General features: G+C 38.1%; 44 protein-coding genes (2 of these 44 running past the window's edge). 29 read left to right on the top strand and 15 right to left on the bottom strand.

All coding sequences use genetic code 11. From position 1 onward, the window contains the following. Positions 1-100, bottom strand: the start of a protein-coding gene (locus ASE74_RS19280; RefSeq protein WP_055912577.1) for a YtxH domain-containing protein. Its footprint begins 266 nt before the window's first position; only the first 100 of its 366 coding nucleotides appear in the window; it begins with the start codon at positions 98-100; the stop codon falls past the left edge of the window. A gap of 186 nt (positions 101-286) precedes the next feature. Here ASE74_RS19280 and ASE74_RS19275 point away from each other — a divergent pair, with 186 nt between their 5' ends. The 4 genes from ASE74_RS19275 (at position 287) to ASE74_RS19260 (ending at position 5895) form a co-directional block, all read left to right on the top strand. After that, a complete protein-coding gene (locus ASE74_RS19275; protein WP_055912574.1) occupies positions 287-667 on the top strand; it encodes an OsmC family protein in 381 nt (126 codons plus the stop codon). Between the two features lie 104 nt (positions 668-771). After that, positions 772-2025 carry a DUF2130 domain-containing protein gene (locus ASE74_RS19270; protein ID WP_055912571.1) on the top strand — a complete coding sequence of 418 codons (1254 nt, stop codon included), beginning with the start codon at positions 772-774 and terminating at the stop codon, positions 2023-2025. A gap of 722 nt (positions 2026-2747) precedes the next feature. Next, entirely contained in the window at positions 2748-4892 is a 2145-nt protein-coding gene (locus ASE74_RS19265; protein WP_082458857.1) for a glycoside hydrolase family 97 protein, read from the top strand. 526 nt (positions 4893-5418) lie between these two features. Then, positions 5419-5895, top strand: a complete 477-nt coding sequence (locus ASE74_RS19260) for an acyl-CoA thioesterase (protein ID WP_055912568.1) — start codon at positions 5419-5421, stop codon at positions 5893-5895. A gap of 1341 nt (positions 5896-7236) precedes the next feature. Here the strand turns inward: ASE74_RS19260 and ASE74_RS19255 are convergent. The 3 genes from ASE74_RS19255 to ASE74_RS19245 all read right to left on the bottom strand — a co-directional run bounded on the left by ASE74_RS19255 (position 7237) and on the right by ASE74_RS19245 (position 10338). Beyond that, positions 7237-8988 carry an ATP-binding protein gene (locus tag ASE74_RS19255; protein WP_055912565.1) on the bottom strand — a complete coding sequence of 584 codons (1752 nt, stop codon included), beginning with the start codon at positions 8986-8988 and terminating at the stop codon, positions 7237-7239. Between the two features lie 192 nt (positions 8989-9180). Next, positions 9181-9309 carry a hypothetical protein gene (locus tag ASE74_RS25370; protein WP_255352055.1) on the bottom strand — a complete coding sequence of 43 codons (129 nt, stop codon included), beginning with the start codon at positions 9307-9309 and terminating at the stop codon, positions 9181-9183. A gap of 507 nt (positions 9310-9816) precedes the next feature. Further along, positions 9817-10338, bottom strand: coding sequence for an NADPH-dependent FMN reductase (locus ASE74_RS19245; protein ID WP_055912558.1), 522 nt, complete (start codon positions 10336-10338; stop codon positions 9817-9819). 180 nt (positions 10339-10518) lie between these two features. Between ASE74_RS19245 and ASE74_RS19240 the strand changes: the two genes are divergently transcribed. The 10 genes from ASE74_RS19240 to ASE74_RS19195 all read left to right on the top strand — a co-directional run bounded on the left by ASE74_RS19240 (position 10519) and on the right by ASE74_RS19195 (position 25743). Beyond that, entirely contained in the window at positions 10519-11322 is an 804-nt protein-coding gene (locus ASE74_RS19240; protein WP_055912555.1) for a ParA family protein, read from the top strand. Between the two features lie 7 nt (positions 11323-11329). Next, positions 11330-12238 carry a ParB/RepB/Spo0J family partition protein gene (locus ASE74_RS19235; RefSeq protein ID WP_055912552.1) on the top strand — a complete coding sequence of 303 codons (909 nt, stop codon included), beginning with the start codon at positions 11330-11332 and terminating at the stop codon, positions 12236-12238. Further along, a complete protein-coding gene (locus ASE74_RS19230) occupies positions 12238-12960 on the top strand; it encodes a DUF5683 domain-containing protein (protein WP_055912549.1) in 723 nt (240 codons plus the stop codon). Before ASE74_RS19235 ends, ASE74_RS19230 begins: the two co-directional genes overlap by 1 nt. A 124-nt stretch (positions 12961-13084) precedes the next feature. After that, positions 13085-13819: a 4-hydroxy-tetrahydrodipicolinate reductase gene (dapB, locus tag ASE74_RS19225; protein WP_055912546.1), complete on the top strand. Its 735-nt coding sequence runs from the start codon at positions 13085-13087 to the stop codon at positions 13817-13819. 171 nt (positions 13820-13990) lie between these two features. Next, positions 13991-15184: a signal peptidase I gene (lepB, locus tag ASE74_RS19220; RefSeq protein ID WP_055912544.1), complete on the top strand. Its 1194-nt coding sequence runs from the start codon at positions 13991-13993 to the stop codon at positions 15182-15184. A gap of 147 nt (positions 15185-15331) precedes the next feature. Then, complete coding sequence (locus ASE74_RS19215) at positions 15332-16546, top strand: ROK family protein (protein ID WP_055912541.1); 1215 nt, start codon at positions 15332-15334, stop codon at positions 16544-16546. A gap of 84 nt (positions 16547-16630) precedes the next feature. Then, entirely contained in the window at positions 16631-19963 is a 3333-nt protein-coding gene (locus ASE74_RS19210) for a SusC/RagA family TonB-linked outer membrane protein (RefSeq protein ID WP_055912539.1), read from the top strand. A 25-nt stretch (positions 19964-19988) separates the two neighbouring features. Continuing rightward, positions 19989-21584 carry a SusD/RagB family nutrient-binding outer membrane lipoprotein gene (locus ASE74_RS19205; protein ID WP_055912536.1) on the top strand — a complete coding sequence of 532 codons (1596 nt, stop codon included), beginning with the start codon at positions 19989-19991 and terminating at the stop codon, positions 21582-21584. Positions 21585-21645: 61 nt separating this feature from the next. Beyond that, positions 21646-23067, top strand: coding sequence for an alpha-L-fucosidase (locus tag ASE74_RS19200; protein ID WP_055912532.1), 1422 nt, complete (start codon positions 21646-21648; stop codon positions 23065-23067). A 3-nt stretch (positions 23068-23070) separates the two neighbouring features. Further along, a complete protein-coding gene (locus ASE74_RS19195) occupies positions 23071-25743 on the top strand; it encodes a glycoside hydrolase family 3 N-terminal domain-containing protein (protein ID WP_082458856.1) in 2673 nt (890 codons plus the stop codon). Positions 25744-26065: 322 nt separating this feature from the next. Here the strand turns inward: ASE74_RS19195 and ASE74_RS19190 are convergent, their stop codons facing one another. From ASE74_RS19190 to ASE74_RS19145, 9 genes are all read right to left on the bottom strand, one after another. After that, positions 26066-27151, bottom strand: coding sequence for an Ldh family oxidoreductase (locus ASE74_RS19190; protein ID WP_055912531.1), 1086 nt, complete (start codon positions 27149-27151; stop codon positions 26066-26068). Between the two features lie 90 nt (positions 27152-27241). Then, positions 27242-28828: a bacillithiol biosynthesis cysteine-adding enzyme BshC gene (gene bshC, locus ASE74_RS19185; RefSeq protein ID WP_055912529.1), complete on the bottom strand. Its 1587-nt coding sequence runs from the start codon at positions 28826-28828 to the stop codon at positions 27242-27244. Between the two features lie 69 nt (positions 28829-28897). After that, positions 28898-30739 (bottom strand): alpha-L-fucosidase, encoded by a 1842-nt coding sequence (locus tag ASE74_RS19180; RefSeq protein ID WP_055912527.1) that lies wholly within the window; start codon positions 30737-30739, stop codon positions 28898-28900. 825 nt (positions 30740-31564) lie between these two features. Further along, on the bottom strand, positions 31565-31720 hold the full coding sequence (locus tag ASE74_RS24820; RefSeq protein WP_157255484.1) for a hypothetical protein: 156 nt from the start codon (positions 31718-31720) through the stop codon (positions 31565-31567). A 14-nt stretch (positions 31721-31734) separates the two neighbouring features. Further along, positions 31735-32268 (bottom strand): hypothetical protein, encoded by a 534-nt coding sequence (locus ASE74_RS19170; RefSeq protein ID WP_055912524.1) that lies wholly within the window; start codon positions 32266-32268, stop codon positions 31735-31737. Positions 32269-32552: 284 nt separating this feature from the next. Further along, positions 32553-34472 (bottom strand): DEAD/DEAH box helicase, encoded by a 1920-nt coding sequence (locus tag ASE74_RS19165; protein ID WP_055912522.1) that lies wholly within the window; start codon positions 34470-34472, stop codon positions 32553-32555. Positions 34473-34794: 322 nt separating this feature from the next. After that, positions 34795-35649: a prolyl oligopeptidase family serine peptidase gene (locus tag ASE74_RS19155; protein WP_055912518.1), complete on the bottom strand. Its 855-nt coding sequence runs from the start codon at positions 35647-35649 to the stop codon at positions 34795-34797. Positions 35650-35683: 34 nt separating this feature from the next. Beyond that, complete coding sequence (locus tag ASE74_RS19150) at positions 35684-36154, bottom strand: DUF4293 domain-containing protein (RefSeq protein WP_082458855.1); 471 nt, start codon at positions 36152-36154, stop codon at positions 35684-35686. A 3-nt stretch (positions 36155-36157) separates the two neighbouring features. Next, positions 36158-36613: a DUF4293 domain-containing protein gene (locus tag ASE74_RS19145; RefSeq protein WP_055912514.1), complete on the bottom strand. Its 456-nt coding sequence runs from the start codon at positions 36611-36613 to the stop codon at positions 36158-36160. Positions 36614-36805: 192 nt separating this feature from the next. Between ASE74_RS19145 and truA the strand changes: the two genes are divergently transcribed. The 5 genes from truA to rlmF all read left to right on the top strand — a co-directional run bounded on the left by truA (position 36806) and on the right by rlmF (position 43043). Beyond that, the gene (gene truA, locus ASE74_RS19135) at positions 36806-37558 is read left to right on the top strand and encodes a tRNA pseudouridine(38-40) synthase TruA (RefSeq protein WP_055912511.1); all 753 of its coding nucleotides are present in this window, start codon (positions 36806-36808) and stop codon (positions 37556-37558) included. Positions 37559-37682: 124 nt separating this feature from the next. Then, positions 37683-39452, top strand: a complete 1770-nt coding sequence (locus ASE74_RS19130; RefSeq protein ID WP_055912509.1) for an ABC transporter ATP-binding protein — start codon at positions 37683-37685, stop codon at positions 39450-39452. A 57-nt stretch (positions 39453-39509) separates the two neighbouring features. After that, entirely contained in the window at positions 39510-40535 is a 1026-nt protein-coding gene (locus ASE74_RS19125; RefSeq protein WP_055912507.1) for an isoaspartyl peptidase/L-asparaginase family protein, read from the top strand. Positions 40536-40591: 56 nt separating this feature from the next. After that, a complete protein-coding gene (dctA, locus tag ASE74_RS19120) occupies positions 40592-41878 on the top strand; it encodes a C4-dicarboxylate transporter DctA (protein ID WP_055912505.1) in 1287 nt (428 codons plus the stop codon). Positions 41879-42026: 148 nt separating this feature from the next. After that, positions 42027-43043 (top strand): 23S rRNA (adenine(1618)-N(6))-methyltransferase RlmF, encoded by a 1017-nt coding sequence (rlmF, locus tag ASE74_RS19115; RefSeq protein ID WP_082458854.1) that lies wholly within the window; start codon positions 42027-42029, stop codon positions 43041-43043. 303 nt (positions 43044-43346) lie between these two features. On the opposite strand, the gene ASE74_RS19110 is transcribed toward rlmF, so the two are convergent. After that, on the bottom strand, positions 43347-43769 hold the full coding sequence (locus ASE74_RS19110; RefSeq protein WP_055912501.1) for a cupin domain-containing protein: 423 nt from the start codon (positions 43767-43769) through the stop codon (positions 43347-43349). 836 nt (positions 43770-44605) lie between these two features. Between ASE74_RS19110 and sucD the strand changes: the two genes are divergently transcribed. From sucD to fabG, 10 genes are all read left to right on the top strand, one after another. Continuing rightward, positions 44606-45478, top strand: coding sequence for a succinate--CoA ligase subunit alpha (gene sucD, locus ASE74_RS19105; RefSeq protein ID WP_055912499.1), 873 nt, complete (start codon positions 44606-44608; stop codon positions 45476-45478). Between the two features lie 345 nt (positions 45479-45823). Further along, complete coding sequence (locus ASE74_RS19100; RefSeq protein ID WP_055912497.1) at positions 45824-46327, top strand: methionine-R-sulfoxide reductase; 504 nt, start codon at positions 45824-45826, stop codon at positions 46325-46327. Positions 46328-46471: 144 nt separating this feature from the next. Then, entirely contained in the window at positions 46472-46852 is a 381-nt protein-coding gene (locus ASE74_RS19095; protein WP_055912495.1) for a septal ring lytic transglycosylase RlpA family protein, read from the top strand. Positions 46853-47306: 454 nt separating this feature from the next. After that, positions 47307-48278: a ribonucleoside-diphosphate reductase small subunit gene (locus tag ASE74_RS19090; protein ID WP_025145778.1), complete on the top strand. Its 972-nt coding sequence runs from the start codon at positions 47307-47309 to the stop codon at positions 48276-48278. A gap of 157 nt (positions 48279-48435) precedes the next feature. Further along, complete coding sequence (locus ASE74_RS19085; protein ID WP_055912493.1) at positions 48436-50820, top strand: ribonucleoside-diphosphate reductase subunit alpha; 2385 nt, start codon at positions 48436-48438, stop codon at positions 50818-50820. 203 nt (positions 50821-51023) lie between these two features. Continuing rightward, positions 51024-51245 (top strand): cysteine-rich CWC family protein, encoded by a 222-nt coding sequence (locus ASE74_RS24580; RefSeq protein ID WP_082458853.1) that lies wholly within the window; start codon positions 51024-51026, stop codon positions 51243-51245. A 375-nt stretch (positions 51246-51620) separates the two neighbouring features. Continuing rightward, complete coding sequence (locus tag ASE74_RS19080) at positions 51621-53588, top strand: SPFH domain-containing protein (protein WP_055912827.1); 1968 nt, start codon at positions 51621-51623, stop codon at positions 53586-53588. 417 nt (positions 53589-54005) lie between these two features. Then, complete coding sequence (locus ASE74_RS19075; protein WP_055912491.1) at positions 54006-54881, top strand: carbon-nitrogen hydrolase; 876 nt, start codon at positions 54006-54008, stop codon at positions 54879-54881. 95 nt (positions 54882-54976) lie between these two features. Beyond that, the gene (locus ASE74_RS19070; RefSeq protein WP_055912490.1) at positions 54977-56053 is read left to right on the top strand and encodes an agmatine/peptidylarginine deiminase; all 1077 of its coding nucleotides are present in this window, start codon (positions 54977-54979) and stop codon (positions 56051-56053) included. Positions 56054-56167: 114 nt separating this feature from the next. After that, positions 56168-56911 carry a 3-oxoacyl-[acyl-carrier-protein] reductase gene (fabG, locus tag ASE74_RS19065; RefSeq protein ID WP_055912488.1) on the top strand — a complete coding sequence of 248 codons (744 nt, stop codon included), beginning with the start codon at positions 56168-56170 and terminating at the stop codon, positions 56909-56911. 94 nt (positions 56912-57005) lie between these two features. Here the strand turns inward: fabG and ASE74_RS19060 are convergent, their stop codons facing one another. Continuing rightward, positions 57006-57671: the 3' portion of a murein L,D-transpeptidase family protein gene (locus ASE74_RS19060; RefSeq protein ID WP_055912486.1), read on the bottom strand. The gene runs 69 nt beyond the window's last position; the window shows 666 of its 735 coding nt (coding positions 70-735); its start codon lies off the right edge, out of view; its stop codon occupies positions 57006-57008.

Raw genomic sequence — 57671 nt, 5'->3', positions numbered from 1 at the left:
CCGCACCCGCAGCTAAACCAGCCACAAGGGCAAGCGCTATTTTTGCACTGTTATCCGATTCGTGCTTTAAATATTTTCCGATTAACTTTCTGTATTTCATAACGTAGCATTTTTAAAAGCAACAAATGCTGGCTTATAATGTTTTGAGGTTTTTTGATTTGGAAAAGAAATGCAATTGGTTTTTAAGAAAGAAGAAGTGCTTTACCCATCATTTTTAAAAAAAGACCGGAGTTTTACTTAAGTTTAAAGTTAATGCACATATTTGAAATTCTAAAAATGAATAATAATGGTAAAAGCAACAATAAATAAAGAACATTATGCCTGTTCGGTAAGCAATGGTTCGCACGATATTATCGTAGATGAGCCTTTCGAACTCGGTGGAACACACAAGGGTTTTGCTCCTAAAGGATTGTTAATGGCCTCTTTAGCGTCGTGTGTAGCCATTACCTTAAGAATGTATGCCGATAGAAAAGAGTGGCCGATTGATAAAATAGAAGTAGAGGTAAATATCGATACCGAAAATGGTGAAACAGTATTTTTCGAAGAAATTACCTGTACAGGTGTACTCACTGAAGAGCAAAAAATCAGGTTGGAAGATATCGCTTCCAAATGCCCGGTAAGTAAAATCCTGGCGGCCGGGCATGAAATCAGGTCCAAAGTACTTTAAAGGTAAAGGTGTAAAACTCGTTTTTACATTGATAAAAAGCTTTAATATCTTTACCAATAAAAATGCCTCGGTGTACTTTGCACCCGTGGTTAAAACAATAATCAATGCCTACCGAAATTAAATGCCCCAACTGTGCACATGTTTTTCCGATGGAAGAAGCCATGGCCGAAGATTATAAAAAAGAGTTACGAGAAAAAGCGGCTGCTTATGCAAGGCAGAAAGATGAAGAATATCAACGTAAACTGCAGATTTTCGAATCAGAAAAACAACAGCAGGTAAAAGCATTTGATGCTAAACTTGCAGAAGAAAAGGCCAAGCTTAAAGATAACCTGGAAGAAAACCTGCGCAAAAGTATTTCTGCAGATTTCGAAACCAAGCTGCAAATGCTCGAGGGCAATGCAAAAGATAATGCCGAAAAATTAAGGCTTGCACGCGAAAAAGAACTGGAGTTTTTACGTCGCGAGGAAAGCCTTAAAGTTAAAGAAGAAGAAATGGAGCTTGCCTTTCAGCGTAAAATGCAAGAGCAGCGTAACGAGTTGGTAGAGCAGATCCGTAAGCAGGAAGCAGAAAAAAACAGCATTAAAGATACCGAACATCAGTTGCGTTTAAAAGAGCTGGAGAAACAGCTCGATGACCAGAAAAAACTGGCTGAAGAAATGAAACGGAAAGCCGAGCAGGGAAGCATGCAATTGCAGGGCGAAGTGCAGGAGCTTATTTTAGAAGAATTGCTCCGTACCAATTATCCTTTCGATTTAATAGAAGAAGTTGGTAAAGGGGTTAGGGGAGCAGATTGTGTGCAGGTGGTGCGCAACCAGTTTGGACAGGAATGCGGCAAAATTATTTATGAAAGCAAACGTACCAAAGATTTTGGTGGCGACTGGATCGAGAAACTGAAGAAAGACATGCGCAGCATGGGTATTGATGTGGCCGTAATTGTAAGTCAGTGTTACCCTAAAGGTATGGATTGTTTCGGGCAGCGCGATGGCGTTTGGATCTGTTCTTTCGAAGAAGTAAATGCCGTGGCCTATGTTTTACGTGAAGGGATTTTGCGACTGGCAGGTGCAGTGAAATCGCAGGAAAACCGCGGTGAGAAAATGCATATGTTATACGATTACCTGATGGGAGCCGAATTTTCGGAGCAATGGAAAGCAATTAGAGAAGGTTTTATGAGCATGAAGCTTTCCATCCAGCGCGAGCGTGATGCCATGGAACGATTATGGAAAGCGCGGGAAAAACAGTTGGAGAAAGTGCTGTTAAATGCAACGCATATCCGTGGTTCGATAGAAGGAATTGCCGGAAGTGATAGTGTGCAACTGAGTTTGACCGATGATGATGACGATACTTTGCTTTTAGAATAAGACGGAAAACTGTGATTCTGTTTCGCTTTTAAATCGAACCTTCATTATGGCTCAAATATATTGAATCATCATCCGGGCTTAATTTTCTATCGGATTGTTTTCTGGTTAAATAATATTGTTCGTCGTTTTGTCTATATGGTTATAACTGATCATCGTCCGGGGCTAGTTTTTATAGCAGATCGTCATCCTGAACTTGTTTCAGGAACTATTGATAAGAAACATTAGAACTGGCAATTTCCAACCGAAAACTGTCAACTGAAAACTGCCAGCTGAAAACTGTCAACTGAAAACTGCCAGCTGAAAACTGTCAACTGAAAACTGTCAACTGAAAACTGATCTGGGCGTTACCCAATCCCGTGAAAAACGGGAAAGGGTCAGGCTTTTCAGGGCTGCGCTGCGCTCCGGTACCGATGAAGAATCGGTACTGAACCCTTACAATCCTTAGCGCGGATGCAATGGATGAGAAGAATACTTAAGTTAATTTGATAGATACTGGTTTGATCTAAATGAGATGAAATTATAACCGGATAGTGTGCGGGAAGATTTGGAAAGGATCTATTAAAATGATTGAATCTCTTTCGAGATACGATTTGAGTGTTTCACGATTTGAATTACCATTCATTCGGTAATGTTCGATAACATTATCAGGAAGAAATTAATAACTTTAAATAATTTTCAGGTTGAATAAAACCTGAATTGAATAACAATAAATAAATAATAACATGAATAAAAAATCTAACCAATCTTTTAACCGCTCAGGGATTCTTACTATCCTCTGCACCTTACTTTTTTTTGGGAATAGTTTCGGGAACGTTCCCGAAAAAGATTTTAAGTCGCCGGATGGCAATTTGGCAGCTCACTTTGCATTGGCAGAAGGAGGGGTACCCACCTACAGTTTAAAGTATAAAGGCAAAGACGTTATTAAAACCAGTAAACTCGGTCTGGAGCTTAAAGACGGCAAATCTCTAATGAACGGTTTTACCATTACCGATACCAAAACAAGCACCTTTAACGAAACCTGGAAACCGGTTTGGGGTGAGGTAAATGAAATTGTAAACCATTACAACGAGCTGGCCGTAACGCTAACACAAAAAGAAAGCAACCGTTATATTATTGTGCGTTTGCGGTTATTTAATGATGGTTTAGGCTTTAGGTATGAATTTCCCGAGCAGAAAAACCTCGACTATTTTATAATCAAAGAAGAAAAAACCCAGTTTGCCCTGGCTGGCGATCATAAAGCATTTTGGCTTCCGGGCGATTACGATACGCAGGAATATAGTACGGTAACTTCAAATCTATCAGAAGTTCGTGCTAAAATGAAAGCCGCTGTAACGCCAAATGCATCGCAAACCACTTTTTCACCAACAGGTTTACAAACACCTTTAATGATGAAGAGTAAAGATGGTTTATACATCAATATCCATGAAGCCGCTTTGATCAATTATTCTTTAATGTCGCTAAATCTGGATGATAAGAATATGGTTTTAGAATCATGGTTAACACCTGATGCTATTGGTGATAAGGGATATATGCAGGCACCATGTTTATCGCCTTGGCGCACCATTATTGTAAGCGATAAAGCTGCCGATATTTTAACTTCAAAACTCACTTATAATCTTAATGAGCCAACTAAATTTAAAGATGTATCATGGATAAAACCAACAAAATATGTTGGTGTTTGGTGGGAAATGATTACAGGTAAAAGTACCTGGGCTTATAATGATTTAACCAGTGTACAGTTAGGTGTAACCGATTATTCGAAAACCAAACCCAACGGAAAACATGCTGCAAATACCGCACACGTAAAAGAATATATAGATTTTGCAGCCAAAAATGGTTTAGATGCGGTTTTGGTTGAAGGCTGGAACGAAGGCTGGGAAGATTGGTTTGGAAAAACAAAAGATTATGTATTTGATTTTGTAACGCCATATCCTGATTTTGATGTAAAAGAGCTACACCGTTATGCAGCCAGTAAGGGCATTAAAATGATTATGCACCACGAAACCTCATCGTCGGTACGTAATTATGAACGCCATTTAGATACTGCTTATAAGTTTATGAAAGCCAATGGTTATGATGCCGTAAAAAGTGGTTATGTTGGCAATATGATCCCCAGGGGAGAGCACCATTATGGCCAGTGGTTAAATAACCATTACCTGTACGCAATTCAGAAAGCGGCCGAATATAAAATTATGGTAAATGCACACGAGGCGGTTAGGCCAACCGGTTTGGCGCGTACTTATCCAAATCTGATCGGAAACGAATCAGCAAGGGGTACAGAGTATGAAGCTTTTGGCGGTAACAATGCCGATCATACCACTATTTTACCCTTTACCCGTTTAATTGGTGGACCGATGGATTATACCCCGGGTATTTTCGAAACCAAAGTAAGTGCTTACAATCCCGAAAACACCTCATTTGTACACAGTACGCTCGCCCGTCAGCTCGCCCTTTACGTAACCATGTACAGTCCGCTGCAGATGGCTGCCGATTTACCCGAAACCTATAACAAGTACATGGATGCTTTCCAGTTTATTAAAGATGTTGCTGTAGATTGGGACAATACCAAAGTTTTGGAAGCCGAACCAGGTGATTATATTACTTTCGCACGTAAAGCAAAAGGCAAAAACAATTGGTTTGTAGGTCGTACCAATGATGAAGAGGCACGTACCTCTAAAATTGATTTCAGCTTTTTAGATCCCGGTAAAAAATATACCGCAACCATTTATGCTGATGCAAAAGATGCAAATTATGAAACCAATCCTAAGGCCTATACCATTCGTAAAATGGAAGTAACCAATAAAACAAAGTTCACGCAATACTGTGCTCCAGGCGGAGGATATGCAATTAGCATCATGGCGAAATAATTTTGTGGTGTCAGTTGTTAAAAATTACGCTGTATTAACGTATTGTTTTATTTTACCACGGATGGACACAGATAAACACAGATCAAATATTATCTGTGTTTATCCTTTATATCTGTGGTTAAAGTGTTCTGTAGTGTCAGTTAGTAATAACTGACACTGTATTAACGTATTGTTTTGTTTTACCACGGATGGACGCAGATAAACACAGATTATAACTCACTATCTGTGTTTATCCTGTTTATCTGTGGTTGAAGTGTTCTGTAGTGTCAGTTAGTAACAATTAACGCTATTTTGCTATTAGTCGGATGTTAACATCTGGACGCACAGGAAATGCGATTGTTCATTCCGTCATACTGAACTTGTTTCAGTATCTATCATGCAAATTAGATCCTAAAATGAACTCATGATCACGTCCAAAAGGTAAAACATAGTGTTCTATCAAATGGTATCATCCAACCGCACGTTTCTTTTATTATACCTTATTTTATAATATCTTAGCAAAACCATTAAATCAAGCACTATTACAATGCCCAGAACCAAAAACCACATCGAACTTCAATTTTTAAGCGAGCCGTCAGACGTTAACTATGGCGGCAAAGTACATGGAGGAATGATGATGAAATGGATAGATCAGGCAGCTTTTGCCTGTGCTTTACAGTGGAGTCAAACGTATTGTGTAACTGTTTATGTAGGAGGAATCCGCTTTTTTCATCCCGTTCATATCGGCCATTTGGTTAAAATGGAAGCTCGCATCATTTATACCGGTAAAACCAGTATGCACATTGCTGTTGATGCTTTTTCTAAACCTGTAGGACAAACAGATTTTGTGAAAAACACCCACTGCATTATTGTGTTTGTGGCCGTAGATGATGATGGACAGCCAAAACCGATCCCCGCCTTTAAACCCAAAACTGAAAAGGAAATTGCCATGCATGGCTATGCCATTAAGCTAATGGAATTACGAAAAAGCATTGATAAAGAAATGGAACCGTACATTGTATAAGTATTTGGCAGCATAGCCACTACGGTTTTAACCACAAAGAAAACAGAGGAAAATGCACGGAGTGCACTGAGTTAATTGTTTAGGAATTTCTCTTCTCTATTACCTCTGTGAAAAACTCTGTGCCCTCTGTGGTAAATCATCACCTCCGGCCCATTCTCTTTGGGTTTGTTGGAAAAATATGCTTTACATGTGTTTGGTAGCATAGCCGCTAATGTTTTAACCACAAAGAAAACAGAGAAAAATGCACAGAGCACACCGAGTTAATTTTTAAGCAATTTCTCTTCTCCATTACCTCTGTGAAAAACTCTATGCACTCTGTGGTAAATCATCACCTCCGGCTCATTCTCTTTGGGTTTGTTGGAAAATAAACATTAGGTGTATGAAGCAGCATAGCCGCTAATGTTTTAACCACAAAGAAAACAGAGGAAATGCACACAGCATACCGAGTTAATTGTTTAGGAATTTCTCATCTCTATTACCTCTGTGAAAAACTCTATGCTCTCTGTGGTAAATCATCACCTCTTGCCAATTCTCTTTGGGTTTGTTGGAAAATAAACATTACGTGTATGAAGCAGCATAGCCGCTACGGTTTTAACCACAGAGGAAAATGCACGGAGTGCACCGAGTTAATTGTTTAAGAATTTATCTTCTCTATTACCTCTGTGAAAAAAGCTATGCCCTCTGTGGTAAATCATCACCTCTTGCCAATTCTCTTTGGGTTTGTTGGAAAATAAACATTACGTGTATGAAGCAGTATAGCCGCTACGGTTTTAACCACAAAGAAAACAGAGGAAAATGCACGGAGCACACCGAGTTAATTGTTTAGCAATTTTTCTTCTCCATTACCTCTGTGAAAAACTCTATGCCCTCTGTGGTAAATCATCACCTCTTGCCAATTCTCTTTGGGTTTGTTGGAAAATAAACATTACGTGTATGAAGCAGCATAGCCGCTACGGTTTTAACCACAAAGAAAACAGAGGAAAATGCACGGAGTGCACCGAGTTAATTGTTTAAGAATTTATCTTCTCTATTACCTCTGTGAAAAAAGCTATGCCCTCTGTGGTAAATCATNGTAAATCATCACCTCTTGCCAATTCTCTTTGGGTTTGTTGGAAAATAAACATTACGTGTATGAAGCAGCATAGCCGCTACGGTTTTAACCACAAAGAAAACAGAGAAAATGCACGGAGCACACCGAGTTAATTGTTAAGCAATTTCTCTTCTCTATTACCTCTGTGAAAAACTCTATGCACTCTGTGGTAAATCATCACTTCTTGCCAATTCTCTCGCCATTTCTTTGCGAAAATAAACTTTGCCTCCTTTGCGGAAAAAACGAGCAATCTATTCCACAACCGGTAAGCTAAAACAAAACTTACTGCCTTCACCAATGGCACTTACCACCCATATTTTACCTTGTTCTGCTTCAATAAAATCTTTCGAAATGGCTAGGCCTAATCCCGAGCCCGATTTATTTTGTCCATCGGTAGGTACCTGGAAATACCTGTCGAACAATCTTTTCTGGTATTTTTCATCAATCCCTTTACCAAAATCGCGTACCGAAAACTCTATAAATTTATCCTTCTGGAAAACATCAATCATCACCTTTGATTTTTCTGAACTGTAACGCAATGCATTGGATAAAAAGTTAACCAATACCCATGCAGTTTTCTGTATATCCGCATTTACGCTAGGTAAATACTGGTCGCAGTTGAGCACCAGCTCAATTGATTTTTGTTCAGCCTGAAATTTAACGGCATCAACAGCGTAACGAACAATTTCTTCAGGTTTGGTAATGGCAAAAGTGAGTTTCAAGTTGCCGGTTTCTACTTGTGAGAGATCCAACAACTCACTGGTAATTTTTAAAAGCCTGTCGCTATCTTCCTTAATGTGGTTTAGCAATTCATGTTGTTCTTCGTTCATGTTACCTACACGAGTATCGTTAAGTAACTTTAAACTCATTTTGATAGATGATAATGGAGTTTTCAATTCATGCGAAACAGTCGCAATAAAATTAGTTTTGGCTTCATCAAGCTCTTTAAATTGTGTAATATTTTTTAGGGTATAAACACTTCCGGCAGATTTTGAGGAGGCAAACAAAGTTTTTTCCTCCTGCTCTTCGTAATTCGGAATAATAATTTCCCGGTTTTCCAACAGAAAATAAGATTCTTTATCGTCGGCATATATTTTTAAGGTATTATCTGCCGTTTCTGGTTTAATAATGCGTTTAAGCAACTCGTTTTTTTGCATCAGTTCTGCCACATTCTGTCCAACAACTTTGTCCTCATCAAGGCTCATCAGCTTTGCGGCCAGGTGGTTTAAAAACAGCACTTCACCTTTTTCATTCAAACCGATAATGGCATCCTGCATTTGTGCAATAATGGCCTCGATACGTGATTTTTCAGATTTGATTTTCGATAAATTGCTGTTTTCCCATTCGTTAAGTTTCACTACCATGCCATTAAAAGAATCGGCCAGTTCGGTAAACTCATCATCATTTTCGAAATGCAGGCGTTGTTTGTAATTTTTGCGACTGATCTGTTTAATGGCCGCACTAAATTCGGCAAGAGGGTTGGCCACAAAGCCAGGGAAATTAACGATGAAGGTAAATAAAATGATAAAACTCAGAGTTGCCGCAATCATGATATACAGATTTGCCCTGGAGGAAGCCTGATTAGCGAGTTCATTTTTATCGTAAATGGCTTTCATATTTACCTTTTCGATATTTTGAAGTGCAAACCGTAAATCTCTGATGCTGTTTTCTTTTATGGTGATGGTTGTTGTAGAAATTAGGGTTTTAAAAGCGGTTTCCAGTTTCTGAAAAGCTACTTTTTCACCAGGCTCGGTAATGTTTTTACCTTCATTTTCTAAATTTTCGGCAAATGTGCTTTCCTGTTTCTGGCTTAGCGGAAAATTATTCTGGTCGATTACATTGCGAATGGCAGCAACATATTTGAGTGATTTGTAGTTATCTTTAAGAATCACTTTCGATTTATCAGACAGCTCATTTAGATAAAAGAGCGCAATTAACCCGAAGGATAATACGATTATAAAGAGAAACCCGAATCCGAGGCGGAGCTTGGTTTTTATTTTCATCTGTTTTTATTTTTATGGTGGTGAGCTATTACTTATTATTTTTGTAAATCATTGATGGTTTCATTACGTTTTGGTTTTACCGCAAAGGGCGGTGAGATTTTCGCTAGGTAACGCAAATCAACTGCTCTTTTTTTGGTAAAAATAGGTTATAATTAAATCTGTTTCTTTACTAACTACATTATATAACAAAGGTTACATACTTAGCAGTTGTTTAGCCTGTTTACAATAGCTATGCCAGTGGATTGGCGTATTGTTTAAGTTGTTGTTTTTTAAGTTTTTATGGTTTTTTTGGTGATTGTTTTGAGCTAAAAACCTTTTCATTTTGGAAGGGTTTTTATCAAAATGAAAAATAGTTTCTGGAGGTTTAGGGTTGGTGATTTTTGTTCTTAACGATAGTGGAAGCATGCCAACGAGAAAACAAGTGCTAATTTTTTTGGAAAGCAGGTGCAGTAATATTTTAGGTTTAGGCAGTTCCCGCTGTCCGCTTTACTTCGTGCCGCTTCCATCGGGTTTAGGTAGGGCAGCCTGTAATCCTATTTGAGGTTGTATGGTGCTGAAAATAAATCAAGGCACTGTTTTTGTTCCTAAACCTGATTATCATGGAAAGCCCGTAAACGAGGTACGATTGCGGACTTGTAATGAAAAGCAGGACTAACGCTCCTATGAAATACAGATTTCGCTTTCCAAAAGAAGAGGAAGATGCTAATATTTTTTGGAAGGTGATAAACGCCAATTTTGCAATTAGCTTATCAAGGAATCGTCTCGCTGAGAAGACCCTATAATCTGTTGTGGGTTATAAAATTGTTTATTAAAGAGACGAATGTTTTATTAAAACTTGATAAACTTCTCTATCTGTTCGTTGGTAAACTTAACTGTATCAGGCTGATTGAGATTACCTTCAGCATCCAGTTCGGCTTTAATATTGGGAATATGCAAACGAAGGGGCAAAATATTGAGATGAATATAATGACAAACACCTGTAAAATGATCTACACCACGAATATTGCCATATTTACCGGAAGAAATGCCAACCAATGCCGCCTTTTTATCATAAAAACTATCAGGGAAATTACAGGCATCGATTAACACTTTTAACACACCAGGGTAGCTGCCATTATATTCGGGCATAATAAATATAAACTTATCCGTTTTATTGATCATGTTCTGGATTTCCTGAAAAGCATCCGATCTTTTGCCGTACATATCAGTATTTAATACATCAGCAGGCAGATGCTCTAAACTGAACAAATGAGCAGGATTGCCTTTTTCTTTTAGTTGGCTTTGGTAATATTTAGCAACTTTTAGCGTATTGCTATTGGGTCTGTTTGTGGCGGCTATAATCGTGATCATGGATAATTGTTAATAAGATGTGTAAAACCCAAATGCGCTTCTTGCTAAAATTGCCATATAGTTTGTATCTTAGCTGATTGTGAAAAAGGCCGTAAACAAGGCAAAAATAGAACTTTTTGCCAATTAAAACGCATAAATATCACAGCCCAAATAAACGTTAAGTAAATTTCGGATACATAGATGAGCAAAATTATTGCATTAGCAAATCAAAAAGGTGGTGTTGGTAAAACAACTTCATCAATAAACCTGGCTGCGAGTTTGGCCGTACTAGAATATAAAACTTTACTGGTTGATGCTGATCCTCAGGCAAATTCGACTTCAGGTATCGGTTTCGATCCCCGGAATATTAAAGATAGTATTTACGAGTGCATCATTAATGATATAGATCCTTTACAGGCCATTCAAAAAACGGATACACCGAATTTAGATTTACTGCCTGCACATATAGACCTTGTTGGTGCAGAAATTGAGATGATTAATCTCAATAACCGTGAATATAAAATGAAAGCGGTTTTAGAGAAAATTAAAGACCAGTACGATTTTATCATCATTGATTGTTCTCCATCCTTAGGTTTAATTACCATCAATGCTTTAACAGCAGCCGATTCGGTTATTATTCCTGTTCAGTGTGAGTATTTTGCATTAGAGGGATTGGGTAAGCTTTTAAACACCATCAAAATTGTTCAAAACCGTTTAAATCCTGACCTGGAAATTGAAGGTATTTTATTAACCATGTATGATGTTCGTTTACGTTTATCCAACCAGGTGGTAGAAGAGGTGAGAACCCATTTCCACGAACTCGTTTTCGATACGATAATACAGCGTAACACACGTTTAAGTGAGGCACCAAGTTATGGTGTTTCGGTAATTATGCACGATGCAAACTGTAAAGGAGCCATAAATTACCTTAACCTTGCCCGCGAAATTGTGAAGAAAAACGGCCTGTTAAAGGAAGAAGAAAATATTGGAACAGCAACTTTATAAATTATAGATGACATCTTTTCAGCGAAAAACAGGTTTAGGAAGGGGTTTAAGTGCGCTTTTAGATGATAGCGAATCTTCTCATCCGCCAAAGCAGCAGGTAAATGCTGTAAGCGAAACCGAGCAGATTGGCAATATCAGTCACGTAAGTTTAACTGAAGTTGAAACCAACCCATACCAGCCACGAACCGAATTTGATCAGGTAGCTTTAAACGAACTTGCCGATTCAATAAAAGTACAGGGACTGATTCAGCCGATTACGGTTAGAAAAACAGGTGCAAATAAATACCAGTTAATTTCGGGCGAACGCAGGTTCAGGGCTTCAAAATTGGCCGGTTTAACACAAATTCCAGCATATATCCGCAGTGCCAACGACCAGCAGATGTTGGAAATGGCATTGATTGAAAATATTCAGCGCGAAAATTTAAATGCCATCGAGGTGGCATTGAGTTTCCAGAGAATGATTGATGAGGTGGGCCTAAAGCAAGAGCAATTGGGCGAACGCGTAGGTAAAAACCGTACAACGGTTACCAATTACCTGCGTTTGCTAAAACTTCCACCAGCAATACAAGCCTCAATCCGCGACCAGAAAATTAGTATGGGCCATGCAAGGGCTTTAATTAATGTAGATGGCGTGGATAAACAATTGTTCATCCACCAGGAGATTTTAGAAAAAGGCCTTTCGGTACGTAAAGTTGAAGAAATTGTGCGCAATTTGCAGCATTTACCTTTGCCAGCCAGTGAGAAACCTAAAGTAAAAGGTGTTTCCTTTCAATATCAAAAACTACAAGATGATCTGGCTTCAAAATTTGCAACCCGTGTAAAGTTAAAAATCAGCCAGAATGGTAAAGGGGCAATTGAGATTCCTTTTATGAGTGATGATGATTTAAACAGGATTTTAGAATTATTAGACTGGTAATGCAAAAGACTAAGCTTTTAATACTGGTTTCCCTATTTACATTTTTTCTTGTAAACCTCGCCTCGGCGCAGGTTAAGGATACGGTGTTAAAATCTGTTGAACCCACTAAAAAAATTAAACTATCCAAATCAATAGATACTGCGGCTAAAAAACCGATGACCAGGAAAGATTCGATGAAGGCCAAATACGTAAACCCTGGTAAGGTTGCAGGTAGGAAGGCCGTTTTCAGATCGATGCTGATTCCGGGTTGGGGGCAATTGTATAATATACAGTTGCTTAATGACGGTTATGGTACAAGAGCAGGCAAAAGCCAGGTATTACAAAAGCTGTATACAGGTGGTAAAATTGTAGCCATTTATGGCGGTGCCACTGCGCTCACTTTATCCTACCTTGATAGTAGGAAAAATTATAATCGGTTTTTGGCAGAAGCACAATATCGAGAACAAAATCCGGGAAAAAAATCAGATCAGGGTTTATCACAATATACCAATCAGGGGATATTGGATGGAAAAAGCCTTTATAAACGAAATTCTCAGATCGTGCTTTTTTCTTATGGGTTACTTTATGCTGCCAATATTGTTGATGCTTATGTGGCTGCACGACTGCACTTTTTCAATATTGATAACAATCTTTCTTTTAAGGTTACGCCCTCAATGATCAATTCAAGCACTATGTATGGCTTTAATGCCACACCTGCATTAAAATTATCGCTAACCTTTTAGAAAATGAAACGATAAATGATTTCTCCATTTTCAATATGAAATCTTGATCGTTTTATTACCTTTAAACCACTAAAGCTGTTTTAACGACTATTAAATTAACAAAAACGGAAATAAATATATAAAAATGAAAATTGCGCTTTTAGGTTATGGCAAAATGGGGCAGATTATCGAAAGATTTGCACTTGAACGCGGTCACGAAATCGTTTTAAAAATATCAATCGATAATCAGGAGGATTTAACCAGGCAGAATTTAAAATCAGCAGATGTGGCGATTGATTTCAGTACTCCTGATTCGGTTTTGAAAAACATTGATGCCTGTTTTGATGCCAACGTTCCGGTAGTTGTAGGCACAACCGGTTGGTATGGCAAGCTGCAAGAGGTTAAAGATGATTGCAGCAACAGTAACAATACTTTGCTTTATGGGTCTAACTTTAGTATTGGCGTAAATTTATTTTTTAAGCTTAACCAAACTTTGGCCAAATTGATGAATAATTATCCGGCTTACGAGGTGCAGGTAGAAGAAATTCACCATACCCAAAAATTAGATGCACCAAGCGGTACAGCCATCACGCTGGCCGAGGGCATTGTTGATAATTTGGAGCGCAAGCAGGAATGGTTAAATGAAGTGGTAGGTACTGATGTGGAATTGTTTCCTAAAGCAGATCAATTGCTTATAGAATCGCATAGGATAGAAAATATTCCAGGTACACATACCGTAATTTACAGTAGTGAGGTAGATGAAATTGAAATCAAACATACCGCAAATAACAGAGCTGGTTTTGCGTTAGGTGCAGTTGTTGCGGCAGAATGGGTGAAAGATAAAAAGGGATTTTACAACATTACTGATATTTTTGAGTAGAAAAACAGTTTTCGGTTAACGGTTAGCCAATTTCAGTTGATCAGTTAATGCAGTTAACCGATTGACATGTCAAAAATAAATCTGTGATATCACGCAATTTGTGAAACACACCCAAAGAAATACAGATAACAGGTAAACGATTAAGTTGATCGCCAACCAAAAATAAGATATATGAATTACAAATTCTGGCAGAAAAAAAATGATGCCCCAAGGAAGAAAAAAACGAAAACCCGCGAATGGGTAGATGCTATTGTTTTCGCAGTAGTAGCAGCAACAATCATTCGTGTATTTTTTATCGAAGCTTATACCATTCCTTCTGGATCAATGGAAAGATCTTTACTTATCGGAGATTTTCTTTTTGTAAGTAAGGTAAATTATGGTGCACGTATTCCGATGACGCCCGTTGCTTTTCCTTTTGCTCACCATACTATGCCATTAACAACATCAACTAAAGCGTATTGGGATGGCGTACAGTGGAAATATCACCGTTTACCTGGTTTATCCAAAATTAAAAGAAATGATGTAGTTGTTTTTAATTTTCCGGAGGGCGATACCGTTGCTGTAGAAAATCAGGCAGCAAGTTATTACGAGCTAGTTAGGGGCATGGGCCGCGAACAGGTAAGAAGTACTTATACCATTACAGACAGGCCGGTTGATAAGCGTGAAAATTTTATTAAGCGTTGTATTGGCATCCCTGGCGATGTAATTTCAATGAGCAATGGTATTGCGAATGTAAATGGTAAAAACGAGCCTTTAAAAAACACAGGTATGATGCCTTATCGCATCGAATTTAAAACCATGGATTTTAATTATGCTGCGCTTGACGAATATAACCTGAACCTTGGTGGTACGCCACCAGTATCTGCCAATACGTATGTGGTAGATGCTTCGCCAGAAATTGCCGATAAACTGAAAACTTTTGATTTTGTAAAATCGGTAACGCTAAGTCCTGATGCACCCGGTGCTGTTCCGGGAGGCGTTTTTCCTAATGATCCTAACCGTGTATGGAACAGGGATAACTTTGGTCCGGTTAAGATTCCTTCAAAAGGGTGGACGGTTAAAATTGATAGCAATACCATGCCGCTTTATTACAGGGCAATTAGAACTTACGAAGGAAACAAAGTAGAACAAAAAGCGGGTGTTTGGTACATTAATGACAAGGTTGCCACTACTTATACTTTTAAAATGGACTACTACTGGATGATGGGTGATAACCGCCATAACTCTGCCGACTCACGCTATTGGGGTTTTGTACCAGAAGATCATATTGTAGGCAAAGCCTTATTTGTTTGGATGAGTTGGGACAGTACAGCGTCGTTTTTGCATAAAATACGATGGAGTAGATTATTTATGGGTATCCATTAATAAAATATAATTCTTTTAAAGGGGCGGATAATCGAAGATTATTCGCCCTTTTTGTTTTATGTCGATTCATAATTAACTTAAAAAAAAAATTAAAAAGTATAACTATGTTTTAAAAATATTTATTAAGTTTGAATATAATCAAATAAAATGTCTGTAATTGTGAAGAAAAATCAGCGTCTGAAGGCTGGTATCATTAAGCATTTATATTATAAGAAGTCGCTTTCACTTACAGATTTAAGTAAGTTGACACAGAAAAGTTTACCCTTGGTTACAGCTGTTGTTAATGGCTTAATAGCTGAAGGTTATGTTTTAGAAGAGGGTTATGCGCCATCAACCGGTGGTAGAAGAGCAGCTATGTTCTTTATCAATCCAAAGCTGGCCAAATATGTAGTAGCGATTGCAATGGATCAGCTTACCACAAGGCTAACCATTTACGATCTTTCCAGGAAGATGATTATACCAATTCAATCATTAGAATTCAATCTATCATCCGAGAATAACAACATCAATGATCTTGTCAATTTTATAAATACCAGTATAAATCAATCTGGAATTGATAGAGATAATATTTTAGGTGTTGGCATTGGTATGCCTGGTTTTGTTAATGCAGAAGAAGGCATTAATCACTCATTCTTAAAGGTTGAAGAAGATACTACATTGCAGGCATGCCTTGCTTTAAATATCGGTTTACCCGTTTATATTGATAATGACTCGAGTTTAATTGCCCTTGCTGAATTAAATTTTGGTGAAGCTGTTGATCTTAAAGATGTTATGGTTGTTAATATCGGGTGGGGTACAGGTTTAGGGATGATAATTGATGGTAAGCTTTACAGGGGAAGTAGTGGAAGTGCAGGTGAGTTTAGCCACATCCCACTTTCTGATAGTGATAATTTATGTTCATGTGGCAGACGTGGGTGTTTGGAAGTAGATACTTCTCTACTGGTAATGGCAAAAAAATCAGAACAGGAAATTAAAAATGGTGCAGAATCAAGCATGAATAAATTGTTTGAAGATAAAAGCAAGCACCCCGCCGATCATTTTTTAACAGCTGTAAGACAGCAAGATCCGGTTGCTATATCTATTTTAGTTAAAGCCATTTTTCAATTGGGTAAAGGTATTGCAACTCTTATCCATCTTTTAAATCCACAGTGTATTGTTTTGAGCGGAAGAGGTGCTAAAGCAGGTAAAATGCTATTGCCTCCGATACAACAAGCTATACACGAATTTTGCATTCCCCGCATTGCCGAGCAAACTGAAATCAGGCTTTCTACACTAACAGACGAAGCCGAATTATTGGCTGCTGCAAGCTTAGCAGTTGAACATAGCCATTTCGAAGAAATGGTAACTAATCCACTCATTTAAATCATTATTATGGAGAAATAAAAACATTTACTAACTCGATCAAATCAAACAAATTTCAACTAATTTTTAAACTAATCAATAATCATGGAAAAAATGTACTTAAGGTGTTTAAGTATACTATTGTTATCACTTATAACGATAAATGCTTTTGCGCAAAAAACAATTACCGGAACGGTAAGAGATGCATCGGGAACAATTCCCGGGGTAAGTGTTTCTGTTAAAGGAACAACTAAAGCTACCCAAACCGATGGTGCCGGAAAATTTTCTATAGCAGTTAACCCGAATGAAGTACTTGTATTTTCGGCAATTGGATATGCCAGGCAGGAAGTTTCTGTAGGGGCAGAATCTACACTAAACATAACATTAAAACAGGATGCAAAAGCCTTAAGTGATGTGGTTGTAACAGCATTTGGTATTCAACGCCAAAAAAAGGCACTAGGGTATTCTACAGCAACTGTTTCTGCAAAAGAGTTAACAGAAGCTGGTAATACCAACTTTGCTTCGGCTTTATATGGAAAAGCTTCAGGCGTGCAGGTAACTACAGCACCAGGTGGTGCAAGTAGTGCAGTTAATGTTCAAATCCGTGGCATTAATTCCATTAACTATAACCAACAGCCACTTTACGTTGTAGATGGTGTTGTAATTCGTAGTGAAGGCCAATATGGTGCTAGCGGAAGAAATAATGGAGGTTTTTATGATGACCAACGTATTAGGGGAAATGGTATTTTAGATATTAATCCAGAAGACATTGAAAGTCTTTCCGTTTTAAAAGGGGCCAGCGCATCAGCACTTTATGGCTCTGACGCTGGATCTGGAGTAATTATTATTACCACTAAAAAAGGGATTAAAGGTAAAGGACCAACAGTTGATGTAAACTATTTTGGAACAGTTGAGCAGCCGGCGTTTCTTCCTAACTATCAAAATGTTTATGGGCAGGGATACGATAGGGCAACTAACTTATCTGTTGGAGCTACCGAAGAAGGATGGATTGCAGATTCTAAATCACCTTCAGGCTTTCGCCCAAACTTTAGGGCATACGCCAATTTCGGTCCTAAAATGGATGGACAACAGGTGCGCTGGTGGGATGGTTCTATCCGTTCTTTTTCTCCACAGCCTGATAACTACAAAAATATTTTCAGAAATGGTTTAAGCTCATCTGCTAATATTGCATTGTCAAATCAAACAGATAATTATAGTTACCGCATATCTTACACACGTCTTGATTATGATGGCATACAACGCGAATCAGGTCTTAAAAAGAATTCATTCACTTTAAACAGTTCGTTAAAATTAAGTAAAAGCTTAAGTGTGGATGTTGTTGCCAATTATGTAAATTCAATAACACACAATAGGGCATACCAAACCAATAGGCTTGCACAATCATTTGATGGATTTTTTGGACGGAACGAGGATATCGATTTAGTACGCGAAAAATATCAAACCTCACAAGGTTATGCCTGGGTTCCTTTTAATCAAACTGCCAGAAATCCTGCTGAAGCGTTTGTTTTTAACGTTCGTCCTAACCTTTACGACTATTTTTGGTCTACACTAAAAAATACCAGCGATGAAACCGAAAACAGGTTATACAGCAGTGCTACTTTAAACTGGGATATTTTTAGCAAATTAAAGTTTAGAGGACGTGTTGGTAATGATTATACCGGCCGTAATACTGAAGATAAAAATTACAGCCAATTTCCAGTAGCCTTCAACCCAGAAACCTCAAGCACTGGAGCATATTCAACCGGGAATGGTACTTATAGTACAATATATACCGATGCACTTTTAACTTATAGCGATAATATCACCAAAGATTTATCTTTTTCTGCAAGTGCTGGCTTTACATCCAGAAGAGAAAACTATAAAGATCAATCTTCAGGAACACAATTTGGTTTGGTTTCTGAAAACTGGTTTTCGCTAAATAACTCCTATGGTATTCTTCAAACTTCTGCAAGTAGAAGATCCCTTTTAAAATACGGATCTTTTGGTATCTTAAATTTATCATATAAAGACTATCTTTTTGTTGAGGGTACCATTCGCCAAGAATCTTCATCAACACTGCCACCGTTAAATAATACATATTACTATCCATCTGTTAACGGAAGTTTTGTTTTTACAGATGCATTTAAAGGTGCATTGCCAGAGTTTTTGAGTTATGGTAAATTACGTGCTTCGTACGGTGTAGTTGCTAATGCTGCGCTTCCATACGAATCTAATGTATCTTACGGACAAAACTCCTTACAAACCAACAATGGTTCTGTTCCGCAACTGGTTTTGCCAGGTGGCTACGGTAACGAAAGCTTGCAACCTGAAAAAAAGTATGAGCAAGAGTATGGATTGGAAACCCGTTTTTTAAATGGCAGGTTTGGTATCGATCTAAGTTACTACAGCAATCGCATTAGAAATCAAATTCTGCGCCTTCAAATCGCGTCAAGTAATGGTAGCGGAAGCCAGATTGTTAACGTAGGAGAGATAGGTAGTAAAGGTTGGGAACTTTCATTAAATGCAAAACCTATAGTTTCAACAGATTTTAACTGGCAAACCAGTTTAAATTTTTCTCAAAATAGAACAAAAGTATATGCTCTAGCTCCTGGCATACCTGAGCTTATCTTTTTTAATGGTGAAGATAACGCAATCCGGATCACAGCAAAGCCTGGTGATGATTTAGGAAACATTTATGTTTACCCTACTAAAACCAATGCAGGAGGCCAGAAAGTTGTAAGCGATGATGGTTTTTATGTTATCGATAAATCGCAGTATGTAAAAGCAGGAAATGTTACTCCAAGTATAACAGGAGGCTTATCTAACACTTTAAACTATAAAAATTTCTCATTTAGCTTTTTGGTTGATTACCGTTTTGGTAGTGATGTAGTTTCTACTCCATTAAAATATGCTACTGGAACTGGAGTTTACGAAAATACCCTTCAATATCGTGATACTGAGCATGGTGGTTTAAGTTATTATGTAAACAGTGCAGGTGCTAATGTATTGTTGCCAAATGCAAACAGCGCAGCACCAGGTGGCCAAAAAGTATATCACGATGGTTTAATCCTTCCGGGTGTTAAAGCTAATGGCCAACCGAATGATATCATATTGGATGCAGCAAGCTATTATTTCAACTCATTTGCCGCAGGTAGTTCTGATGCACTTAATCAGGAAGGTGCAGTTTATAAAAATAATTTTATTAAGCTAAGAGAATTAACGCTTGGTTATAGATTGCCTAACAACCTCATTAAAAAAATTGGAATGTCTAATATGAGAATTTCACTGATAGGCAGAAACCTTTTATATTTCCATAGAACTTTAAAGAATCTGGATCCAGAAACTTTAATTGGAGACAAATGGTATAGTCAAGGTGTTGATAATGGTTCATTGCCAGCCACAAGAAGTTTTGGATTTTCATTAAATGCTAGTTTCTAGGCTGTAACCCATAAAAATAATTACAATGAAAAAGATATTTATAAATATAAGTTTGATACTTTCTCTAGTGCTGTTATTTTCATCATGTAAAAAACAGTTAACTGATTTGTATTACAATCCAGAGCGCTCAACAACAACCAACTTGTCTGGTTTTTTTACAGCCATGCTAAATAGCGACCGTGTTAGACCGGCTTACTGGAACCAGCGTACTTTTCTGGCACCGCACCCTGCAGTGTATTCCCAAGCTGCATCATTTGCTAATGGCAGCGAAGCATACCGTCAAATTGATGGGTATATTGGTAACTATTGGTCAGATTTTTACTATCCGGCTGGTAATGGTAGCGGTCCGTTGGGCGTATACCGAGCTATGGAAGTAACTTATGCAACCTTACCTGCAGCCGAACAGGCTAACCAGGAAGTTTATATGCAGGCAGCCAAAATTTTTCTTTATGATCAAGCTTCAAAAATGGTCGATTTATTTGGCGATATTCCTTTTTCAGAAGCGGGAAGTCTGGAAGCTACAAATGCGATTAAGGATCCTAAATTTGATGATGCAAAAGCATTATATACAACTTTAATTAAAGGGCTTGATGATGCTGCTACATATTTTGCCAATGCAAAACTTTCGGCTACCGTGGCACCTGCGTTTAATAAGGCAGATATTTTATTAACTGGTAATCTTGATAAATGGAGGAGGTATGCTAATTCAATACGCCTTCGCTTATTAATGCGCACATCATTTGTAGATGAAGCAACCGCAAGAACAACCGTATTAAATATGTTGAGTAACAGTACAAATTTCCCGTTGGTAGATGGTAATAATGTAGGCAGTTATACTCCGGCAACAACTGATATATTATTGCAGCCATTAACTACAAATACCAATAGTTTAAGAAGTGCAATTACCGAAATCAACACTTACTTTGCTCCTGATTATGCATTAAATAAATTAATGCTTCCAGCCAACGATCCTAGAATTCCGTTGGTTTATGATAAATTTGGCCAGACGGTTAATAACGTTTTTGTTCCAAATAAAAACTTTAGGGCAATGCCTGTAACTTACACATCAAATCAACAGGATACAGCTTTTACCAAATATTCGATATTAGATTCTGCAACTTTCATAAATAACATAAAGGTGCCAGGGATATTGATTACAGCTTCTGAGGTTAATTTTTTGAAAGCCGAAGCTTTTGAGCGTTGGGGAACTACAGCGAATGCGCAAACCGCCTACAATGCTGCTTTAGCACAATCGGTTTCCTTTTATTATTATTTACACTCCATAGGAGGTGGAAAATTAAGTGCTCCACTTGCTACCGATGTAAATACATTTGTAAATGCCAGTACATCAGCATATACCGGTACATCTGAGGAAAAGCTAGCCAAAATCTGGAATCAAAAATGGCTAAATTTCGGTTTCTTGCAATCTGATCAAGCTTGGTCTGAATACAGACGGACGAAATATCCTAAATTGACGGTTGTTCCGCAAACATTAGTTGGTTTTGAACTCCCTCCAAATCGGTTAACTTACCCAAGTGTTGAATCGGCTAATAATTCAAATTATAATTCAGTTAGATCAAAAGATACACGGACCAATAAAGTTTTTTGGGACGTAAAATAATTCAAACACTACTAAAAATGCCTTGTAAATTTTTTTACAGGGCATTTTAATTATTTGATACATGAAAACAAGAATCGTTTTATTAGCAATTATCTTTTCTGCGAAAATTTTGCACGCCCAGCAGAACGATATCATGCCACAATCGGAGATTTACGAATGGCCTAAAGATGACGCCGTTAAAAAGAAACTTGATACCTGGCAGGATAAAAAATTCGGAATGATTATTCACTGGGGACTTTATGCTGTTCCTGGCATTATAGAATCATGGTCCATTTGCTCAGAAGACTGGATAGAAAGAGACAGCATCATTAAATACGAAGACTATAAAAAGTGGTACTGGGGTTTAAGTGAAAAATTTAATCCAACAAAGTTTAACCCCGAACAATGGGCAAAAGCAGGTAAAGATGCAGGCATGAAGTATTTGGTGTTTACAACCAAACACCACGATGGCTTTGCCATGTTTGATACCAAACAATCTGATTTCAGCATTGCTAAAGGTCCTTTTTCAACCAATGCAAAAAAAGATGTTGCCAAATATGTATTTGATGCTTTCCGCAAGGAAAATTTCATGATTGGGGCCTATTTTTCTAAACCCGACTGGCATTCGCAATATTATTGGTGGGATAAATACGCTACTGCAGACAGGAATAACAATTACGATATCAGAAAGCATCCATGGCGATGGAATATGTTTAAAACCTACACAAAGAACCAGATTGGAGAGCTGATGAACAACTATGGTAGTATCGATATTTTGTGGTTAGATGGTGGCTGGGTTCGTCCACGGGCCAGTGTAAACAAAGAGGTACTTTCCTGGGGTGCTCCAATTCCGGAATGGAGTCAGGATATTGATATGCCTAAAATTGCAGCTGATGCAAGGAAATCACAACCTGGCTTAATTGTAGTAGATAGAACAGTGCACGGACAGTTCGAAAATTACCAAACGCCTGAACAGAAAATTCCAGAACAGCAACTGGATTATCCATGGGAAAGTTGTATGACTTTAGGTGGAGCCTGGGGTTTTGTACCCAACGATCAGTATAAGTCGGCAACCGAAGTGGTTCATAAATTGGTAGAAATTGTAGCCAAAGGCGGAAGTTTGCTTTTAGGTGTAGGCCCGAAAGCTGATGGCACTTTACCAGACGATGTAATTAAAAAATTGGAAGATATTGGCAAGTGGACCAGTAAAAACGGTGCTGCGATTTATGGAACAAGGATTACCAAAAATTACCATGATGGGCAAAACTGGTTTACCCAAAGTAAAGATGGCAAAACAATTTACGGCATCGCTTTGATGGGAAATACTCCGCTTAAAGAAATTTCATGGAAAGGTAGTATTCCGAAGAAAGGAACATTGATAACCATCATTGGTAACAATCAAAAAGTAAAATGGAAATTGACAGATGGTAAAGTACATTTTGAGCTCCCTAAAACGGAGGAGAAAATAGCCTTAACTTTTGCTTTTACGCCCGAAAACAATTAAGTGATGCTTAAACCAAAAAAAATCTTCTGTTTATTGCCCGTACTTTTTGTATGCAGTAATCTTTTTGCTCAGGTTAAAAAAGGGCAACAATCAGCCTATAAAAATCCAAAATTAAGTATCGATTTGAGGGTGAAAGATCTCATTTCGAGAATGACTCCAGAAGAGAAATTTTGGCAGTTATTTATGATTCCGGGGGATGTAACCGAAGCAAATAAAAATCAATTTAAAAACGGGATTTTTGGTTTACAGGTAAGTGCTGCAGCCCAAGGCGGCGGTACTGCCCAGCAGATGTTAACTTACAATACGGCAGAAGATGGCCTTTCACTCGCAAAAAAGATTAATAAAATTCAAAAATATTTTGTTGAAGAAACCCGTTTGGGCATCCCGATTATTCCATTTGATGAAGCTTTGCATGGTTTGGTAAGGCAAGGAGCTACTGCTTTTCCCCAATCGATTGGTTTAGCAGCAAGTTTTGATACCGCTTTAGTGGCCAAAATCGGTACAGCAATTGCCAGTGAGGCACGGGCACGCGGTTTAAGAGATCTTTTGGCTCCTGTAATTAATATGGCTACAGATGTAAGATGGGGCAGGGTAGAAGAAACGTATGGAGAAGACCCTTACCTAACAACTGTAATGGGGCACGCATTTATGAATGCTATAGAAAAACAAAACATCATCGTTACCCCAAAACATTTTATCGCAAATGTGGGTGATGGCGGTAGAGACAGTTATCCAATAGAAATGGATAAACACTTTTTAGAAGAAATCCACTTTCCCGCGTTTAAAGATGGAGTTAAAAATGTAGGGATCCGCTCATTGATGACTTCCTACAACAGCGTTTTTGGAACGCCGGCAACCTCAAATAAATGGCTGCTGACTACTAAATTAAAAAACGAATGGGGATTTAAAGGTTTTGTCATTTCTGATGCAGGTGCAGTTGGTGGTGCCAATGTATTGCATTTTACCGCTAAAGATTATAAAGATGCAACGGCACAATCGATTAACGCTGGCCTTGACGTAATTTTTCAGGTAGATTATAAACATTACAAACTCTTCTTGCCAGCATTTTTAGATGGCAGCATTCCAAAATCTAGAATAGATGATGCTTTAGCCAGAGTGCTGCGGGCAAAATTTGAGCTTGGACTGTTTGAGCATCCTTATGTAGATGAAAGTATTGCCGAAAAAATGTTAACCGACCAAAGTAACCGGAATTTAGCAAAAGAAGCTGCAATAAAGTCGTTTGTGCTATTAAAAAATGAGAATAATACACTTCCTTTAAAAAGTACGAAACACATTTTGCTTTTAGGTGAAGATGCAATTGAGGCCAGATTGGGGGGCTACAGCGGCACTGGGAACAATAAGGTAAATATTTTAACAGGTTTAAAAAACGCAATATCCAATAACGTTGAAATTACTTATTTAAAAGGCAGCACCAGAGAAACTCAGCTTTATACGCCAATAGATAGCCAGTATTTATCCTCCAATAAAAAAGCAGGATTAACTGGAAAATATTATAAAGGACTTAACTTTTCTGGTAAGCCGGTAAAAGAAATAAATGATCAGGCTGTTAATTTCAGCTGGACACTTTACCCGCCAGATGAGCAGCTCCAATTGGATGATTATTCGGTAAGGTGGGAAGGCAAAATTGTAGTGCCTCAAACTGCCGACGTTAATATCGGATTGGAAGGAAATGATGGTTACCGATTATACCTTGATGATAGATTACTTATCGATAATTGGGACAAAAAATCTTTCAATACCAAAACAGTCCCATTTCATTTAGATAAAAATAAGGAATATACAATTAAGGTCGAATTTTTTGAGTCAAAAGGCAATGGTAAAATCAAACTCATCTGGGATTATAACCTTAAGAAATCAAATGAAATAACTGATGCGGTTGCTGCTGCCAAAAATAATGATGTAATTGTTTTTGTTGTAGGCATAAAAGAAGGAGAATTTTTAGATCGGGCAATGTTAAACCTGCCCGGAAATCAAGAATTGTTACTAGAAGAGCTTTCAAAAACCGGAAAACCCATTGTTGTAGTATTAACCGGTGGAAGTGCAATTAATATGCAGCCCTGGTTAAATAAAGTTAATGCAGTTTTAAATGTTTGGTACCCTGGTGAAGCTGGTGGAGATGCCATTGCCGATGTTTTGCTTGGAAAAGTTAACCCTTCTGGTAAACTTCCAATTACTTACCCTATCGATGAATCTCAACTTCCGCTAGTTTACAACCACAAACCTACCGGAAGGGGCGATGATTATAACAATTTGAGTGGCGAACCTCTTTTTCCTTTCGGCTACGGATTGAGTTATACCAATTTTTCGTACACCGATTTAAAATTTAGCCGCAAAAGCATTGCTAAAAATGAAACCGCTACGGTAAGCTTCGAACTTAAAAATACAGGTAATTATGACGGTGAGGAAGTTGTGCAGTTATACATGCGGCCATTGTTAAACAAATTGGCGCAACCTGTTCTTGCTTTAAGGGCTTTTATGCGAGTTACTTTAAAGGCAGGAGAAACAAAAAATGTTTCCTTTAAAGTGGATAAAAAGGTCCTTCAAACTTTGGATATCAATAACGTATGGGGAGTAGCACCTGGAGATTACCGGATTATGATCGGTTCGTCAAGCAAGGCCCTTTATTTAAAAGATAATTTAACCGTTAAGCCTTAAAATCACCCCATAGTTGGGTATAAAAGCATATCGTTAATAGTTGCCGTCCTATGGGAATCTTCATTGCAATGACGATCGTTTTAATAACACCAAGGTCTGTGTCCCCACAGACCTTTACTATCTTAAATAGTCTTAGTTTGTAACGAGGATTTTTAAGTTACGCATTTGCCATGCGAAAATAATTCCTCTAAGAGCGATAAAATCGCATTACTCGTACATCCTCGTTACAAACGAGGACGATGTAGTTAATTAAGATTATCCTAAATAAATCGTCATTGCTGTGGTTAAAGAAATCGACTATGGTCTATCAACCATCAAACCATTAACTAAGGCCGGCTATCTCTAAATTCACAGCCAGTTCATTCAAATCCTTCACCACAACATCAATGATCGGAATACCATTGTTTTTTCTTTCCTGCTCAAATTCATGTTCAGGTTCGCCAGGGATGATTACCTTTTTATCAGAATCAATCGTTTTTGCGCTTTTAAAGCGTTCTATCCAATTATCCAGGTGATCTTTAAAATCTGCAGCCGGTCTGAAGCCATCCACACGCATGGCACCTAAAAAGTGACCCAATCCTTCACCAACCGGATTTGCTGATGGTTCTAAAAAAGCTACAAAAGGAGGCACCCAAGGGCCGTAATTTGCACCTGATAATACCGCTGATAAAATATCAACTGTAGCACTTAAGCCATAACCTTTATGGCTGCCATGAGCTGCATCACTGCCCAAAGGTAAAAGCGAGCCGCCATTTTTCAATTCGTTTGGATCGGTCGAGTTTTCACCGGTTTTATCCTGAACCCAGCCATCAGGGATACTATTGTTCGCACGTTGAGCAATTTCCAACTTACCATTTGCTGCTGCGGCTGTAGCCATATCTACAATTACTGGTGGATATTTTCCTGCCGGGAAAGCGTAACACATGGGGTTTGTGCCAAGCAAACGCTCATTTGCATAGGTAGGAGCAACCAAAGGACTGGCATTCGTCATACTGATACCGATCATATCTTTTTCTACCGCCATTAAAGCATGGTAACCTGCAATACCGAAATGATTAGAATTTTTAACCGATACCCATCCACTGCCATATTTTTCTGCTTTTTCAATAGCAACTTTCATTGCAAAAGGAGCCACTACCAATCCTAATCCGGCATCGCCATCTACAGTTGCGGTGGTAGGCGTTTCATGCACTATTTTGATATCAGGCGTGGCGTTAATCCTTTTCTTTTCCCAAAGACGAACGTAGCCACTTAAACGCGCAACACCATGCGAATCGATTCCCCGTAAATCTGAACGGATCAATACATCGGTTGCTAAATCGGCATGCTCATCAGAACAGCCCATTTTTTTAAAAACATTAAAAGTAAAAGTCCGTAGATTGGTTTCGGTAAAAGTGATGAAGGTCATAGTATACTATTTGTCGTCACCCTGAATTTATTTCAGGGTCTTTTTTGATAGATGCTGAAACAAGTTCAGCATGACGAATCTAAAAATAAATTATGGCAATAAAACAGTAAAATCGCCGCCAAGCGGTTCAAAATTTTCTATGCAGGATGAAAGGAAATCTTCTCCATAATTCACATACATCGGTGCAATATTCAAAATTCTTTCCTGGAGCGTTCCGTTTGGAAAAAGTCTCTTCTTTACATGTTCAATCTGCAATAATGCAGTTTCGTGTTTTCGTTTTTCAGCACGGAAAAGTTTCTTTTCCAGGTTGGCCAGTAAATGATTTGTTCTTTGCTTAGCTGTATCGGTAGAAACAGAAAGCGTTTTATCTATTTTATAAGCATTAAGCTTAATTTGATCGAAAATGCTGTTGATTGCTCTCGTTTCATCAGCCAAACTTAATAATGCCGTGGTATTTCGCTTAACCCAAATGTTTTTTAATTCTTCAACAGGCAAGAAAATGTCCTCAAGCGAAAAACCTAAATGGTATAAGTTCTGAGCGCTCCGTTTGTCGATTAATATAGCAGAATTGCGCAGTAATAAAACCGGAAAATCAACTTTATAAAAATCAAAATTTGCCTTTAACTGCATCCAGTAAGCTACTTCTGCTCCGCCACCTATATAAGCGATATTTGGTAAAATTACTTCCTGGTACATTGGCCGCATCACTACATTCGGACTAAAACGTTCGGGATGTGATTCGATTTCGGCTTTTAGTGTTTCTTCAGTAAAACTGATATCAGTATGGTTTACAACATATTTTCCTTTTTCAAAGATTATACGTTCCCGAAGATTATCAATCAGGTAAAAAAAGTTAATGTCACGTCCGTTTACCTGTGTTTTATAACCTAAATCCTCCAGGTTTTTCGAGCTGTTTTCAATATTTTTTGCACTATTATGCTGAATAATATCTTCCGTAATGATGTTAGCAAATTGCTTTTTTAACTGTGCGTCATCTGCATTTACAATCACTAAACCATATTTTTCAAATAAATTATTCACCAAGAAACGGGTGGCATCGGCTAAATTGTCGTGTTGCAGATAGGCCTGTTCTACCAATTTGGCAATTCGTTTTCCGTTTTTAGAAATTCCCAGGTATCCTTTATAGGCTGTTACTGCTGCGGCTACAGTTTTGGTGCTCAGCCTTCCGGTTGCGCCATTGGTGGTTTGTATCCAGCTGATGTTTTTTTCATCCACGCTTACGTGGTTAATTTCATCAAAATCATGATCCTCAGTCGCCATCCAATACACAGGTACAAAGTTCTTGTCTGGGTGAGCCATTTTTAACTCAATGGCTAAGTTAATGGTGGTTACAATTTTATAAATGAAATAAAGCGGACCGGTAAAAAGATTTAATTGATGGCCGGTGGTTACCGTAAAAGTATTGGATAAACCTAAAAGTTCTATGTTTTTGGTAACCGATTTATTAGGCTGCAGGTGTTGATATTGATTTTGAAGAACTTTGACTAATGTTTCTCTATTTCCTAAGAAATTTCTGTTTTCAATTGCATTTGCCAAACCCTCCATATCTGGGCGGTAACTGTAAAAAGCTTTAAGTTGCTCCTCGTTATTAATATAATCCAAAACCAGTTTTGAAAATGATCCGGTTTCCTGATATGAGATATATTTTGCCTGCATGATTTGCGAAAGTAATGCAATTTAAGGATAATCGTAAAGTTGCGCTACTATTTTACAATTGTTAAATAATTAGAGATTGCTTTCAATCGCGCCAACTTTTTCACGGTACAAATCAATCGGGCTATCTAAAAGCACTGCAATTACGGTCAATTCGGGATCTAGTTTATCTTTAGGCACCGGAATGTAAACAATACCTGGTATTTTGCTCCAATACAGTTTATTATAAATTTCGTGCGGCAACATAGTACCTTCTCCTACAATTCTGATCCTGCTGATGTTGTTTTTTAAACCTTTAATTGCGATTGGCCCGGTTGGTGTGCCTTCTATAAATAAATAAAGGGTTTGCTTATCTGCAGAAAGTGCTGTGTTGCCCTGATAATGTCCGGCAGGTATTCCTCCGGTTGTTTTATATAGTGCTTCAGCATTTTTAATTACCCAGTTGTTAACCGTTTCGTCAAGAGGTTTAATATTTGCATTAAAATTCATCCCATCTGCTGCTAAATTGGAGTCGTTAAAAATATTGATACCCTTATTTAAGGTTGTCGCTAATTTTTTCAATTTGTAAGAAGCATCATTTAGTTTAGTGTTCTTAGTGAAGAAATCTTTAAACAAAGTGCTTTCGCTTTCATTTTCAATAAGATTGATAGGTTCATCAAAACTCACTTTTACAACTGTTACATCCTGATCAAAATCAGCTGAGGGAATATTAAAAATATAATCTAAGGTGCTAATGTTAGCAAATTTTAGCAGGCCACCACCAACTAACTGCATAGTTTTTACTTTTGATTTTATACCGGTTAACAAAATGCCATCATCTGTTTTATAGTCGAGGTAAAGGAAAAGCGTTTTTTTGTCTTTTGATAGTGCTGTTTTGCCATTAAAATGTTTTGGAGCGATCCCAGTTTGCGTTCCGTAAATGGCTTCACCATGTTGTTTGGTCCAGCGGCCCAAATCTTTTAAAATCTTAACCTGTTCAGGCGCAATTGTTCCATCTGCTTTTGGCCCAATATCAAGCAATAAATTACCGCCCATTCCAATACAATCAACCAGTGTACGGATAATCATATTTGATGATTTATAATGATCGTCGTATGGTTGATAGCCCCATGAATCGTTCATAGTATAACAGAGTTCCCACTCTGATGAATTTGGTTTCACTACAGGCACGCCTTGCTCAGGCGTATCGTAATCACCATGTCCGTTAAGGCGCGAGTTAACAATAATATCCTTATTTGCCTTACGTAAATTTTCTAATATATTTTTGGCCTGCCACTCATCTCCACTATGCTCCCAATCGCCATCAAACCATAAAAGATCTGGATTGTATTTTGTAGAAAGTTCATTAAGCTGCTCCTGAAAATAATTTTGAAATTTTTTAAATCGGGTCGGATCTTGTTTATAATCGTAACGTTTTCTATCGCGGGTAAAGCCATCATAATCCGGATAGCTCCAATCGGGTAATGAGAAATATAATCCCGTTTTAAGCCCCGATTTTTTAAGTTCAGATACAAATGGAGTGATTAAATCTTTTTTGGCAGCACTATTTTTTAATGTGGTAGTGGCTAAAGGAGCTTTACTATCCCAAAGGGCCACACCATCATGGTGTTTTGTGGTTATTACTGCATATTTTGCACCACTTTCTTTAATCAGGTTTACCCATTCATTAGGGTTATATTTTGCAGCGGTAAAACCATCAAGTTGTTTCATATAGGCATTGTAGTTGATATAGTTGTTGAAAAACGACCACGATTCAGAAATTCCATTCACTGAATAAATGCCCCAATGGATAAAAATACCCAATTTTGCGTCAGCAAACCACTGCATTTTTTGATCAGAAACCTTTCGTTGGGCAGAAAGACTGCTCGTTATGAATAATGAAAATGAAATGATGAAAAACTTTAAATAACGCATATTTTGTTTAGTGTAGCTAAACGTTAAATATAATGTTTTAGGAAGATTTAGTTAGCAAAAGATGCGTTTTTATATTAGTTGGTCTCTGTGTCAGATGGTAATATCTGACAGAACGGGAATAGCGTCTGATTTCCATAGAACGATCGTCATCTCGACTGCAGCGGCGTAGTCCCGAACTTTCAGAAGAGAGATCTGTTATAGATTTAGCTTCGCTGAGCACTTACGTGGTTCTCGACTGCGTGGCACTTCGCTCGAAATATTTTGCCTGCATGATGTGCGAAAGTAATGCAATTTAAGGATAATCGTAAAGTTGCGCTACTATTTTACAATTGTTAAATAATTAATAGTCACTTTCTCTGGTTTTAATTTTAGGACAAAATTGGATGTCGAAGTTTGGCTTTAGTATTAATATTGTTAAAGGTATAGGTTCCCAATTGGGAATTAAATATTGTCCAAAAAAATGTAACTGACTTAGTAAAGTATCTGTGAAAATTACAGGTAATGAAGAACGGCTTTGTGCTTGCTGGGATTAGAATCGCATCAGTTGAAATTTCGTACAAAAAGCAGAATAGCTTATATATCCTCAATTTATTTCTTTAAGGTATCGGCAATTTGCACAAAACAGATATTGGATTTTCGCTTTTCTTTTGGTGAAATTAAAGAGAAAAGTCTATTTGCTTTCCATAGTAATATTGTTCTGAAGTTCATCATTTGAAATTTCAAAGGCAAAAAAGTCTGTCGCGTTAATTGTATTGTGGCACCCTGAAATAAATCTTTATGCATTTAGGCAAGTCATAAAAGATTTTTTGCCAGCCCTCCCTCATATTAGCGGTTCGTGCTGTTACCCATATAAGGCTTAGAACTTTTCCTTAGATTAGTTGTTACAGATTTTTTTTTACGTGCTTTTAGAAAATCGCTAAATTCTTTTTCTTCTTTTTCTGTCAAAGTTTTGTTTACGAACACAAAGTCTTTGTTGTCCATTTTTTTGAAATTTATCATAACTTAAAATCTTTAAAATATCTAGTAGCCAAAATAAATGCTTCTTTAGTATCAATAAACATTCTGTTCCCACCATAAATCTTGGCACCCAACGTCTCTTGGTAATGGGAAACAAGTTGGGTTTTGGCCACAAAAGAAACAACTCCGTCATAATTTAGTTCGAATGCAGTTTTACAGCAAAAGGCAATTAGATTTCCAGCAACCCCTTTATAAAGTTTGTTCTTTCCTTTGTTGAACTTTGCACTCTCAATTATGTTCATAAAAATGTGGTCGCCTTTGTCGGTAAAGCTTATGAATCCCTGGGTTATAGCTAAATTGTTAACCGTTGTCAATTTAAAAACTTGCTTAGTATCATCCTTTAACTCATTCTGCCAGTCAAATACCCACTCGCTCTTCTTAAGAATCTTGGTATCGGATGCCGTCAATTTTATAATTGATGTGTCAAACACTTCGCCTGAAATTGCGTTTTCAATAGAATTTGTAAGCTTGTCAATTACAAAATCAAATTCGTTAGTCTGCTGCTGTTTCAATACACTAATTTACGAAAAATTAAGGTTCTAATCAAATGCTAATGTCTTTGCTAAAAGCATATACGCTTTGTTGGGTGTATCCGATACATGACTGCCAATGGTTGTCGCTTGGCTGTAGTCGGAAATAAAATTCTTTAACCTTTATAAAAAATAAAAGTTAAAATTTTTTAAGTAAAATTATTTTGGGTCTGGTTTAAAACTAACAATTCTATCCTTAAGCATGCTAACAAAAAAAAAGCCGTTCTGAATAATCAGAACGGCTGTAATATATTTGGTTTAGTGATTTACCATTTTTTTCTGCGTTCGCCGCTTCCACCTTCACGGCTTCCACCTTCTCTGCGAGGGCCTCCGGTGTTACCACCTTTGTCGTCACGACTGCGTCCAGAGAAATCTCTGAAACCACCACCGCCGCTTCCGCCTTCACGTCTACCGCTACCACCGCCAGAACTTCTTCTGTCGCCGCCGCCACGATAACCGCCGCCGCCACCGCCGCTTCTGCGTTCACCGCCGAAACCACCGCCACCGCTACGTCTTTCGCCGCCACCGCGTCTTTCTCCAGCACCTTCACCACGACCACCGTCTCCGCTTTTCTCGATACGTACCTGACGACCGTTAAACTCAACAGATTTAAAGCCTTCAAAAACTTTGTCAGCTACATCGTCTTCCACTTCAAAGAAAGAGAAAACACCTTTTAAATCGATTTTACCAACGCTTTTGCCACCAATTTTACCGTTGTTACAGATAAATGATAACATATCGCCACGGGTAAACTCATCTACAGAACCCAAGTTGATGAACAAACGCGTGTAACCTTCGCTACCACGTCCACGTCCGGCACCTCTTTCGCCCCTGTCTGCACCGCGGTCTTCGCCAACTGCTGCATTTAAATCAGGTGCTTTAGAATAATAATCCAAGAAACGGTTAAATTCTAACGAAGCAAAACGTTTAATCACATCTTCTTTAGATAAGTCAGCAAATTCATCCATAATACGTGGAATGTACTGATCAATCTGTTCGTTATTTACTTCTACATTGTGTACTTTATGTACCAAAGAGAACAATTGTTTTTCGCAAACGTCAAATCCTGTAGGAAGCTCAGCTTTGGTAAATTGTTTACCAATAATGCGCTCCAACTGGCGGATTTTACCTAATTCTTTAGAGTTAATGATACAGATAGAGATACCGGTTTTACCAGCACGGCCAGTACGGCCAGAACGGTGGGTATAACTTTCAATTTCATCAGGTAATGAATAATTGATTACGTGAGTTACGTTGTTTACATCGATACCACGTGCAGCAACATCAGTAGCAATTAACAACTGCATGTTACGCTCACGGAAACGTTGCATTACTTTATCACGTTGTTGCTGCGATAAATCGCCGTGTAAAGCATCAGCATTGTAACCATCTTTAATTAAATGCTCGGCAACATCTTGTGTATCCAATTTGGTTTTACAAAATACTACGGCAAAAATTTCAGGGTTAAAATCTACAATACGTTTTAAGGCAGCGTATTTATCACGTGCACGAACAATGTAGTATTCGTGTTCGATGTTTACGTTACCCGTATTTTTTGTGCCCATGGTTAATTCTACAGGGTTATCCATATAGTTTTTAGCTATACGGCGAACTTCTGCTGGCATTGTAGCCGAGAATAACCAGGTTTTTTTGTCATCAGGAGTAGTTGATAAAATGTCGTTGATATCGTCCTGGAAACCCATGTTCAACATCTCGTCAGCTTCATCAAGCACAACATATTTAACGTTAGTGAAATCAATGGCTTTACGGCCAATGATATCCAACATACGGCCGGGCGTGGCCACTACAATTTGTACGCCTTGGCGTATTTCGCGTAGTTGTTGCATAATGTTCGCGCCACCGTAAACGGCAACAACGTGGGCATTAGCAACGTTTTTAGAAAAGTTTTTAAGGTCGTTAGCGATTTGCAAGCATAACTCACGGGTAGGGCATAAAATCAATGCCTGTGGTTTATTAACTTTAAAATCGATTAGTTCTAACAGCGGCAAACCAAATGCGGCTGTTTTTCCTGTTCCTGTTTGGGCCAAACCAACAAAATCATTAGTGCCTTCTAACAGTACAGGAATACTTTGCTCCTGAATAGGTGTTGGAGTTTCAAATCCAAGATCCTTTACGGCATTAACGACGTCATCACTTATCCCCAATAATTGAAATGGGTTTGTCATTCGTCTTTTTATTTTTAATTGAGCCGCAAAGGTAAGGTTAATTTTTCGTATTTTACAGATAATCAAGTAAATAGTTTTTTAAGCTAAATATTTGAAAATAAGGATGTAACAGGGAATCGACAATGGATGTTTGAAAAGGCGGGATGGTGGAGCTTTAAACTAGGCCGTAATTGCGATAGAAACAGTTGCTTTTTGTTTTGGAAAGCAGCTGTAGTAGGGTTTCGGTTCCAGCAGTCCCGTTTTCCGTTTCAATCTTTTTCAAACCTTAAAGGTTATCAAAGTATTTCACTGCAACCGGGTTTAGGTGGCTAGGGCAAAGCAGCTATTTATGTTTGTTTTTAAAAAGCCACTTGGGCAGTGCATCAGTTAATATTGCAGGAGCAAAAATATCGTTGTGGGCCAGATTATCGAATTCCCAGAACCTGATTTTGTTGTAAGGGCTTAATTCTTTAAAAAATTGCTCATCACTATCAAAAGGGTTTTCGGTGTCTTTATTCCCATGGATTAACCAGATTGGCATATTTGTTAATTCTTTCACCTTATTAAATTGAGGTATGCCCGAAATACTGATCCCTGCGGCAAATACCTCTGGTTTTAACGCTAAAGCATTAATCACCGAAGAAGCACCCATAGAAAAACCGATGAGGTAAATCCTTTTCTCATCAATATTTAAAGTGTTTTTTAAGCTATCGATCAGTTGCAAAGCAGTTGTTAAACACGGTTGCGGTATCGAAGTCAATACATTTCTGCTACTGTCTAGAACATAATTAGACGAGCGTAAAGGGAATTGTGGTGCTAAAATGAAAGCAGGATATTTCGTCTGTATTTCCTCAGCTGCAAACAGTTTTGCCAAAATACCCAACTGACTTGTATTATCGTTTCCGACCGCATTTGATCCATGAAATACAATTACCATTGGGAGTTTTTTTGATGTACTTTTCGGTTTTAATAAGCGGTATACGATAGGCGTATCACCAATGCCTTTAAATTCCCCTTTCGTAAACACATCTGTATTTAAATCTTTAATTTTTACTATTCTCTGTTTAATGTAAAGCGAATCGGTATTGTTATCGATTTTGGTTTTGCCGAAAGTATTGATGCGTTTGCTACACGATAAGATTCCGCAAAGCAAAATCACAGCACAGGTATAGTAAAAGGCTTGACTTTTAACACGCATAGAGAGTGGTAATTTTTTGGTTAAAATTAAAAGATTAGCGCAACCTTTCAGCCGAACGGATCAACCTTTCATCTTTATTGATGCCGAAAATGCCCAATACTATAAATAAAATAGCTAAGGCAGGTAAATACGCGCCAACCCCAAAACTTGCACCTTCAATACCACCAGGGAGTTTTTTGGCGTAAACACTGCACCAAAAGGCAAAACCGATAATTAATATGATCAAAACAATGGCAAAGCGTTTTTGAAAGCTGCGTTTTCTGAAATTAAAAATATTAACAAAACAGATAATCGCAATGGCAATATTGGTAATCAGTAAGGGATAGATAGGTTTAATTGTTATTGCAAAAAACTCACCGGCATCCCAGCTGAATGCATAACCTCTTGTGTATAATAACGGTACAGTAAGCCCATTTAGTGTACCAGCTAATAACGGAAAGAAAGGCATTGATAACAGCGTTAAACTTGCTAACAAGAACCAAATCGATTGTATTCTTTGTATCATTGTTTAACGTAAACGCTCAGCAGAACGTATTAATTTTTCATCCTTTCCTATACTCCTTATTGCTAATAAATTGAAAATAATGCTTGCTAAGGGTAGAAATGCACCAGCATTGATTTCTGCATTCTCCAGGCCTCCAGGGATTTGATTAGCGATATTAAATAACCAAAAAGATAGCCCTAGGATAATTAAAATATTAATGATAGCTATTCTTTTTTGTAAAGTTCTGTTTTTAAAATTGAAAATATTTATTAAGCTTATAAGGCCAGCTAAAATTGTGCTAATAATTAAGGGAGTATTAATTGATGGTGTTTCTACGCCGTTTCTAAATTCTTTAATTCCTGTCCCATATAATACATAGCCTATACCTTCATTAATAAAGCTTAAAATAGGAATAAATAATAAGCATAACACTGTAATTGCCGCTAAAAAAAACCAAATCGATTGTATTCTTTGTATCATGAATGTAAATATATTGTTGAGCAAATTTAATTGTTTTTAGCTAAGAATAAAGTATAAAAAGCGGAGGGCATAGAGCAAAGAGCGTTTAGCCGTATAATTTATTCGCATTAGGTTAATTCTTGCCTTTAAACTTAAACTAAGCAGCACCATACCCTTTGCCCTTTGCGAGCTAAACTGTACTTTTGCATCGTTTTGAGTAAAAAAAGGTATTTCATACAAATCGCATACGATGGCAGCTTATACCACGGCTGGCAAACCCAACCCAATGCAGTTACCGTTCAGGAATTGTTGGATAAGGCGATGGCTGTTTTTTTTCGGCAACCAATAGAAACCCTGGGTTGTGGGAGAACAGATGCAGGTGTGCATGCCACAGATTTTTATGCGCATTTTGATGTGGAAGGTATAGAAGAGGCTAAAGTATTAAATGCCATAACCGGTATTAACGCCATGTTGCCATATCAAATTGCTGCAAAACGCATTATACCTGTGCATAACGATGCCCATGCACGTTTTGATGCCACAGCACGTGCCTATAAATATTATATCCACTTCGAAAAAGATCCATTTAAACTCAACCGTTCCTGGTTGGTTAAAGATCAATTGGATGTTGAAGTAATGAACGAGGCGGCGGCACTTTTATTAAATTATACCGATTTTTCTTGTTTCAGTAAATCGAATACCCAAACATTTACCAACAATTGTAAAATCACAAAAGCAGTTTTCGAAAAGCAGGAAAATGGATTGGTTTTTACCATTCAGGCCGATCGTTTTTTAAGAAATATGGTTAGGGCCATTATGGGTACTTTAGTAGAAATTGGTAAAAAAGAAATAAATTTAACAGATTTTAAAGCAATAATAGAAAGTAAAAACCGCAGTAAAGCCGGGCAATCGGTACCTGCCTGTGGCTTGTATTTAGTAAAAATAGAATACCCTTATATAAGGTAGAAGGTTAAAGGCGTAAGCTAAAAGGTTTAGCCACCGATTTACAAGATGAACCTAATACTTTTTTGAAATTTGTGTGAGCTATGTAGGACCTTAAACCCTAAACCTTACACCCTAAACCCTAAGCATGGCAGTTACAGGCGACGTATACAACACCGGATTACTGAAACGTATTTTTCAATACGTAAAGCCTTATCGTGCCGTTTTTGTATGGTCGGTTATTTTAACGATTTTACTGGCAGCAATTTCTCCTGTACGTCCGTTTTTAATAAAATATACCTTAGATCATTACATTTTAACTGGCAATTATTCAGGACTTGTAAACATGACCATGCTGATGGTTTTTATGTTGGTTTTACAAACTTTAATCCAATATAATCATACGCTTTTAACAAATACACTTGGTCAGTCGGTTATCCGCGATCTCCGCATCAATGTTTTTAATCACATTACTAAACTTCGTCTCAAATTTTTTGATAAAACGCCTATAGGTCAGTTAATTACCCGAACAGTTTCCGATTTAGAAACCATTGCAGATATTTTTTCAGAAGGTTTAATCTCTATGATCGGTGATAGTTTGCAGGTGGTGGTAATTGTGTGTGTAATGTTATATACCGATTGGCAACTGAGCCTGGTAGTTTTGTTACCCATTCCGTTGTTAATTATTGCAACCAGGAAATTTCAGAAAGCAATTAAGGTGGCCTTTCAGGAAATCAGGAATGAAGTTTCAAACCTGAATACCTTTTTGCAGGAACACATTACCGGAGTTTCCATTGTGCAGTATTTCGCCAGGGAGAAGCAGGAGTACAGGAAATTTTATGCCATCAACAAGCGTTATCGCGATGCCAATATCCGTTCCAATTGGTACTATTCTATCTTTTTCCCTGTGGTGGAGTTAATCTCAGCCATGTCATTAGGTTTATTGGTTTGGTATGGCGCAAAAAGTATTCTTTCCAAACCTTTGGATGTTACTCCAGGAACCATCACCCAATTTATTATGTACCTGGGTATGGTGTTTACGCCGATCCGCCAGTTGGCTGATAAATTTAACACCTTACAAATGGGTATGGTTGGTGCTGAGCGTGTTTTTAAAGTTTTGGATACTGATGAAACTACGCCAAATGAAGGAACTCAAAAACCTGCCAGCTTACAAGGAAATATCCTTTTCGAAAAAGTCTGGTTTGCTTACAATGAAGAAAATTATGTGCTTAAAAACCTCAGCTTTGAGGTAAAAGCTGGTGAAACCGTTGCTTTGGTTGGTGCAACAGGAGCAGGTAAATCATCTACAATTAATATCCTGAACCGATTTTATGAAGTAAAAAGAGGAAATATTACCGTAGATGGTATCCGCATTGAAGATTTTGAGCTCGATTACCTCAGAAGTCACATTGCAACGGTACTTCAGGATGTTTTCCTGTTTTCGGATACCATTTTAAACAATATTACGCTAAATAATCCCGAAATTACGGTAGAAGAAGTTGTAAATGCTGCCAAAAAAGTTGGTGCGCATGATTTTATCGAAAGATTGCCAGGTGGATATCAATATAATGTGATGGAAAGAGGGGCTACACTTTCTGCTGGTCAGGCGCAGTTAATTTCCTTTATCCGTGCGCTGGTACATAATCCTGCAATTTTGGTTTTAGATGAGGCTACCTCTTCAGTTGATACTGAAACCGAATTATTGATCCAGAAAGCCATTGATAACCTGATGGAAGGCAGAACTTCTATTGTAATTGCCCACCGCTTATCAACCATTCAAAAAGCCGATCAGATTATCGTGCTTGATAAGGGCGAGATTAAAGAAAAAGGCACTCATCAACAATTGCTGAAGCTGAACGGCTATTATAAAAAACTTTACGATCTGCAATTCTCATCCAAAGGGATAGCTAAAGTTTAAGCCTGTTTATTCTCAAGGATTTTCTTAATTTAACAGCTTCTTAAACTTTAAAAGAAGATGAAACGGTTAAAATTAATTGCCTTATTCTTGTTTTCGGCCTTAACGCTCCAGGTTTCTGCACAACAGAAAAAATATGCAATGGTTATTCATGGCGGGGCAGGTACTATCCTCAAAAAAAATATGAGTCCCGAAATGGAAGCTGCCTATATTGCTGTTTTAACACAGGCATTACAAGCTGGCTATGCTCAAATTAAAGCTGGTAAAACCAGTATGGATGCCGTAGAAGCCACTATACATGTTATGGAAAACGATCCTCATTTTAATGCAGGTAAAGGTGCTGTGTTTACCCATGATGGCAAAAACGAGCTTGATGCAGCAATTATGGATGGAAAAACATTAATGGCAGGATCGGTTGCCGGAGTTACCACCATTAAAAATCCTATTTCTGCAGCAAGGGCAGTGATGGAAAAATCGGAACATGTAATGATGGTTGGCGCAGGGGCTGAACAATTTGCTAAAGAAGTTGGGCTTGAAATTGTAGATCCAAAATATTTCTGGACAAAAGAACGCTGGAATGGTTTACAAAAGGCTATTAAAGAAGATTCTACAAAAGCAGTATTAGATCATGGAAGCAAAAAATCGGAATTACTCGGAAGTAAAAACCACGATTATAAATTTGGTACAGTAGGTTGTGTAGCACTTGATAAAGCAGGCAACCTGGCTGCAGGAACATCAACCGGAGGTATGACGAATAAAAAATACGGTCGTGTTGGCGATGCCCCAATTATCGGTGCTGGTACTTATTGCAATAACGAAACCGCTGGTATTTCCTGTACCGGTTGGGGCGAGTTTTACATTCGCAATGTAGTGGCCAAAACCATTTCCGATTTAATGGAATATAAAAGTTTATCAGTAGCCGAAGCTTCGAAAATAGTATTGGATAAGGTAGGTAAAATGGGTGGCGACGGTGGTTTAATTGCGCTGGATAAAAACGGTAATGTGGCCATGCCATTTAACACCGAGGGCATGTACCGTGGAACAATAACCACAGATGGAAAAATTGAAGTCAGTATTTATAAATAGATTTATTTTAAGCTTATATCTGCTCAATGAAAAGCCAAAACACCTAAAAGATAAAGATGACATTTATAGCATTTGTAAAAAAAGTATTTTCCAATTTAACCTTTCAGGTTATTCTGGCCATTATAATAGGGATTAATGTTGGAATTTTCTTCCCGGGTTTTGCGCCTACAGCTAAATTAATCAGTGAGGGTTTTATTAACCTGATTAGCATGTTAATTGCACCCATTATATTCTTTACCATCGTTTTAGGAATCGCACACATGGGCGATATGAAAAAAGTAGGTAGGGTAGGTGGTAAAGCATTGTTGTATTTCGAAATTGTAAGCACAGTAGCGATTGCAATCGGTTTATTGGTAGCCAATGTTTTAAAGCCAGGTGTCGGAATGATCACTAAGGCTGGCGATGCTACAAAAATTGTAGGTTATGCCGAGAAAGCTAAAGACATGAATTGGGCAGAATTTTTTCTGCACATTATTCCGCACAATGTGATTGCTGCTTTTGCTGAAGGAAATATTTTGCAGATTCTGCTTTTCGCTATTCTTTTTGGCTACGGGCTTAATAAATTAGGCGGAGAGGGCACTAGCGTTTTAAATGCCTTCGATAAAATATCAAAAGTGCTTTTTAAAATCATGAAAGTGATTATGCGTTTAGCACCAATTGGTGCTTTCGGCGGCATGGCTTTCAGTATAGGTACCCATGGCTTAGAAAGTTTAGTGGGCATGGCAAAACTAATGGGCTCGGTGTATTTAACCTGCATCCTGTTTATTTTTATCGTGTTAAATGGCATTTGCAGGTACTATAAATTCAGTTTATGGCAATACCTTAAATATATCCGTCAGGAAATTTTAATTGTGCTCGGTACCTCTTCTTCCGAATCGGCCCTGCCAAGTATGATACAAAAAATGGAAGCTATTGGCTGTGATAAATCGGTTGTAGGCCTGGTTATTCCAACAGGTTATTCTTTTAATCTTGATGGAACAGCAATTTACCTGGCCATGGCGGTAATTTTTCTTTGCCAGGTATTTCATGTCGATTTATCTTTAGGGCAACAGATTACAGTTTTAGGCGTGCTCATGGTTACCTCAAAAGGAGCAGCAGGCGTAACTGGAAGCGGGTTTATAGTGCTCGTATCTACTTTAACGGCACTCAAAATTATGCCTAACGAACACATTTCCATTTTAATAGGCGTGGATCGTTTTATGAGTGAAGCAAGAGCCATTACAAACGTTATCGGAAACGGTATAGCTACCATCGTAATCGCCAAAAGCGAAAACCAATTTGATGAAGAAAAGTATTTAAAAGCCATCCGGCCAATGATGATTGAAAAAGGGGAGGAGGTGTAGTTTGCAGTTCTCAGTTTGGAGTTTTCAGTTTAACGAGTATAATTTAAAGTGTCCAGCAACTCCGAACTAAAAACTTCGAACTCCAAACTAATTAAGTATCTTTGCAGCAGAAACATGCACACAGCTTGTTTAATTAATACATAGCACATTGGCTCAAGAAGAACAAAATAACCGCAAAGAAAAAAGCGAGTTACACCCACGCAACAAACACCGTTCGCGTTACAATTTCAAACAACTTATTGCAACTTCAAAAGAATTAAAACGCTTCGTTTTTAAAAATGAGCATAATGATGATTCTATCGATTTTGCAGATCAAAATGCCGTTAAAGCACTTAACAGGGCATTATTAAAGTATTTTTATAACATTTCTCAGTGGGATATTCCTGCAGATTTTCTTTGTCCGCCAATTCCGGGCCGGGCAGATTATATTCATTATGTTGCCGATCTTTTAGGCTCGAGCAATAAAGGTAAAAATCCAAAAGGAGCCAATATCAATGTATTGGATATCGGCGTTGGGGCAAATTGCATTTACCCTATTATTGGTCACCAGGAATATGGCTGGAATTTCGTTGGTTCAGAAATCGATCCACTTTCGGTTGATTCGGCCAAACGCATTATCGAAGCCAATAAACCGTTACAAGGTGCAGTAGAAATCCGTCAGCAATCGTCAAAAATGGGTATTTTTAGAGGCATTGTGGGCGGTAAAGAGCGTTTTGATGCCGTAGTTTGTAATCCACCTTTCCATGCATCGTTAAAAGAGGCTGAGCAAGGTACACGTCAGAAATGGCGCAACCTGGGCGGAAACGAAAAAGAGGTAAAACACGTACTAAACTTTGGTGGAAACAAGGCTGAGCTTTGGTGCCCCGGTGGCGAACGTGCTTTTGTAGAACAGATGATTATTCAGAGCGAGCAAATTAAAAATCAGGTTTTATGGTTTACCTCATTGGTATCAAAAAGTGCCAATTTAAAAAGTATCTACAGTGCATTGGTTAAAGCTAATGCTTTTGAAGTAACCACGGTTCAAATGAGCCAGGGACAAAAAATAAGTCGTTTCGTGGCCTGGACTTTCCATGATGAAGCTGCACAGGCTGAGTGGGCAAAGGGCTGGAAAACGGAACCTAAACCTAAAGTAGATAATGCTAAAGCTGAAGTAAAAAGTTTATAGTTTGATAGCAAATAAAGCAAAGCCAGATTAGCGATTAAGTTAATCTGGCTTTTTGTGTTTTTATGGTAATTTGTAAAGTGTGTATTTAATTTTTCCACGCAATGTTATAAATCTCCGCTGATTTTTTGAGATCATATAACTTTCGATGCATTATGTGAGGTTTTTAAACCCGATTCAAGAGCTAAGGTTTTGCAATTTTTTAACTGGAGTATATACTTTTGCACTGCGAGTGAGAATTCAGAACCGGCAACTATAAACTGAAAATGTTAGCTAAACTTCGCCTAATCCTACTTATGTTCGTGCTTATTTCTTCTCGTAAACAATCATAATCGTTAAGTCGTTACCCACATTTGGTGCAATGCCATGTGAGCTGCCCGGCCGGGTTAAAATGGCATCGCCAGGTTTAACGGCAAAGGTTTTTCCATTCATTTGCATGGTGCCGTTTCCACTGATCACATAATATATTTCGTCTTCTTTTTGTAAATGATAACCGATTGATGAGCCAGACTTTAAAATTCTTTTTTTGAATACCGATTTTAAATTCTTCGCATCACCAAAAAAGTTAAAGCCAATGGTTTTTCCACCACCATTATGTGTTCCTGGCTCTTCTTTAGCTATTTCAGCATCATTTTGAAGAATGTATTTACTGGTATCATTACTTTGCCCGCTTGCATTCAGGGAAATAAAAATTGAAACAAATACAGTTACAATAAGGATTAATTTCATGGTTATTCAGGTTTTAGCATCATTATTAAGCTTGGTATTGCAGCTTGAAAAGTAAATTTAAGCGTTTTGCATGGATCTTGCCAAAAGCATCCAAACTTTGTTACTAAACCCGATCGCAGTGGTTCTGATTCTTCATCAGAAAAAACGGAGAGCGGGACTGAAGCCCTCCAAAAGAACATGACTGTTCATTTCCTAAAAATCATTGATATTTTTGATTTAAAAACGAAAGAATTGCAATTCTTAACCCTTGAAACCCTTCCACTCAATTTATCCCGATGAATCCTGTGAAACAAGCAAGCACACAACAAAAGACAAAACAGGCAGTGCTTAAATCGTGATGCCCCTTGCTGTCAAGTTTATTACCTAAAGGCCTGCTTCATACATGTTGCCAAAAGCATCCAAACTTTGTTACTAAACCCGATCGCAGTGGTTCTGATTCTTCATCAGAAAAAACGAAGAGCGGGACTGAAGCCCTCCAAAAGAACAGGACTGTTCATTTCCTAAAATCACTGATACTTTTGATTTGAAAACGAAAGTATTGCAATTCTTTGCCCTTTGAAGCCCTGCCATTCACTATATCCCGATGAATCCTGAGAAACAAGCAAGTACACAATAAAAGACAAAACAGGCAGTGCTTAAATCGTGATGCCCATTGCTGTTAAGTTTATTACCGAAAGGCATGCTTCTTACACGATACCAAAAACATGAATAATTTTATCTAAAGCTCCCACAATGCATTTCCTTACATTTTCCTGAAAAAACGGACTAAATAATATGGTTTTAGATTTGAATTCCGTTACAATAATATTAGCTTTGCACAAAAAAAATATTGATACATGAGCGTTTTAGTAAATAAAGATTCTAAGGTTATCGTTCAGGGTTTTACCGGAAACGAAGGAACTTACCACGCTGAGCAAATGCTGGCCTATGGTACAAACGTAGTTGGTGGTGTAACGCCTGGCAAAGGTGGGCAATTGCATTTAGAAAAGCCTGTTTTTAATACTGTTAAAGATGCCGTTGATAAAACGGGTGCAAATGTATCTATCATTTTTGTGCCACCAGCTTTTGCTGCTGATGCAATTATGGAAGCTGCCGAAGGTGGTATTAAAGTTATTGTTTGTATTACTGAAGGTATCCCTACAAAGGATATGATTCAGGTTAAAGAATATATTACTGACCGTGATGTTACGCTTATCGGCCCTAACTGCCCTGGTGTAATTACTGCTGATGAAGCTAAAATTGGTATTATGCCAGGTTTTATCTTCAAAAAAGGTCATGTAGGTGTGGTTTCTAAATCAGGAACTTTAACTTACGAAGCTGTAGATCAGGTGGTTAAAGCTGGTTTAGGTATTACAACTGCAATTGGTATCGGTGGCGACCCAATTATCGGAACGCCAACTGTTGAAGCTGTTAAATTATTAATGAACGATCCTGAAACTCACGGTATCATCATGATTGGTGAAATTGGTGGTGGAATGGAAGCTGAAGCAGCGCGTTGGATCAAAGAAAACGGTACTAAGCCTGTTGTTGGGTTTATCGCTGGTCAAACTGCGCCTCCGGGACGTAGAATGGGCCACGCTGGTGCTATTGTTGGCGGTGCTGATGATACTGCAGCAGCTAAAATGAAAATCATGCGTGAGTGTGGTATCCGTGTAGTAGAAAGTCCTGCTGAAATCGGTGCTGCAATGGCAGAAGAATTGGCAAAATAAGATTTAAAGATTTCTATATAAAAAAAGCGTTTCGATTAGGTTCGGGACGCTTTTTTGTGTTTTATTTGAATCTGATTACAGTTTTACCACAGAGGGCACTAAGAAAACGCACAGAGCACACAGAATTATTTAATTTACTAATTTCGATCTTGCAGAGCGAAAGAATCTTATATCAGTTTTAAAAATGGTCAATATATAATTTTATCTCTGTTTTCTCTGTGGAAATCTCTATGTACTTTGTGGTGGATTTCTAATTAGTTGTTCTCATTTATCATCCCTTTGTAAACACTACTCCATTCTCTCAAACCAGCAAACCAAAACAAAATCTATAGCGTATATTGAGGTATGAAAACGATGTTAAATAAACTATTTTTGCTTTCTGCTGTTGTTTTAATAACAGGACTTTCTGCTTGTGCCCAAAAGCAAAATAAGGAAGCTGCAAAACAACCGAAGGAAACAGAACAAATCATACCAAAGAAGAAAATGAACTGGAATCCATTAACACCCGAAGAAGAAAGAGTAATTGTAAATAAAGGTACAGAATATCCTGGTACAGGTAAATACGAACATACAACTGATAAAGGAACTTATACCTGTAAACGTTGTAATGCAGCATTATATCGGTCAGAAACCAAGTTTGATGCACATTGCGGATGGCCTGCTTTTGATGATGAAATTAAAGGAGCTGTAAAACGTATTCCTGATGCAGATGGATCACGTACAGAAATAGTTTGTGCCAACTGTGGCGCGCATCTTGGTCACGTATTTGTAGGCGAAGGATTTACCAACAAAGACACCCGTCATTGTGTAAATTCGATCTCAATGAATTTCGTGCCAGATAAAAAATAAGGTGGATGTAGTAGGGTTAGGTAGAGGCGTATAGCGACAAGCTGTACGCCTTTTTTAATGCACAAAATCGGGCTGTTTTTCCACAAATTATTGATTATAAACTAAATGCTTATATTTGCAGGCTCGATAAATAAAATTTAGCCTATGAAGTATCTTCTGTTATTAAGTTTTTGTTTCCTGTTTTTACAAAGCAAAGCACACGATTCTGACCCATCAGATGAACCAGATAGTATCAATAAAACAGTTCTCGCCACTTATTACCACAGAAAATTCGAAGGCCGCCGAACCACCAGCGGAGCCAAATACAGGTCGAAAAAATTAACGGCCGCCCACCGCACACTGCCATTCGGCACACTCATTACAGTAACCAACCCCGATAACGGAAAATCAGTTGTAGTAAAGGTAAATGATCGCGGTCCTTTCTCCAAAAGATTGGCCATAGATCTGTCAGAACGTGCTGCAAAACAGATCGGTATCTACCGCAAGGGTATAGCCAAAGTGAGTCTGAGCTATGCTGTTGAGTAATACTCTTTTCCGCTCTATTTAGTGCTTATTATACCCCTCAAATTTAAGTTATTAACACTCATTTTTGTTTGCTAAACCCTTGAAAAGAAACGATTAGCTTTTTTTTCGCTTGAAAATGATATTTGCCTGATCGTTTTTCCCCAGCATTATTGCCGGGTGTTAACAACTTTGGTTCACAAAAAAGGCCTGTCGTATCTATATTTGTTATAACAAAGTTCTTTAACTTCTTGCGTTTGAAAACAAATATAAAAGCTTAGTTTTTAGTAATTTATACGTATATCATCCTGATTGCTTTATTAAATTTTCCTAACTAAAAATTCAGTTGTTTGTCAGGCAATAGGGTTAGCACTTTCACAACAGCGTTTTGATAAAAGACATTACAATCATCATATAAAATTGATGGATGCGTGCCTTTGTTGGCTCTGTTAAAAATTAGAATTAAAAACATCAGTGTATGGAACAGGAATTATTACTACAAGAAAACAAAGACAGATTTGTGCTTTTGCCGATTAAGTATCCGGCAATTTGGGAAATGTATAAAAAGACCGAAGCTAGTTTTTGGACAGCAGAAGAGATTGATCTTTCTGACGACCAGAAACACTGGGACAATTTAAATGATGGCGAAAGGCATTTTATTTCTCACATCCTTGCTTTCTTTTCTGCTAGTGATGGTATAGTAAACGAAAACCTTGCGGTAAACTTCATGAGCGAAGTGCAATTGCCTGAGGCACGTTGTTTTTATGGTTTCCAGATTATGATGGAAAACATTCATGCCGAAACCTACGCCTTATTAATTGATACTTATATTAAAGATCCGGAAGAGAAAGACCGTTTATTCCATGCTATAGATACCGTACCTGCGGTAAAAAGAAAAGCAGAATGGGCTTTACGCTGGATCGAAAACGGAACTTTTGCCGAACGTTTAGTGGCATTTGCTGCGGTTGAAGGTATTTTCTTCAGCGGAAGTTTCTGCTCTATTTTCTGGTTAAAAAAACGTGGTTTAATGCCAGGGTTAACTTTTAGTAATGAGTTGATTTCCAGAGACGAAGGATCGCATTGCGAATTTGCCTGCTTATTGTACAGCATGCTAAGCAATAAATTAAGTGAAGAAGCAGTGCATGGCATTATCAGTGATGCCGTAGAAATTGAAAAAGAATTTATTACAGATGCATTGCCAGTTGCTTTAATTGGTATGAATGCAAAATTAATGAGCCAGTACATCGAATTTGTAGCCGACAGATGGTTACAGGAACTTGGTTACAAAAAAATCTACAATGCAACCAATCCATTCGATTTTATGGAAATGATTTCTTTGCAGGGTAAAACCAATTTCTTCGAGAAACGTGTAGGCGATTATCAAAAAAGTGGTGTATTAACCTCTGCTGATAACAACAAACAAGCGTTTTCTTTAGATGAAGACTTCTAGGGTAGAGGGTTAAAAGGTAGAAGGCAGAAGGTTGTAGCCTCGATACTTGATACTCATTACCTGATACCAATTAAATAAATAACATAAATATAAAGTGATGATTAAGTCTTGATACTTGATGCTCGCTACTAAATATTAACTAAAAATCTCATAAAATATGTTCGTACTAAAAAGAGATGGCCGCAAAGAGGCGGTGCAATTTGACAAAATCACAGCCCGTATCCAAAAGTTGTGCTATAGTTTAAATTCAGATCTGGTAGATCCAATCGATGTAGCCAAAAAGGTAATCGAAGGTTTATACGATGGCGTAACCACGTCAGAACTGGATAACCTTGCTGCAGAAACTGCTGCATCGTTAACTACTAAGCACCCTGATTATGCTTTGCTGGCATCGCGTATAGCGGTTTCGAACTTGCATAAAAATACCACAAAATCATTCTCGGGTACGATGAAAATGTTGTACGAATATTTCGACCCGAAAGCGCAGAAAGCGGCACCGCTTATCGCTGATGATGTTTATGAGATTATAGAAAAAAACAAGGATATTTTAGATAGTTCTATCATTTACGACCGCGATTTCGGCTTTGATTATTTCGGTTTCAAAACGTTGGAAAAATCTTACCTATTAAAAGTTAACGGTCAGATTGTAGAACGTCCGCAACATTTGTTTATGCGCGTTTCTGTTGGTATCCACAAAGAAGATATCGAAAGCGCAATCAAAACCTATAACTTAATGAGCGAGCGTTGGTTTACACATGCTACACCAACTTTATTTAACGCAGCCACGCCAAAACCTCAAATGTCTTCATGTTTCTTGTTAACCATGCAGGATGACAGTATTGAAGGTATTTACGATACGTTGAAGCAAACTGCTAAAATTTCGCAAAGTGCTGGTGGTATTGGTTTAAGCATTCACAACATCCGTGCAACAGGATCGTATATTGGCGGTACCAATGGTACAAGTAATGGTATCATCCCAATGTTACGCGTATTTAACGATACTGCCCGTTATGTAGATCAGGGTGGAGGTAAACGTAAAGGTGCTTTCGCAATTTATTTAGAGCCTTGGCATGCTGATGTTTTTGAATTTCTTGATCTTCGTAAAAACCACGGTAAAGAAGAAATGCGTGCGCGTGATTTATTCTACGCCTTATGGATTAACGATTTATTTATGCAACGCGTTAAAGATAATGGCGATTGGACATTATTTTGCCCGCACGAAGCACCAGGTTTAGCAGATTGTTTTGGTGCTGAGTTCGAAGCCCTGTATACTAAATACGAAGCTGAAAAACGTGGACGCAAAACCGTTAAAGCGCAAGAACTTTGGTTTGCCATCCTAGATTCGCAGATTGAAACTGGCACACCTTATATGTTGTTTAAAGATGCCGCGAACAGCAAATCTAACCAACAGAACTTAGGTACCATTAAGAGTTCTAACTTGTGTACCGAAATTATCGAGTATACCTCTAAAGATGAAGTTGCCGTTTGTAACTTAGCTTCATTGGCATTGCCTCGTTTCGTAATCAATGGTGCTTTTGATCACCAAAAATTATACGATGTAACTTATCAGGCTACTTTAAACCTGAACAAAATCATCGATCATAACTATTACCCGGTACAAGAAGCAGAAAACTCCAACATGCGCCACCGCCCGGTTGGTTTAGGTGTACAAGGTTTGGCTGATGCCTTTATTTTATTGCGTTTACCTTTCGAAAGTGATGAAGCTAAACGTTTGAACAAAGATATTTTCGAAACGATTTATTTCGCTTCGATGACGGCTTCGCACGATTTAGCGGTTAAAAACGGCCCATATCAAACATTTAAAGGTTCTCCGTTATCACAAGGTAAATTCCAGTTCGATTTATGGAATGTAACACCAGATAGTGGCCGTTGGGACTGGAATGCGTTGCGCAAAAAAGTAGTTAAAGATGGTGTGTACAACTCATTATTGGTTGCACCTATGCCAACTGCATCTACCTCACAAATTTTAGGTAACAACGAATGTTTCGAGCCATATACTTCAAACATTTACACCCGTCGGGTATTAAGTGGAGAGTTTGTAGTGGTAAACAAACATTTATTGAAAGATTTAGTAGCATTGGGCTTATGGAACAATGATATGAAAAATCAGATTATATTGGCTAATGGTTCAATCCAGGCTATCGATACCATTCCTGATTACATTAAAGAGTTATACAAAACTGTTTGGGAGATCAAAATGCGTAATATCATCGATATGGCTGCAGATCGTGGAGCCTACATCTGTCAATCGCAATCGTTAAACTTGTTTGTAAATGCACCAAATACATCAAAATTAACTTCAATGCACTTTTACGCATGGGAGAAAGGTTTAAAAACCGGTATGTACTACCTGCGTACACAAGCAGCTTCTCAAGCGGTTAAATTTACAGTAGAAAACCAAGGTGGTAAAGCTATTGAGGCAGTTATCCCTGCTGAAATGACACAAGATCAGGTTGCAGAAGAAATCGTTGACGGACCAGTTTGTTCAATGGAAGAAGGCTGTATCAGCTGTTCTGGATAAAATAAGCCACCTAAATCCCATAGCGGGAACTTTAGGAGTGGCCGTCATGCTGAACTTGTTTCAGCATCTATCGGGTTTGATCCTGAAATAAATTCAGGATGACGAATCTAATTATATCGTAAGGTTTTGGGCAAACGCTCAAAACCTTATTTTTTGTCCTTACTTTTGTATAATAATAGGTTTTACCTTAAACCTTACGCCTTATGCCTTCAACCTTGAAACATAGCAAACACGAAATCATTCCTTGCGAGCGATGTAATACGGCTATTGAGTGCAAGGCAAATTCTTATACCAAATGCCAATGCAGTGTAGTGCAGCTCAGCATTAACGAAGTACAATATATCTCCGAACTATATGATGGCTGCCTTTGCGCCAAATGCCTGTTTGAATTGCAGCAAGAGTATCGTGTAGAAATAGGCATTTAATCTTTGCGTTTTCGTGCCTTGTGGCTAACCAATCAATAAAGGTGTATTCCAATCTGGTCAATCATGTAGGCTAAAAAAGGACATATTTTCTTGCATTAATTGTAGTTTTTACAATTAAAATTTCCGCAGTGTTTTATTAAAACCTAAAACGTTAGTTTTTGATATTTATAAGCATTCTGTTAGGGTATTCTGCAAAATGTCATCTGTAGGTGATATTATTTTATCATCGATCCAGAGTCATCTTTTAGGCCTTAAAATCAATAAAAAATAGTTTTAAAATAAGTGTTAAAAATGGTAACAAAGCACGCTGTTTGATATCTATATCGTGCTTGATAAATGGTTTATCAGGTTAAAAAAAAGAAAAAATATAACATTATGGAAGCGCTCATTTCTAATTATTGGTGGGTTTTAGTGGCACTGTTGTGCATCATTTTATACAAATATATTTTACGTTTCTTATTCGGGATGGTCATTGTACCCGAAGATAGAATCGGGTTGATTACCAAAAAATTCGTGCTCTTCGGTTCCGATCGCGAACTGCCTGACGGCCGAATTATCGCAGTTAAAGGCGAAGCAGGTTTCCAGGGAAAAACGTTAGCACCGGGAATGTATTTTGGAATGTGGTTTTGGCAGTACAGCGTAACCATGGAGCAGTTTACCATTATTCCGGAAGGTAAAATTGGGCTGATTATGGCCAAAGATGGTTCCGAAATTCCAACGGGGAATATTCTTGGCCAAAGGGTAGAATCCGATAATTTTCAGGATGCTGTTAAGTTTCTGGATAACGGCGGTCAGCGAGGCCGGCAAACCTCCTATATTACCTCAGGTTCTTACCGTATCAATACAATGTTGTTTCAGGTTTCGGTTACCGATATGATCCGGATTCAGGAGAGCATGGTGGGTATTGTAACCACTTTAGATGGCTTACCTATTGAGGCCAACCAGATTGCCGGTAAATTGGTTGATGGGCACAATAATTTTCAGGATTTTGATGCCTTTATCAAGCAAGGAGGTAACCGTGGTTTACAGCCCCAGGTAATTTTAGCGGGTTCTTATAACCTTAATCCATGGGCCATTCAACTGGAAGAAATCCCGATGACAGAAATTGCGATAGGTTACGTAGGTGTGGTGATCTCGTTTATTGGTACCGAAGGAAATGATTTAACCGGTGCTGATTTTAAACATGGTAATATTGTGGGCAAAGGTTCTAAAGGAGTTTGGTTGGAACCACTTGGTCCGGGTAAATACCCAATTAATAAGTATATTATGAAGGTAGAGCTGGTGCCAACCACCAACCTGGTGCTTAACTGGGCATCGGCAAGGAGTGAAGCACACAATTTGGATAAAAACCTTTCAACCATTACTGTGCGTTCTAAAGATGGTTTCCCATTCAATTTAGATGTAGCACAAATTATTCATGTACCCACAACTGAAGCTCCAAAAGTAATTGCCCGTTTCGGCAACATGGTGAATCTGGTTTCGCAGGTTTTAGAGCCTACAATCGGTAACTATTTCCGTAACTCGGCACAGGGAAGTGATGTGATTGCATTTTTAAGTACCCGTAAAGAGCGTCAGGAATCTGCTAAAGAGCATATCCGGAAAGTGTTGGATGAGTATAATGTAAATGCGGTTGATACATTGATTGGTGATATTGTACCACCAGAATCGTTAATGAAAACCTTAACCGACCGTAAAATTGCAGAAGAGCAAAAGGTTACTTACGAAACCCAAAAACAGGCACAGGAAACCCGCCAGGGGATGGAAAAAGAAACTGCAATTGCCGATATGCAGAAAGATATTGTGAAAGCACAACAAAGTGTTGAAATTGCCGAACGTACTGCCAGTGCAACTGTGAAAAAATCGGAAGGTGATGCAGCTGGGGTGAAATTAGCCGTTGGGGCAGAGGCTGAGGCTACAAAAATGAGGGCTCATGCCGAAGCCGAGGCCACTAAAGCAAGGGCACAAGCCGATTCGGAAGCGATAAAATTAAGGGCATCTGCAGAGGCTGAACAGATTTCGTTAACAGGTAGTGCCGAAGCAGGTAAAATATTAGCCGTTGGTAAATCAACTGCCGAAGCATACGAACTTGCTGTGAAAGCACTAGGTGGTGAAAACTTCACCCGTTACAAAATCACCGAGGAATTATCAAAAGGCAATGTGAAATTAATTCCTGACGTACTCATTGGTGGCAGTGGAGGCAACCATGGTGGTTCGGCAATGGATGGCCTTTTGGGCTTGAAATTAATGGAACTGATGGACCCGGCACAACGCAAAGAAGTGGTAGCAGTAGCAGAAATTGTAGAAACAAAAGCAAAACCTAAAAAGGATAATATAAACCCTTAGTTTGGTTTTAATCAGATTGAAAGCCTCGATGAAAATCGGGGCTTTTTCATTATTAGCTAATGACTTGAGACGTTAGGTGGGGAAACGCAAATAGCAGTAGAACCCAAGCCTTCTAAACGGGATAGTAATGGCAGCCTCCGATTTAAAGCACTTATCTTTGTTATTTATGGCAGGCTTGCTTGTTTCACAGGTTTCTTCGGAGCTATAATGGATAGCCCGACTGACAAACGTTTGAAATGCAGTGTTTGCTTTTCCTAAAACAGAAAACAATTACATTATTATGCCGTTCTAGTTTTAAACAAAATAGTAACTTTGCAGACTAATTTTGAATGAACGAAAATTTGAATGGTGAGTATGCAAATCGCAAATTAAACATTCAATTATTCGCTAATTTGTTAATTGAATCATTTTGAGAACATGAAGAAAGTAAAAGTTGGCTTGGTGCAGATGAGCTGTACCAAAGATAAGCAGGAAAATTTAGATAAAGCGATTGCAAAAGTAAGGGAGGCGGCTGCAAAAGGTGCGCAGATTGTGTGTTTGCAAGAACTTTTTACCTCGCTGTATTTCTGCGATGTTGAAGATTATGATAATTTCGACTTGGCAGAGGCAATTCCTGGTCCTTCTACAGATGCTTTGCAGGTTGTTGCTAAAGAATTAGGCGTGGTAATTATTGCATCTTTGTTTGAAAAACGTGCTGAAGGCTTGTACCATAATACTACAGCAGTTTTAGACGCTGATGGTTCATATTTAGGTAAATACCGCAAAATGCATATTCCTGATGATCCTGCTTTTTACGAGAAATTCTATTTCACACCTGGTGATTTAGGCTATAAAGTTTTCGAAACCAAGTTTGCTAAAATCGGTATTTTAATCTGTTGGGATCAATGGTATCCTGAAGCCTCACGTATTACAGCTTTAATGGGTGCAGATATTATGTTCTATCCAACGGCTATCGGCTGGGCTACCGATCAGGATGAAGAAACCAATCAAGATCAATATAATGCTTGGCAAACCATCCAGCGTTCGCATGCCGTTGCAAATGGTGTTCCGGTAGTGAGTGTAAATCGTGTAGGTTTTGAACAAGATGGTGCCATGAAATTTTGGGGTGGAAGTTTCGCCACAAACGGACAAGGGAAAATACTTTATTTAGGCTCGCATGATCAGGAAGAAACTGAAGTTGTAGAACTGGATTTATCGGAGTCTGATTTTTTCCGTAAACACTGGCCTTTCTTGAGAGATAGAAGAATTGATTCTTATCAACCGATTACGAAACGATATATTGATGGGGACTAAGCTGAAAGGTTAAAGACCAAAGCTTAAAGCGAAACCCACAAATAAAAATTCATGGTTCGTGTTATCACGGACCATTCATTTTATAAATTAAATAGATGTCAAACTTCCCACCGAAAAAAGATTTAAATATTAATCAATTCGATTATTCTCCGAAAAAACAAGGGTATACTTTTCCAGCCGAGTGGGTTAAACATAAAGCAACCTGGTTAAGCTGGCCACATAAAGAAGCTTCCTGGCCAGATAAAATCGAAACCATTTACGAACCTTACTGCCAATTTATTAAAGCTGTTGCAGAGGGTGAGCAAGTACGCATCAATGTTAAAGATGAAGAAATGAAAGCGTTTGCAGTTTCTGAATTAACCAAAGTTGATGCCGATTTAAGCCAGATTGAATTTTATTTTAATGAAACCAACGATGCATGGTGCCGCGATCACGGTCCTGCATTTTTACTGAAAGGAAATGAAAAAGCGGTGGTAGATTGGGGTTATAATGCCTGGGGTGGAAAATATCCGCCTTTTGATTTAGATGATGTAATTCCAACTAAGATTGCAAAACATTTTAATCTACCATTGTTTGCACCTGATATTGTTATGGAAGGTGGTTCGGTAGAATTTAATGGTGCTGGTACAGTTTTAACTACCACAGCTTGTTTGCTGAACGAAAACCGTAATCCACATCTAACAAAAGAGCAGATTGAGCAATATTTGCTTGAATATTATGGTCAGGATCAGGTATTATGGTTAGGAGATGGGATAGTTGGCGATGATACCGACGGTCATATTGATGATATTACGCGTTTTGTAAATGAGGATACGGTTTTAACTGTTGTAGAAAGCAATCCTTTGGATGAAAACTATCATTTGTTGCAAGAGAACCTTGAAGCTTTAAAAGCAATGAAATTAAAAGATGGAAGGGCATTAAATATTGTTGAGCTTCCAATGCCTTCGCCAGTAATTTATGAGGATACCCGTTTACCTGCATCTTATGCTAATTTTTACATTGCTAATGCTGCGGTAATTGTGCCTATTTTTGATGATGTGAACGACCAGAAAGCTTTAGATATTATCCAGGGCTGTTTTCCTGATCGCAAGGTGATTGGTATCAATTCAGTAGATATTATCTGGGGATTGGGAAGTTTTCATTGTTTGAGCCAGCAGGAACCCACCCCCTAACCCCCTGAAGGGAGAACACCTATTGTGTTAAACAATTCACAATTAATATTAACTTTACCAAAATTAAATTTTTTATACATTATATAAAAGTCCCTTTTAGGGGATTTAGGGGTTATGAAATTATTAGAAGGAAAGACGGCATTAATTACAGGCGCATCAAAAGGGATCGGTCGTAAAATAGCTGAAAAATTTGCCGAACAGGGCGCTAATGTAGCTTTTACATATTTATCATCAGTAGAAAAAGGCGAAGCTTTAGAGCAGGAATTACAAAGTTTTGGAACAAAAGTTAAAGGTTATCGTTCTGATGCTTCTAAATTTGCTGAGGCAGAGCAATTGATTAATGATATCGTAGCTGAATTTGGTACTATTGATATTGTAGTAAATAACGCTGGTATTACCAAAGATGGCTTATTGATGCGCATGAGCGAAGAAAACTGGGATGATGTAATTAATATTAACCTTAAATCTATCTTCAACGTTACTAAAGCAGCTTCTAAAATAATGATGAAAGCCCGTAAAGGTGTTTTTATCAATATGGGGTCTGTTGTTGGTACAACAGGCAATGCCGGACAAGCAAATTATGCTGCTTCAAAAGCAGGAATTATCGGTTTTACAAAATCGGTAGCTAAAGAGTTAGGTTCTAGAAACATACGTGCAAACGTTGTTGCACCAGGCTTTATCCGTACTGAGATGACCGAAGTTTTAGATCCAAAAGTAGTTGAAGGCTGGGAAAAAGATATTCCGTTAAAACGTGCCGGCGAAACTGAAGATATTGCAAATGTTTGCGTTTTCCTGGCCTCAGATATGAGTGCTTACGTAACCGGACAAACTTTATCTGTTTGCGGCGGGATGCTGTAGGGAGGTAGAATACATAAGGTTTAAGGTGGAGGGGTTCTTTCCAAAGCCATAAAAATATTAAAGAAGTCAAGTTTGTAAAACTTGACTTCTTTTGTTACTTCACAACATATTTTCCTTTTAACTCACTTACATTTGCTTGGTTTTTATTTTTCTCAAAAGCTAAATAACCTGGCTGCAGCGATTTCCAAAAACTGGCCTGGGTAGGGAATTGAGCAATATATTTCTTCATATTTGCATCGGTCATTTTGAAAGGGTAGATGTTGACTGGAATATTCTCCTGACCGGCATTTCTGGCTTCAACGCCTAAAACATAAACCTCTTTAATTTTCTCGTCTGTTAGTGGGATACAGCCAACGGTTACGCAATTGCCATGGATGTAAATGTCGCTTCCAGGTTTTCTATCCTTTCCGGTTCGCGCATAATCCACGGTATTTGGATAATTTACCCCCAGCGATAAGTGAAAATTACTCATCGGATTAAAAACATTAATGTAATAAAAACCTTCCGGCGTTTGTCCGTCACCTTCAATTACTTTTGGGCCAATGGTGCCAGAATGTGCACAGAAATCGTAAGTTCTAAATAACGAATAAGTTTTAGCCGAATTATTCTTTATCCATACTTCCAGTTTGCCTTCTGTTTTATAGGCATTGATTACCATTGAAAATTGATCGCCATAACCACCAGCCTGAAGAAATTTCCTCAAGGTTTCCCATTTTTCACTGTACGCTTTTTCTACTCTTTCGAATTTAATTTGTGTGGC

This window comes from Pedobacter sp. Leaf216 (genome assembly GCF_001421515.1).
In the GTDB taxonomy this organism is placed as follows: Bacteria; Bacteroidota; Bacteroidia; order Sphingobacteriales; family Sphingobacteriaceae; genus Pedobacter.
Note: the sequence above shows the minus strand (reverse complement) of the source record. Positions and strands in the feature narration are given on the sequence as shown.

Bases quoted from the DNA above. Each gene is read 5' to 3' on its own strand.
- ASE74_RS19275 (WP_055912574.1), top strand. From the start codon at position 287: ATGGTAAAAGCAACAATAAATAAAGAACATTATGCCTGTTCGGTAAGC.
- ASE74_RS19270 (WP_055912571.1), top strand. From the start codon at position 772: ATGCCTACCGAAATTAAATGCCCCAACTGTGCACATGTTTTTCCGATG.
- ASE74_RS19265 (WP_082458857.1), top strand. From the start codon at position 2,748: ATGAATAAAAAATCTAACCAATCTTTTAACCGCTCAGGGATTCTTACT.
- ASE74_RS19260 (WP_055912568.1), top strand. From the start codon at position 5,419: ATGCCCAGAACCAAAAACCACATCGAACTTCAATTTTTAAGCGAGCCG.
- ASE74_RS19255 (WP_055912565.1), bottom strand. From the start codon at position 8,988: ATGAAAATAAAAACCAAGCTCCGCCTCGGATTCGGGTTTCTCTTTATA.
- ASE74_RS25370 (WP_255352055.1), bottom strand. From the start codon at position 9,309: ATGAAAAGGTTTTTAGCTCAAAACAATCACCAAAAAAACCATAAAAAC.
- ASE74_RS19245 (WP_055912558.1), bottom strand. From the start codon at position 10,338: ATGATCACGATTATAGCCGCCACAAACAGACCCAATAGCAATACGCTA.
- ASE74_RS19240 (WP_055912555.1), top strand. From the start codon at position 10,519: ATGAGCAAAATTATTGCATTAGCAAATCAAAAAGGTGGTGTTGGTAAA.
- ASE74_RS19235 (WP_055912552.1), top strand. From the start codon at position 11,330: ATGACATCTTTTCAGCGAAAAACAGGTTTAGGAAGGGGTTTAAGTGCG.
- ASE74_RS19230 (WP_055912549.1), top strand. From the start codon at position 12,238: ATGCAAAAGACTAAGCTTTTAATACTGGTTTCCCTATTTACATTTTTT.
- dapB (WP_055912546.1), top strand. From the start codon at position 13,085: ATGAAAATTGCGCTTTTAGGTTATGGCAAAATGGGGCAGATTATCGAA.
- lepB (WP_055912544.1), top strand. From the start codon at position 13,991: ATGAATTACAAATTCTGGCAGAAAAAAAATGATGCCCCAAGGAAGAAA.
- ASE74_RS19215 (WP_055912541.1), top strand. From the start codon at position 15,332: ATGTCTGTAATTGTGAAGAAAAATCAGCGTCTGAAGGCTGGTATCATT.
- ASE74_RS19210 (WP_055912539.1), top strand. From the start codon at position 16,631: ATGGAAAAAATGTACTTAAGGTGTTTAAGTATACTATTGTTATCACTT.
- ASE74_RS19205 (WP_055912536.1), top strand. From the start codon at position 19,989: ATGAAAAAGATATTTATAAATATAAGTTTGATACTTTCTCTAGTGCTG.
- ASE74_RS19200 (WP_055912532.1), top strand. From the start codon at position 21,646: ATGAAAACAAGAATCGTTTTATTAGCAATTATCTTTTCTGCGAAAATT.
- ASE74_RS19195 (WP_082458856.1), top strand. From the start codon at position 23,071: ATGCTTAAACCAAAAAAAATCTTCTGTTTATTGCCCGTACTTTTTGTA.
- ASE74_RS19190 (WP_055912531.1), bottom strand. From the start codon at position 27,151: ATGACCTTCATCACTTTTACCGAAACCAATCTACGGACTTTTACTTTT.
- bshC (WP_055912529.1), bottom strand. From the start codon at position 28,828: ATGCAGGCAAAATATATCTCATATCAGGAAACCGGATCATTTTCAAAA.
- ASE74_RS19180 (WP_055912527.1), bottom strand. From the start codon at position 30,739: ATGCGTTATTTAAAGTTTTTCATCATTTCATTTTCATTATTCATAACG.
- ASE74_RS24820 (WP_157255484.1), bottom strand. From the start codon at position 31,720: ATGGACAACAAAGACTTTGTGTTCGTAAACAAAACTTTGACAGAAAAA.
- ASE74_RS19165 (WP_055912522.1), bottom strand. From the start codon at position 34,472: ATGACAAACCCATTTCAATTATTGGGGATAAGTGATGACGTCGTTAAT.
- ASE74_RS19155 (WP_055912518.1), bottom strand. From the start codon at position 35,649: ATGCGTGTTAAAAGTCAAGCCTTTTACTATACCTGTGCTGTGATTTTG.
- ASE74_RS19150 (WP_082458855.1), bottom strand. From the start codon at position 36,154: ATGATACAAAGAATACAATCGATTTGGTTCTTGTTAGCAAGTTTAACG.
- ASE74_RS19145 (WP_055912514.1), bottom strand. From the start codon at position 36,613: ATGATACAAAGAATACAATCGATTTGGTTTTTTTTAGCGGCAATTACA.
- ASE74_RS19130 (WP_055912509.1), top strand. From the start codon at position 37,683: ATGGCAGTTACAGGCGACGTATACAACACCGGATTACTGAAACGTATT.
- ASE74_RS19125 (WP_055912507.1), top strand. From the start codon at position 39,510: ATGAAACGGTTAAAATTAATTGCCTTATTCTTGTTTTCGGCCTTAACG.
- dctA (WP_055912505.1), top strand. From the start codon at position 40,592: ATGACATTTATAGCATTTGTAAAAAAAGTATTTTCCAATTTAACCTTT.
- ASE74_RS19110 (WP_055912501.1), bottom strand. From the start codon at position 43,769: ATGAAATTAATCCTTATTGTAACTGTATTTGTTTCAATTTTTATTTCC.
- sucD (WP_055912499.1), top strand. From the start codon at position 44,606: ATGAGCGTTTTAGTAAATAAAGATTCTAAGGTTATCGTTCAGGGTTTT.
- ASE74_RS19100 (WP_055912497.1), top strand. From the start codon at position 45,824: ATGAAAACGATGTTAAATAAACTATTTTTGCTTTCTGCTGTTGTTTTA.
- ASE74_RS19095 (WP_055912495.1), top strand. From the start codon at position 46,472: ATGAAGTATCTTCTGTTATTAAGTTTTTGTTTCCTGTTTTTACAAAGC.
- ASE74_RS19090 (WP_025145778.1), top strand. From the start codon at position 47,307: ATGGAACAGGAATTATTACTACAAGAAAACAAAGACAGATTTGTGCTT.
- ASE74_RS19085 (WP_055912493.1), top strand. From the start codon at position 48,436: ATGTTCGTACTAAAAAGAGATGGCCGCAAAGAGGCGGTGCAATTTGAC.
- ASE74_RS24580 (WP_082458853.1), top strand. From the start codon at position 51,024: ATGCCTTCAACCTTGAAACATAGCAAACACGAAATCATTCCTTGCGAG.
- ASE74_RS19080 (WP_055912827.1), top strand. From the start codon at position 51,621: ATGGAAGCGCTCATTTCTAATTATTGGTGGGTTTTAGTGGCACTGTTG.
- ASE74_RS19075 (WP_055912491.1), top strand. From the start codon at position 54,006: ATGAAGAAAGTAAAAGTTGGCTTGGTGCAGATGAGCTGTACCAAAGAT.
- ASE74_RS19070 (WP_055912490.1), top strand. From the start codon at position 54,977: ATGTCAAACTTCCCACCGAAAAAAGATTTAAATATTAATCAATTCGAT.
- fabG (WP_055912488.1), top strand. From the start codon at position 56,168: ATGAAATTATTAGAAGGAAAGACGGCATTAATTACAGGCGCATCAAAA.